The 57671-nt window shown below is 70.2% G+C and carries 44 protein-coding genes and 1 pseudogene (1 of these 45 running past the window's edge); 24 read left to right on the top strand and 21 right to left on the bottom strand.

The window, feature by feature from the left end; translation table 11 throughout:
- From ACIBAD_RS24605 to ACIBAD_RS24575, 7 genes are all read left to right on the top strand, one after another.
- A protein-coding gene (locus ACIBAD_RS24605; RefSeq protein WP_398908425.1) for an SAM-dependent methyltransferase crosses the window boundary here: on the top strand, positions 1 to 368 show its final stretch. Its footprint begins 397 nt before the window's first position; 368 of the gene's 765 nt are visible here — the last part of the coding sequence; the start codon falls outside the window, past its left edge; it ends in the stop codon at positions 366 to 368.
- Between the two features lie 884 nt (positions 369 to 1252).
- Positions 1253 to 1981, top strand: a complete 729-nt coding sequence (locus ACIBAD_RS24600) for a DUF1775 domain-containing protein (protein WP_134067530.1) — start codon at positions 1253 to 1255, stop codon at positions 1979 to 1981.
- A 277-nt stretch (positions 1982 to 2258) separates the two neighbouring features.
- Positions 2259 to 4169 (top strand): copper resistance CopC/CopD family protein, encoded by a 1911-nt coding sequence (locus tag ACIBAD_RS24595; RefSeq protein WP_398908423.1) that lies wholly within the window; start codon positions 2259 to 2261, stop codon positions 4167 to 4169.
- A gap of 344 nt (positions 4170 to 4513) precedes the next feature.
- Positions 4514 to 5011, top strand: a complete 498-nt coding sequence (locus ACIBAD_RS24590) for a DUF3995 domain-containing protein (protein ID WP_398908421.1) — start codon at positions 4514 to 4516, stop codon at positions 5009 to 5011.
- A gap of 184 nt (positions 5012 to 5195) precedes the next feature.
- On the top strand, positions 5196 to 5558 hold the full coding sequence (locus tag ACIBAD_RS24585; protein WP_134067526.1) for a metalloregulator ArsR/SmtB family transcription factor: 363 nt from the start codon (positions 5196 to 5198) through the stop codon (positions 5556 to 5558).
- Complete coding sequence (locus ACIBAD_RS24580) at positions 5542 to 6108, top strand: SRPBCC family protein (protein ID WP_398908419.1); 567 nt, start codon at positions 5542 to 5544, stop codon at positions 6106 to 6108. The genes ACIBAD_RS24585 and ACIBAD_RS24580 overlap by 17 nt, the downstream gene beginning before the upstream one ends.
- Positions 6108 to 6773 (top strand): dihydrofolate reductase family protein, encoded by a 666-nt coding sequence (locus tag ACIBAD_RS24575; protein ID WP_398908417.1) that lies wholly within the window; start codon positions 6108 to 6110, stop codon positions 6771 to 6773. Before ACIBAD_RS24580 ends, ACIBAD_RS24575 begins: the two co-directional genes overlap by 1 nt.
- On the opposite strand, the gene ACIBAD_RS24570 is transcribed toward ACIBAD_RS24575, so the two are convergent.
- Together ACIBAD_RS24570 and ACIBAD_RS24565 are read right to left on the bottom strand one after the other, a co-directional pair.
- Complete coding sequence (locus ACIBAD_RS24570) at positions 6770 to 8032, bottom strand: acyltransferase (protein WP_398908415.1); 1263 nt, start codon at positions 8030 to 8032, stop codon at positions 6770 to 6772. The genes ACIBAD_RS24575 and ACIBAD_RS24570 overlap by 4 nt on opposite strands.
- Before the next feature lie 2 nt (positions 8033 to 8034).
- Positions 8035 to 10122 (bottom strand): bifunctional polysaccharide deacetylase/glycosyltransferase family 2 protein, encoded by a 2088-nt coding sequence (locus tag ACIBAD_RS24565; protein ID WP_398908660.1) that lies wholly within the window; start codon positions 10120 to 10122, stop codon positions 8035 to 8037.
- Between the two features lie 62 nt (positions 10123 to 10184).
- Between ACIBAD_RS24565 and ACIBAD_RS24560 the strand changes: the two genes are divergently transcribed.
- Together ACIBAD_RS24560 and ACIBAD_RS24555 are read left to right on the top strand one after the other, a co-directional pair.
- On the top strand, positions 10185 to 10727 hold the full coding sequence (locus ACIBAD_RS24560; protein WP_134067522.1) for a hypothetical protein: 543 nt from the start codon (positions 10185 to 10187) through the stop codon (positions 10725 to 10727).
- Between the two features lie 326 nt (positions 10728 to 11053).
- Complete coding sequence (locus ACIBAD_RS24555) at positions 11054 to 12004, top strand: glycoside hydrolase family 16 protein (RefSeq protein ID WP_398908413.1); 951 nt, start codon at positions 11054 to 11056, stop codon at positions 12002 to 12004.
- Between the two features lie 186 nt (positions 12005 to 12190).
- Here ACIBAD_RS24555 and ACIBAD_RS24550 read toward each other — a convergent pair whose 3' ends face one another.
- Positions 12191 to 13015 (bottom strand): SDR family NAD(P)-dependent oxidoreductase, encoded by an 825-nt coding sequence (locus ACIBAD_RS24550; protein WP_398908411.1) that lies wholly within the window; start codon positions 13013 to 13015, stop codon positions 12191 to 12193.
- A 247-nt stretch (positions 13016 to 13262) separates the two neighbouring features.
- Between ACIBAD_RS24550 and ACIBAD_RS24545 the strand changes: the two genes are divergently transcribed.
- Complete coding sequence (locus ACIBAD_RS24545; protein ID WP_398908409.1) at positions 13263 to 13757, top strand: carboxymuconolactone decarboxylase family protein; 495 nt, start codon at positions 13263 to 13265, stop codon at positions 13755 to 13757.
- 270 nt (positions 13758 to 14027) lie between these two features.
- On the opposite strand, the gene ACIBAD_RS24540 is transcribed toward ACIBAD_RS24545, so the two are convergent.
- Together ACIBAD_RS24540 and ACIBAD_RS24535 are read right to left on the bottom strand one after the other, a co-directional pair.
- Positions 14028 to 14306: a DUF3817 domain-containing protein gene (locus ACIBAD_RS24540; protein WP_134067514.1), complete on the bottom strand. Its 279-nt coding sequence runs from the start codon at positions 14304 to 14306 to the stop codon at positions 14028 to 14030.
- Positions 14307 to 14308: 2 nt separating this feature from the next.
- The gene (locus ACIBAD_RS24535) at positions 14309 to 14788 is read right to left on the bottom strand and encodes a hypothetical protein (RefSeq protein ID WP_134067512.1); all 480 of its coding nucleotides are present in this window, start codon (positions 14786 to 14788) and stop codon (positions 14309 to 14311) included.
- A gap of 380 nt (positions 14789 to 15168) precedes the next feature.
- Between ACIBAD_RS24535 and ACIBAD_RS24530 the strand changes: the two genes are divergently transcribed.
- Positions 15169 to 16122: a GlxA family transcriptional regulator gene (locus ACIBAD_RS24530; RefSeq protein ID WP_398908406.1), complete on the top strand. Its 954-nt coding sequence runs from the start codon at positions 15169 to 15171 to the stop codon at positions 16120 to 16122.
- Between the two features lie 176 nt (positions 16123 to 16298).
- Here the strand turns inward: ACIBAD_RS24530 and ACIBAD_RS24525 are convergent, their stop codons facing one another.
- Positions 16299 to 17168 carry an MBL fold metallo-hydrolase gene (locus ACIBAD_RS24525; protein WP_398908404.1) on the bottom strand — a complete coding sequence of 290 codons (870 nt, stop codon included), beginning with the start codon at positions 17166 to 17168 and terminating at the stop codon, positions 16299 to 16301.
- Positions 17169 to 17671: 503 nt separating this feature from the next.
- Positions 17672 to 19165 carry an MFS transporter gene (locus ACIBAD_RS24520; protein WP_134067506.1) on the bottom strand — a complete coding sequence of 498 codons (1494 nt, stop codon included), beginning with the start codon at positions 19163 to 19165 and terminating at the stop codon, positions 17672 to 17674.
- A 245-nt stretch (positions 19166 to 19410) separates the two neighbouring features.
- Between ACIBAD_RS24520 and ACIBAD_RS24515 the strand changes: the two genes are divergently transcribed.
- From ACIBAD_RS24515 to ACIBAD_RS24495, 5 genes are all read left to right on the top strand, one after another.
- Positions 19411 to 19956: a DUF6193 family natural product biosynthesis protein gene (locus ACIBAD_RS24515; RefSeq protein WP_398908658.1), complete on the top strand. Its 546-nt coding sequence runs from the start codon at positions 19411 to 19413 to the stop codon at positions 19954 to 19956.
- 420 nt (positions 19957 to 20376) lie between these two features.
- Positions 20377 to 20814 (top strand): VOC family protein, encoded by a 438-nt coding sequence (locus ACIBAD_RS24510; RefSeq protein WP_398908401.1) that lies wholly within the window; start codon positions 20377 to 20379, stop codon positions 20812 to 20814.
- Positions 20815 to 21046: 232 nt separating this feature from the next.
- Entirely contained in the window at positions 21047 to 22171 is a 1125-nt protein-coding gene (locus ACIBAD_RS24505; RefSeq protein ID WP_208328867.1) for a hypothetical protein, read from the top strand.
- A 303-nt stretch (positions 22172 to 22474) separates the two neighbouring features.
- A complete protein-coding gene (locus tag ACIBAD_RS24500) occupies positions 22475 to 24502 on the top strand; it encodes a S8 family serine peptidase (RefSeq protein ID WP_398908399.1) in 2028 nt (675 codons plus the stop codon).
- A gap of 114 nt (positions 24503 to 24616) precedes the next feature.
- Positions 24617 to 25516, top strand: a complete 900-nt coding sequence (locus tag ACIBAD_RS24495) for an NAD-dependent protein deacetylase (protein ID WP_398908397.1) — start codon at positions 24617 to 24619, stop codon at positions 25514 to 25516.
- Between the two features lie 57 nt (positions 25517 to 25573).
- On the opposite strand, the gene ACIBAD_RS24490 is transcribed toward ACIBAD_RS24495, so the two are convergent.
- Positions 25574 to 27514: a S41 family peptidase gene (locus ACIBAD_RS24490; RefSeq protein ID WP_398908395.1), complete on the bottom strand. Its 1941-nt coding sequence runs from the start codon at positions 27512 to 27514 to the stop codon at positions 25574 to 25576.
- A gap of 261 nt (positions 27515 to 27775) precedes the next feature.
- Positions 27776 to 29815 carry a M4 family metallopeptidase gene (locus ACIBAD_RS24485; RefSeq protein WP_134067496.1) on the bottom strand — a complete coding sequence of 680 codons (2040 nt, stop codon included), beginning with the start codon at positions 29813 to 29815 and terminating at the stop codon, positions 27776 to 27778.
- Positions 29816 to 30274: 459 nt separating this feature from the next.
- Here ACIBAD_RS24485 and ACIBAD_RS24480 point away from each other — a divergent pair, with 459 nt between their 5' ends.
- Positions 30275 to 31678 (top strand): S53 family peptidase, encoded by a 1404-nt coding sequence (locus ACIBAD_RS24480; RefSeq protein ID WP_134067494.1) that lies wholly within the window; start codon positions 30275 to 30277, stop codon positions 31676 to 31678.
- 104 nt (positions 31679 to 31782) lie between these two features.
- Here ACIBAD_RS24480 and ACIBAD_RS24475 read toward each other — a convergent pair whose 3' ends face one another.
- The 4 genes from ACIBAD_RS24475 to ACIBAD_RS24460 all read right to left on the bottom strand — a co-directional run bounded on the left by ACIBAD_RS24475 (position 31783) and on the right by ACIBAD_RS24460 (position 39900).
- On the bottom strand, positions 31783 to 33360 hold the full coding sequence (locus ACIBAD_RS24475; protein ID WP_398908392.1) for a purple acid phosphatase family protein: 1578 nt from the start codon (positions 33358 to 33360) through the stop codon (positions 31783 to 31785).
- A 231-nt stretch (positions 33361 to 33591) separates the two neighbouring features.
- Positions 33592 to 35100, bottom strand: coding sequence for a DUF4246 domain-containing protein (locus tag ACIBAD_RS24470; RefSeq protein WP_398908390.1), 1509 nt, complete (start codon positions 35098 to 35100; stop codon positions 33592 to 33594).
- 275 nt (positions 35101 to 35375) lie between these two features.
- Positions 35376 to 37739: a non-reducing end alpha-L-arabinofuranosidase family hydrolase gene (locus tag ACIBAD_RS24465; RefSeq protein WP_398908387.1), complete on the bottom strand. Its 2364-nt coding sequence runs from the start codon at positions 37737 to 37739 to the stop codon at positions 35376 to 35378.
- 592 nt (positions 37740 to 38331) lie between these two features.
- On the bottom strand, positions 38332 to 39900 hold the full coding sequence (locus tag ACIBAD_RS24460; RefSeq protein ID WP_398908385.1) for a sigma-70 family RNA polymerase sigma factor: 1569 nt from the start codon (positions 39898 to 39900) through the stop codon (positions 38332 to 38334).
- 657 nt (positions 39901 to 40557) lie between these two features.
- On the opposite strand from ACIBAD_RS24460, the gene ACIBAD_RS24455 reads away from it, so the two are divergent.
- Complete coding sequence (locus ACIBAD_RS24455) at positions 40558 to 43104, top strand: RICIN domain-containing protein (protein WP_398908656.1); 2547 nt, start codon at positions 40558 to 40560, stop codon at positions 43102 to 43104.
- Positions 43105 to 43171: 67 nt separating this feature from the next.
- On the opposite strand, the gene ACIBAD_RS24450 is transcribed toward ACIBAD_RS24455, so the two are convergent.
- The 4 genes from ACIBAD_RS24450 to ACIBAD_RS24435 all read right to left on the bottom strand — a co-directional run bounded on the left by ACIBAD_RS24450 (position 43172) and on the right by ACIBAD_RS24435 (position 46056).
- Positions 43172 to 43990 (bottom strand): hypothetical protein, encoded by an 819-nt coding sequence (locus ACIBAD_RS24450; protein WP_134067483.1) that lies wholly within the window; start codon positions 43988 to 43990, stop codon positions 43172 to 43174.
- Positions 43987 to 44520, bottom strand: coding sequence for a SigE family RNA polymerase sigma factor (locus tag ACIBAD_RS24445; RefSeq protein ID WP_398908383.1), 534 nt, complete (start codon positions 44518 to 44520; stop codon positions 43987 to 43989). Before ACIBAD_RS24445 ends, ACIBAD_RS24450 begins: the two co-directional genes overlap by 4 nt.
- Before the next feature lie 128 nt (positions 44521 to 44648).
- Positions 44649 to 45548, bottom strand: coding sequence for an expansin EXLX1 family cellulose-binding protein (locus ACIBAD_RS24440; protein WP_398908381.1), 900 nt, complete (start codon positions 45546 to 45548; stop codon positions 44649 to 44651).
- A gap of 187 nt (positions 45549 to 45735) precedes the next feature.
- Positions 45736 to 46056, bottom strand: a complete 321-nt coding sequence (locus ACIBAD_RS24435; RefSeq protein WP_398908378.1) for a helix-turn-helix transcriptional regulator — start codon at positions 46054 to 46056, stop codon at positions 45736 to 45738.
- Positions 46057 to 46475: 419 nt separating this feature from the next.
- Between ACIBAD_RS24435 and ACIBAD_RS24430 the strand changes: the two are divergent.
- Both ACIBAD_RS24430 and ACIBAD_RS24425 read left to right on the top strand, forming a co-directional pair.
- A pseudogene (locus ACIBAD_RS24430) lies at positions 46476 to 47000 on the top strand (phytanoyl-CoA dioxygenase family protein); the annotation flags it as partial.
- Between the two features lie 28 nt (positions 47001 to 47028).
- Positions 47029 to 47325, top strand: coding sequence for a hypothetical protein (locus ACIBAD_RS24425; protein WP_134073930.1), 297 nt, complete (start codon positions 47029 to 47031; stop codon positions 47323 to 47325).
- Between the two features lie 89 nt (positions 47326 to 47414).
- Here ACIBAD_RS24425 and mmsB read toward each other — a convergent pair whose 3' ends face one another.
- The 3 genes from mmsB to chvE all read right to left on the bottom strand — a co-directional run bounded on the left by mmsB (position 47415) and on the right by chvE (position 51401).
- Entirely contained in the window at positions 47415 to 48650 is a 1236-nt protein-coding gene (mmsB, locus tag ACIBAD_RS24420) for a multiple monosaccharide ABC transporter permease (protein WP_398908376.1), read from the bottom strand.
- Between the two features lie 3 nt (positions 48651 to 48653).
- Complete coding sequence (gene mmsA, locus ACIBAD_RS24415) at positions 48654 to 50201, bottom strand: multiple monosaccharide ABC transporter ATP-binding protein (protein ID WP_398908374.1); 1548 nt, start codon at positions 50199 to 50201, stop codon at positions 48654 to 48656.
- A 105-nt stretch (positions 50202 to 50306) separates the two neighbouring features.
- Positions 50307 to 51401 carry a multiple monosaccharide ABC transporter substrate-binding protein gene (gene chvE / locus ACIBAD_RS24410; protein ID WP_134067475.1) on the bottom strand — a complete coding sequence of 365 codons (1095 nt, stop codon included), beginning with the start codon at positions 51399 to 51401 and terminating at the stop codon, positions 50307 to 50309.
- 842 nt (positions 51402 to 52243) lie between these two features.
- On the opposite strand from chvE, the gene ACIBAD_RS24405 reads away from it, so the two are divergent.
- Both ACIBAD_RS24405 and ACIBAD_RS24400 read left to right on the top strand, forming a co-directional pair.
- Positions 52244 to 52402 (top strand): hypothetical protein, encoded by a 159-nt coding sequence (locus tag ACIBAD_RS24405; protein WP_398908372.1) that lies wholly within the window; start codon positions 52244 to 52246, stop codon positions 52400 to 52402.
- Between the two features lie 139 nt (positions 52403 to 52541).
- Complete coding sequence (locus ACIBAD_RS24400; RefSeq protein ID WP_398908370.1) at positions 52542 to 53525, top strand: acetylxylan esterase; 984 nt, start codon at positions 52542 to 52544, stop codon at positions 53523 to 53525.
- A 117-nt stretch (positions 53526 to 53642) separates the two neighbouring features.
- On the opposite strand, the gene xylA is transcribed toward ACIBAD_RS24400, so the two are convergent.
- Positions 53643 to 54815, bottom strand: coding sequence for a xylose isomerase (xylA, locus tag ACIBAD_RS24395; protein ID WP_398908368.1), 1173 nt, complete (start codon positions 54813 to 54815; stop codon positions 53643 to 53645).
- A 92-nt stretch (positions 54816 to 54907) separates the two neighbouring features.
- Here xylA and xylB point away from each other — a divergent pair, with 92 nt between their 5' ends.
- Together xylB and ACIBAD_RS24385 are read left to right on the top strand one after the other, a co-directional pair.
- On the top strand, positions 54908 to 56338 hold the full coding sequence (xylB, locus tag ACIBAD_RS24390; protein WP_398908366.1) for a xylulokinase: 1431 nt from the start codon (positions 54908 to 54910) through the stop codon (positions 56336 to 56338).
- 13 nt (positions 56339 to 56351) lie between these two features.
- A complete protein-coding gene (locus tag ACIBAD_RS24385) occupies positions 56352 to 57563 on the top strand; it encodes an ROK family protein (RefSeq protein ID WP_134067471.1) in 1212 nt (403 codons plus the stop codon).
- Positions 57564 to 57671: the final 108 nt, after the last annotated feature.

Genomic DNA, 57671 nt, shown 5'->3' with positions numbered 1-57671 from the left:
GCTACCTGCCGTACCTGGTGCGGTTCCTGCGCCCCGGCGGCCAACTGGGCGTGGCCACCCCCGCCATGACGCGGGAGGTGCGCGACCTCGGCGCGATCCCGCCGCACATCAAGCGGGTGGTCGGCTGGGAGGCGATCGCGTGGCACACGCCGCAGTGGTGGCGTTTCCAGTGGGAGGTCACCGAGTTGGTGAACGTCACCTCCGCCCGGCTGCAGCCCGACGCCTGGCAGGACTGGCTGCTGTGGAGCCGCGCATGCGCCGAGCACCAGCCGGACGGGGCCAAGGCGAACCAGCCCGTGATCGACATGCTCACCGAGGACGGCGGAGAGTACCTCTCCTTCGCCCTGCTGACCGCCCGCAAGAACTGAGTCCCGGGAGAATCCGCGGGATCCGTACCGCCCGTCGGCCAGCCGTGGGGCCGGGGTGACCTGCCCGGCCCGAAGCCGATCACCACTGCACTGGACCCGATCCGGAAAACCTGCTCGTCAATTGATAGTTGGGGCCTGACGGCGGCGGGGGCCGTGGAGGATGGGCCCGACATGACCGGAGCCCAGGCAAGGACGCGCTCATGTCCGCAGCCCGAGCGGCCGAGCGGACGGTGGTTGCGGGCTGCCGTGTTCACGCTGCTCAGCTCGGCGTTGGCCGTCGTAGGCCACCGCCTGGCATCGGGGGACCCGATCGCCTGGTACCGGGTGGCGGGCGGGGCAGCCATCGCTTTCGTCCTGGCGTCGCTCATGGCCCGGACGTCCCGCCCCTGGTGGCATGTGGTCACGGCCACCGGAATCGCACAACTCGTCCTGCACCGCGTTCTGTCCCTCTCGCATCCGGTAGGTCGCGGACCCGCCGACGGCCACGGCGCGGTACCGCACATCACGCCCGCCGCACACCACGGCACGTGGGGGATGGCGGCAGCCCATGGTGCGGCCGCATGGGTGATGGCCCTCCTCATGTACCGCGCCGACCGGGCGCTCAGCCGCCTGCCGGACACGGTGAGCTGCTGGGCCCGGAGAGCGGTGGCAGCCGCAGCCGCGGCCTGCGGCGCCCTCCGCCGGCCGTGGCCCGGGCCGCACGCACACACCGGGCCGGTGCGGTACGACGGTCTTGCCCCGAGTCCGTCGGCGGCAGCGATGCTCTGCCACGCAGTGGTACGTCGGGGGCCTCCTGCCGGGTGTGCAGGAGACGTTCCCCCTTGATCCCGGCGGGCAGTGCCCCGCGGGATGAAGCCCCGCCCCGTACCGAGAGGCTCCCCGTCATGACCGGAACACCCACCTGCCCTCGTCCTCGCATCCTGGCGCTGGCGGCCCTCGGCGCCCTGGTGGCCGTCGGCGTGAGCGCCGGGCCGGCGGCCGCACACGCCGAGGTCACGGCCTCCGACCCGCGCGCCCTCGCCGAGAACGTCACCCTCTCCTTCACTTCCGAGGCTGAGTCGGACAGCGCGGGCATCTCGGAGCTGCGGGTCGTACTCCCGAAGGGCATCACCCCGGACGCCGTGACGGCGAAGGAGGTCCCCAAGGGGTGGAAACTCACGGCCACGCCCGACGGCTACACCATCGGTGGCACTGCTCTGGCCACCGGCGTCGACGCCGAGTACAGCATCACAGTGCGCCAGCTGCCCGACGAGAAGTCGCTGGCCTTCAAGACCCTCGAAACCTACGGCGACGGGAAGGTGTCCCGCTGGATCGAGGTCCCCGCCGACGGGCAGAAGGTCGACAACCCGGCCCCCGTGCTCGAACTGAAGGCAGCGGCACCCGGGGCCAAGCCGATCGTCCCGAGTCCCTCGCAGTCGCCGAGCGCCGTCCCGTCAGGGCAGCAGTCGGCGGCGGCTCTTTCTGCCCCCGCCGCTGCCGCGAGCGCGGACACGACGAACGGCAAGGAGGCGGGCGGCAACACCGGAACGGTGCTCGGCGTGGCAGTGGCCGTCGTGGCGCTGACGGCCGCCGGCGCCTCGTGGTGGCTGCGCCGCAGCCGCAGCCAGGCCTGACCGAAGTGGCAGGGGCGGGCAGTCCGGACCAGCGGGTGCAATGTACAAGGAGAACGCCCGATCCGAGACGCACGTACGCAGCTTTAGCGGAAGTTGCTCAAGCGGCTCGGGTCTCCGCCCGGCGGGACTATCGTCCACATCTCGTCAACAGTCCCGGCCCCGCCGGAGTCCGCCGTGTCCTCTCCCGCGCGTCACACCGCCCGACTGCCGCTCCGCACGATCGAGTTCCGGGTGGCGACGGCCCCGCCCACGACCGCCACCCCGGAGACCGCCCGTCATGCACACAGGATCACCTCCTGCCAGGAAGTCGCTGACCGTCCTGGTACTGGTCGGCGCCATCGTCGCCCTGTTGCTCGGCGGGGCCGCCCCCGCCCTCGCGCACACCGCTCTCAGCGGTTCCGATCCCGCTGACGGAACCGTCCTCGACGCCCCGCCCCGCCAGGTCACGCTCACGTTCACCGAGACGGTCAGCTTTCCCGACGAAGCACTCAGGGTGCTGTCCCCGGCCAACGAACGCGTGAACCCCGGCGCGGCCCGGCATGCCGACGGCAAGGGGAACACGGCCCGGGTGGAGCTGTCCGACGAACTGCCCCAAGGCACCTACACGGTGGCCTGGCGGGTCGTCTCCGCCGACAGCCACCCCATCTCCGGCGCGTTCACGTTCTCCGTCGGCAAGCCCTCCGATACCGCCGCCGCCGTGACGAGCGGTTCGCCCGACGACACGGCAGTCGGCCGCGTCCACGGCTTCTTCCGCTACGTCGCCTACAGCGGCCTCGCCCTCCTCGTGGGCGCGGCCGCGTTCATCCTCATGTGCTGGTCAGGGGCAGCGGCGCTCCGCCCGGTACGACGGCTGCTGGTTGCCGGATGGGCAACCCTTGCAGCGTCCACCGTGGCCCTGTTCCTCCTGCGCGGCCCTTACGAGACGGCGGGACCGCTGACGTCGGCGTTCGACCTGGCCCAGCTGGTCCGGACCGCAACCGGGAGGCCGGGGACCGCACTGATCGCACGGCTCGCGCTGCTGCTCGCTGCCGCCGCTGTGATGCGGTGGCGCCCGCCCGCGCGATTCGCCGACCGGGACGACGCATCGCAGCGGCCGGACCTCGATCTCCGTGTCCGCTTGACCGGGGCAGGGTTCGCCTCGGGCCTGGCTTTCACCTGGACCGCCGCCGAACATGCCTCCGCCGGGCTCCAGGTGCCGCTCGCCATTCCGGTCGCCGCGCTCCATCTCCTGGCCATGGGGGTCTGGCTGGGTGGCCTGGTCACGCTGATGATCGCCCTGCGAGCCGAAGGGGCCGGCGGGCCCGGCGTCCCCGCGCCCGCACTGGCCCGCTTCTCGGCGCTGGCGTTCACCGCGGTCGCCGTTCTGGTCGGCACCGGGATGTACCAGTCCTGGCGGCAGGTCGGTTCATGGGAGGCGCTGACCACCACGTCGTACGGCAAGACCCTCATCGTGAAGGTGGCCGTCGTGGTCCTCGTCCTGTATGTGGCTTCGTACTCCCGCCGTTGGACCGCCCGCCTCCGCGACGAACCGCCATCGGCCGCCGAGGCATCGAGGACGCGCGAGCATGATCAGGTGAGAGTGGCAGAGATGGCGGGGGCGCCCGGTTCCCCGGGGGCGACGGGTTTGATCAGCGGGCCCGAAGCCGCTGCCGCAGGCCGGGCGGGCGATGCCGCCGGGTCTGCGCCCGACGAGGTGACCGACCGGTACCGGCGCGGCCTGCGCCGCACCGTGGCCGCCGAAGCCGCGCTCGGCATGGTGGTCCTGGCGATCACCACCCTGCTCACCGGCACCCAGCCCAGCCGCGCCGCGGCCGTCGGGTCGGCCTCGGTCGCCGTCGGGCAGGAGCCGCAGGTGAAGGTGGTCACGCTTCCGTTCGACATGGGAACGGCCAACCACCGCGGCAAGATCCAGATCACGCTGACTCCGGGGCGTGTGGGCGAGAACACGGTCGAGGCCGTCGTCTACACCGACGACGGTGGCCTCGCCACCGTCCCCGAGCTCCGCCTCGCCCTCACCCAGCCCGACCTGGCGATCGGCCCGCTCGATGCCAAGCTCAAGGACCAGAAGGGTTACTGGGCCACCTACGACCTGAGGCTGCCCATGCCCGGCGAGTGGACCGTCGATCTCACGGTGCGCACCTCCGACATCGACCAGACCACCGTGCACGGGACCGTCCGCATCACGTAGCACCACGGTGCGGCCGTCCTGCGGTTCCGGGAGCGCGGGCACCGGGCGGTCGGCCACGGCGCGACGGGCCTCGCCACGGCCCGCACCTGCTGCGGGCGCCCTGAAGGAGCTCGGGGCGCGGCCGGGTCTGCCGGACCGTCCGGAGCTCGGGTGCCGGGAGGGTAGCTCTCGTGGGGGAGGCAGTCCTTCGTGCGGATGACGCACGTCGTCGCGGGGTGGGCCATGGTCGGGTCATGTCGATGATGGATTCCTTGGACGACGCAGTGCGTCCCCTCCCGCGCCGGACAGTCCGCCTGAGTAAGTGGCCTGGATACGCTGCCGCGGCATGGGGTCTCTTGTTCGCCGTGCCCAGCTTCGTCTGGGCGACGGGCATTACCGTCGGCGCGCAGTCCACGGTGTCGCCGTCGTTGGTGGAGCTCGGTCGTGACGGAGTGCCGTGGTTCGTGGCCGTCCTGGTGGCAACCGGCGTCCTGAAGCTCTTCGGGGCACTGATCGGGATCGGACTGACGCGACCGCGGGGCTCGCGGATCAGCCGGCTCCTGGTGCTCTGCGGCGGCGGCGCGGCGACCCTGCTCACTTGGCACGGCGGCCTCTTCGTCGTTCACGGTGTGCTGGTGGAGGCCGGGGCCGTCTCTGTTGAGCCGGACCTGGCTGGACTGACCGCCTGGTACCTCTACCTGTGGGGGCCGTGGTTCACCGTCGGCGGCCTGGCCTTCGCCGCGTCCACCGCCCTGTATGTACGCCGACACGATGACCGGGGCAGGCTGCGGCTCTACGGCGCCTCGGGCGCGCTCGGTGCGCTGGTCCTGTCCGTAGCCTCGACGGCTACCGGTATCGGTTGAGCGCCGGCACACGACTGCTGGGTGAGGTGAGCCCGTGACGGCCGGTGTGATCACGGAGCCGGAGCCGTCCTGCACAATCCCGTTCACGCGTGCTCCTGGCGGGCGGCGCGGGCCGGATACCGGTAGGTCCCGGACGGATCCCCCGCACTCTTGATGCATTCCGATATCGGCATATGATGGGGTCATGGCACGAGCGGCAACGACCTCGGACGCGTTCAACGCGATCGCCGAGCCGCAGCGGCGGGAGATCCTGGTGCTGCTGCGGGACGGCGAGCGTCCCGTGACCGAGCTGGCGCGGGACCTGGGAATGAGCCAGCCGCAGGCGTCCAAGCACCTGCGGGTCCTCCGCGAGGTCGGGCTGGTGCGGGTCCGTGAGGCGGGCAAGCAGCGGTTGTACGGCCTCGACGCCCGCGGGCTGCGGCCGGTACACGAGTGGGCGGGCGGCTTCGAGCGGTTCTGGAACGAGACCTTCGACCGGCTGGACGACTACGTGCGGGATCTGCGACAGGCAAGGCAGGAGGAACCACCGGATGACGACGAACAGTAGTGGCGGCCGGCCTGGCCGCGCGGCCGCGGACCGCGAGGTCGTGCTCTCCCGGGCCATCGGCGCCCCGCGGGAGCTGGTGTTCGAGGCGTTCACGCAGGTCCGGCACCTGTCGCGGTGGTGGGGACCGGACGGGTTCACGACCACGACGCGGTCCTTCGAGTTCCGTGTGGGCGGGGCTTGGGACTTCGTCATGCACGGACCGGACGGGACCGAATACCAGGAGTGGATCACCTGGACCGAGATCGTCCCGCCGGAGCGGATCGCGCTGGTGCACGGGGCGTCCCGCGACGACCCCGACGCCTTCGAATCGGTCCTGACCTTCGAGTCGGCCGGCGAGGAGACCCGGATCGTGATGCGCACGGTGTTCCCCACCAAGGAACTGCGCGACGAGGCGGTGGAGAAGTACCACGCGGTCGAGGGCGGCGAGCAGACGCTGCGCAACCTGGCGGCCTACGTCACCGAACTCACCGGGAACGAGACCACCCGGGACGAGACCACCCGGGACGAGACCCCCCGGGACGAGACCACACCGAAGGGAGCGGAGGGCTGATGGCCGGGAAGGTGTTCTTCAGCGTGACGATGTCGCTCGACGGCTTCATGGCACCGGAGGCCGTGCCCGTCGAGGACGTCTTCTCGCCCGAAGGTCAGAACGACCCGAGGGTCCAGCGCTGGATGGCGAAATGGTCCGAGCTGCAGGCGTGGCTGTTCCCCCAGCGATGGTTCCGGGAGAACCTCAAGCTCGGCGAGGGCGGCGAGGAAGGACTCGACAACGACATCGCTCGGGCGACGTACGAGCGCACCGGCGCGAGCGTCATGGGCAAGCGGATGTTCGAAGCCGGCGAGCTGGCATGGCCGGAGGATGCGCCGTTCCACACGCCGGTGTTCGTCGTGACCCACACCCAGCGTGGCCCGTGGGAGCGGCCGGGCGGCACGACCTTCCACTTCGTCAACGACGGCATCTCCCAGGCACTGGACCAAGCCTGCGAGGCCGCCGGCGACCGCGACGTCCGCATCGCCGGTGGCGCCGAGACGATCCAGGAGTACCTGGACGGCGGTCTGATCGACGAGTTCTCGATCACCCTCGCGCCCGTGCTGTTCGGCACCGGCATCCGTCTGTTCGACCGCCTGGACCCGGACCGCCTCGTCCTCGACCAGACCCGCGCGGACGCAACGTCCCGGGTGACCCACCTGACCTACTCCGTCGGGAAACGCTAGCCGGCGGCCCCCGCCCGGCGCCTGCCCCGTCGGCGGCGCGGGTACGGGAGGAGCCGCGGCGAGCGCTTGGCGGCCACGTCCTCGACCCAGCCGAAGCCCAGCACCAGCAGGCCGAGCAGCGGGATCGCCACCAGCAGCGTGAACCATTGGCTGGCCAGCAGCCACTGGAAGTGCTCGTAGACGAACTGGACGGACCAGAGGGGGTCGATCAGCGGGACGGCGGCCACCAGCGCGGCCTCGTGCCACAGGTAGACGCTGACAGCGCGTGCGTTGAGCAGGCCGACCAGGCCGTTCCACCGTTCCAGCGGCCTGGGCCACTGCTCCCAGGATGGGCTCACGTGGAGCAGGATGGCCACGAAGCCCAAGGACCACAAGGCCTGGGCGATCGGCCAGGACTCGATGTCGGTCGGTTCGACCGGATCGGCCGGCCGGGTCTGCAGGTACCAGAACGCGGCCACCATGACCAGTGGCGCGATGGACGGCAGTACGTACTGCGGGATCTTCTTGAGCAGCCCCTCCTGGTGGGCCATGCCGAGGATCCAACAGGAGCCGAACAGGGTGAAGTCGTTGGCGGTCTCCCAGACCCGGCTGTAGATGAACTCCTGGTCGGCGAAGAAGGTGTTCATGACGATGCACAGCGCCAGGGGAGTGCACAGCGTCACCACCGGAAATCGTCGCAGTGCCCGGAGCATCAGCGGTGAGAACAGCACGTACCACAAGTAGGCCCGCAGGTACCAGAGCGGGACGATGACCTGTGCGGCCCAGGTGTGTTCCACGTGGTGGAGACCGGGCAGGCTGTCCGCGTACGGCGGCGTGCTCAGCGGCAGGATCCAGAACGCCAGCTTCGCCCACCACCAGGTGGGGTGGCCGTCGGAGCGGGGGCCCCAGCCGTCGAGGATCTCAAGGGCGATCATGATGGCGCCGAACAGCCACATCGGCGGCAGCAGCCGGCGCAGTCGGCCGCGGATCACGCCGAGAGCGGGGCGGCTGAGGGAGCGGGCCATGAGCGAGCCCGCCAGCGCGAACATCACGCCCATCGACGGGAAGACGAGGGGCAGCCAGAACCAGCCGAAGTTGTGGTAGAGCACGACGCGAACCAGTGCCAGCGCGCGCAGCAGGTCGAGATAGCGGTCCCGGCCGCCCTTGCGCTCGGACGGTGCCTCCGGTTCGACCTCCGGCTCGGGCTCCGAGCGCAGGACGGCGGGGATGCGCAACCGGAGGGTGTCCTGGGTACGCCCGAGGTCGATGGATGCGGTCACGGTCAGGCCTCCACCGGTGCAGCGACCTCGCCGGTGCGCCGGAGCTTCTGCCAGCGCAGCCGGCCACCGGTCATCGCCGTGATCGCGGACTGCAACAGGACGATGTACATCAGCTGCCGGTAGACCAGTTGCTGGATCGGCAGGCTGATCAGATGCCAGGGCTTCTCGCGGTCGAGCCGGAAGGCGTACCAGGACAGTACGGCCTGAAGCAGGATGAAGCCGCCCCAGCTGGTGAGGGTGACCGGGGCGTCCGCGAACAGCACCCCGTACAGCAGGAACATGTCGACCAGCGGCGCCAGCAGCGGGGCGACCACGCCGAACAGCACGATGAGCGGCAGTCCGATCCGGCCGAAGCGCCCGGCTGGGCCGCGGGAGGTCACGGCGCCGCGGTGCTTCCACATCGCCTGCATGCTGCCGTAGCTCCAGCGGTACCGCTGGGACCAGAGCTGCTGAAGACTGGCGGGAGCCTCGGTCCAGGCGCGGGCGTGCTCGGCGTAGACGATCCGCCAGCCGTCGCAGAGCACCGCGATGGTGATGTCGGTGTCCTCGGCGAGGGTGTCGTCGCTCATTCCGCCGACCCGCTGCAGGGCCTCCCTGCGGAAGGCGCCGACCGCGCCGGGGATGGTCGGAATCACGTTGAGCATGTCGTACATCCGCCGGTCCAGGTTGTGGCCGAGGACGTACTCGATGTGCTGCCAGGCGCCGATCAGGCTGTCGCGGTTGCCTACCTTGGCATTGCCCGCGACCGCGCCGATCGACGGGTCGCCGAGGGGTTGGACCAGCTCGCGGACGGTGGACGGCTCGAAAACCGTGTCGCCGTCCATCATGACGATGATGTCGTACGAGGCGGCCGCGATGCCGCTGTTGAGCGCGGAGGACTTGCCGCCGTTGACCTTGCGGATCAGCCGCACGAACGGCAGGTCCATCTCCTCGACGATGTCTGCGGTGCCGTCCGTGGAGCCGTCGTCGATGACGATCACTTCGATCGGGTAGTCGCTGGCAGCGAGGGAGTTGAGCGTGTTGGCGATGCACTCGCGCTCGTTGTAGGCCGGGACGAGGACGGTGACCGGCTCGGTGACGGGCGGTCCCCAGGCGTCCCGCCGCTTGGAGCGGCGGGCGTGGAGCGGGGCCAGAACGAGCATCAGTGCGAACCGGCCGAAGTTGAGGAAGCCGACGAGGGCCAGCAGCCCCACCAACACCGGCAGGGTGAGCACGGCGACGCGGGTGGCGCCTATGAACCCCTTGCCCGCCCACAGCTGGAACCCGTGCACCGGCACGGTCGCGCTGGAGGCGCCGAGCGCCTCGGAGATGGTGGTGAAGCGGTAGCCCTCGGCCTGCAGCTTGTCGATGACCTGCCCGAGGGCCGCGATGGTCTGAGTACGGTCGCCACCCGCGTCGTGCAGGAGGATCAGTTCGCCCGCACCGGGCTTGGACGGCATCGCGGCCTTGACGATCGCGTCGACGCCGGGACGCTTCCAGTCGTCGGTGTCGCGGTCGATGAACGCGGTGAGATAGCCGCGCGCGCCCACGTACTTCACCACCGGGTAGTTCCAGTCGTCCAGTGCCGACGCGTCGGAGGAGTACGGCGGGCGGAACAAGGCGCTGTGGACGCCCGCGACGCCGGCCAGCGCCAGCTGCGTCTGCGCCAGCTCCCAGCTGATCCGGGCGTGGGACTGGTACACCAGATCGGGGTGGGTGAAGGTGTGCACGCCGAGCTCGTGGCCGCCCGCGACGATCTGCCGGATCAGCTCCGGATTGCGCGTGGTCATCGCGCCGGTCACGAAGAAGTCCGCCCGGACGTGGCGGGCCGCGAGGACCTCCAGGATCTTCGGAGTCCACTCCGGAGAGGGGCCGTCGTCGAAACTCAGAACCACGGTGCGGTCGGGGATCTTGTAGCTCACGGGGTGCGCGTTCTTGCTGCCACGCGCGTCGATGATGGGGCCGCCCTTGAGCAGGTTCTCCGGCACGGTGTCCTTGTCGACCGAGATCGCGATCCGGGTGTCGTGGAACGCCTCGTTGGTCGCGAGGCCGCGCAGGACGAGGAGCGCGAGCAGGCAGGCCAGCAAGGACAGCGGCATGAAGAAGCGCAGCGGCGGCGCGGCCAGTCGGCGCGGCCGCAGCAGGGACTGCCGGCGGCGCTGGTGGCGGGACAATGACGCTCCTGGAGATGGATGGTGCGGACGATCAGGGGCGCTTGGTCGGTCGGCTCGAAGGCGAGGCCCCGCGCGGCACGGTGTTCGGCAGCTTCGACGTGGTGGTGGCCGAGGTCTTCGGCGTCTTCGACGTGGTGGTGGCCGAGGCCTTCGGTTTGGCTGTCGCCGACCGTGTCGCGGTCCGAGGCGAGGACGACGACGAGGACGACGGGGTGTGTGACAGCGACGGCACGGGTGAGGGCGCCGGGGCGGCCGCCCGCGAGGGCTGCGCCGGTATGCCCATCGCCGGGGCGTCAGCCTGCACACCGATCAGGCTGCTGCCCATGGCGACCGCCAGGACCGCGCCGACCACGGAGACCGGCCAGCCGAAGCCCCGCAGCAGACGGCCACGCAGACCCGATTGGTCGACGAAAACCGGTGCGGGAGCGGGCTCCTCAAAGCTCGACTCGGACATTCCAGGCTGTTCCCGGTCTGCCGACCCAAGGTCGAGGGACGTGATGGCTGAGCGCACCTTGCTTGGCCTTTCAGTGCAGGGTACGTAGACCGCGGAAGCTAGGGCGAACGCTAGTGCACCGCCCTGAATCGAATTGGGCTCGATATGTGCATTTGGCGCGGTCTGCTCAAGTGCTGTAATCGGATCGAAATGCGAATCGGTGTGTACCGGCCGGTAAGCGCGCCGTCTACTTATCGGCAAGTGATCAGCCGAAGTCATTCGCGTCGATCTTGGGCGCCATTCCCCCGGTTCCCCACTGTGCGCGGAGGTTGGGGCTTGTGCACTTGGTTAGGATGACCACCTCGTCGGATCAGTAATTGATCTTCACGCAGAGGGCGTGTCCAGGTACCGCCTCTACGCCCCCAAGGAGCCCGTGTGAGCCAGCCCCGCCGCACCTCTCGTCGCCGCGCGTGGGCCGTGCTCACGATGCCTGCCCTCCTGTGGGTACTCGCCGCGTGTTCAGGCAGCCCCGTGTCCGGCACGGGCGCCGATGCCGCCGCGCCCGCGCAGGGCGCATCGCCGACCCCGTCCGGACCTCCGGGAACCCTGTTCGACAACTTCCACTACAGCGGCCCCGACGACCCCGCGCTCACCGCCCACGGCTGGGAGGTACGTACCGGCGGGGGCGGCCCGGGGATCAAGGACACCTGGTCCACCGCCGGTGCCGGCTTCCCCTCCGACGCGACCGCCCAGGGCGGAAAGGTCCTGCAGCTGCAGTCCACCACCGACGGGACCAAGCAGGGCACCAAGCAGGTGGAGGTGCAGAGCACCGGCGAGAACCTCTTCACGGGGACCTTCGCCGCTCGGGTCTACCTCGGGGACAAGCCCACGAGCGGTCGCAACGGCGACCACGTCGTCCAAGCCTTCTTTCCGATATCCCCCTCGGACTCCTCGACCGACTACAGCGAACTCGACTACGAGTACCTGCCGAACGGCGGTTGGGGTTCGGTGGGTCCGCAACTCGACACCGTCAGCTGGTACAAGGCCGATCCGCCGGACCGGGTCAGCCACACGCTCAAGCAACGCCTTGAGGGTTGGCACATCATGATGGTCACCGCCGTGAACGGGAAGGTCACTTACTCCCTGGACGGCAAAGAGCTGTTCACCAGCTCCGGAAAGTATGTCCCGCGAGAGAAGATGGACATCCACTTCAGCAACTGGTTCATCGACCTTCCCTTCAAGGGTGGGCCGCGCACTTGGGACATGAAGGTCAACTGGCTTTACTACAAGGCCAATGAGGCCGTCTCCCAGGCTGACGTCCAGAAAACGGTGGACGGCTTCTACAGCGCCGGCACCAACTACATCAACACCGTGCCGAATTCCTGATCCCGACCCGGGGTCTTTCCAATGGAGGGACCCATCCTGATCCTGCGGTGCTGCTTATGCCGCCGACCGCCTGCGGGGCTCCGCGGTGGAACTCCGCTGATGGACAAGCACCGTTGGACGGCAGACGCATGATCGGTACCGGTGATGCGCAGCGGCCGCCTCCGGACTTTCCCTGGCGGGCCGGCCTCAGGTACGCAGGTATGAGGCGCCGTTGAGGTCCAGAACCGTCCCCGAGGCCCATTCGGCAGCCGGTGACGCCAGCCACAGCACGGCCGCAGCGATCTCGTCCGCCGACGCCACTCGCCCGAACGGGCTCTGGGCGCGGATCGCATCGCCCTCCGCTCCACTCAGCCGGTGCGCGACCCGCTCCGTCTCGAAGAAACCGGGCGCGACGGAGGCGACGCCGATTCCGTACGCGGCGAGGTGCACCGCGAGGGACTGGCCCAGCGCGTGCACCGCCGCCTTCGTCGCCCCGTACGCCGGATGGTCGGGCTCGCCGCGGAAGGCCCCGCGCGAGCCGACGTTGACGATCCGCCCCCCGCAGCCCTGCTCGATCATCCGGCGCGCCGCGAGGTGGCTGAGGTTCGCCGCCGCCAAGAGGTTGACCGATACGTGACTCTGCCAGGCGGCCGCCCATTCCTCGTACGCGGTGCCGGCGAGCGGATGCGGGAGGTTCACGGCGGCGTTGTTCACCAGCACGTCCAGCCCGCCGAGCCCTGCGGCCGCGGTCTCGGCGACCCCCTGCGTACCGCCCGGGGTGGACAGGTCGCCCCCGGCAAGCACATGCCCCGTACCGGCGAGGGAACCGAGGGTCTCCTCGGCCTCCGCACGCCGTGAGCCGAAGTGGACAGCCACCCGGTCCCCGTTGGCGGCGAACGCCTGGGCGAGCGCACGGCCCAGGCCCCGTGAGGCACCGCTGATGAGCACACGACGGCCGGTCGGCGCAAAGGCCCGCGTGCTGGCGCTCGAAGAGAAGGGATCGACGGAAGGACTCAACTCTGCGGAAGTCATGTGGATCATGATGCCCCTCGGGCCGCCCAGCCGGATCGGCGCCTCACTCCTCGTCCCGTCCCGCGCCGCTCACCGCATCGACCCAGGCCGCCTGTGGCCGGGTACCCGGCACCGGGCGCGCCCCGGCCGTGCCGGCAGGCCCTGAGCCCGACGGAAAGAAGTCCTGGATTCCTGTCACGTTTGCGGGCGGGCGTCCGTCAGTGCTGTGAAGACGCCGATGAGGCCTGGTTGAAGGAGAGCAGCAGTCATGACGAACACCACCACCTCCATCTCGCGGATGCCCAACCCGGGCGAGTTCGTCCCGGAACTGAGCGACATCAGCGCCGCACTGTTCCGTGCCACGGGCAACCGCTCGGTGCCCCGCGCGACGATGAGTCTGGTCCACCTGCGCGCCGGCCAGATCGTCGGCAACACCTACCTGACGGTCCTGAACACCGCCTTCCTGCGCAAGGCCGGGGTGTCCGAGGAGCGCATCACGGCCGTGTCTTCGTGGCAGGACGCTCCGTATTTCACCGACGCCGAACGCGCCGCCCTCGCCTTGGCGGAGGCCGTTCTCCAGCCCGCCCCGCACGGCCGGGAGCGTGTCTCCGACGAGCTGTACGCGGAGGTGGCGAAGCACTACGACGAGAAGGCGCTCGCCACCCTCACCATCGCGATCGGCCAGATCAGCTTCTTCATCGCGCTGGCCCTCATCGGCAAGCCCCAGCCGGTCAGCTCCCTCGCGGGCCAGCAGTGGGACTGACCTCATACCTGGCCGGTCAGCCGGGCCGGGTCTGACCGGGAGCGCGCGGTTCTGGCCCGCTGCCTGCGCTGCAGCCGCTCCGCGGGACGGACCTGCAGGGCGTCGAACTGCTTGAGTGGACCGTGGGCATCGTCGTCGGCGGCGTACCCGGCTGAGAACCAAGTGGGGTGCGCGCCGGCAGACGTCCTCGCGGTGGCCGACCGCCACTGCACTTCTGTCCTGTGCGACCACGCCGCACGGGGGGTTCTCGGTTCCGGGTCGCTGCGTACTTCACGTTCGGCGTGGAGAGGCAGGTGCGCGGGCGGCCAGGCGGCGCAAGGCGAGCGTGCCCCCGATGCCGGGGATCGCGGCAACGAGCGTGGCGGTGCGGTCCGGGCCGGCCTCGCGCGCGGTCGCGATGACGGCGATCAGGTAGGCGCAGCCGTGGAGGGGGCCGATCGCCGAGGCGACGGCCGGCTGTTGCAGCACGGCGAGGTTGGCCAGCAGCACCAACAGGGAGAGGAGTTCGACGGGGGCGCTGAGGCGCAGGAGTCGGCTGGGTGGGTGCATGGTCAGGCTCCTGTGGTGGATCCGGGGCGGATGATCATCAGAACGGTCACCGTGGCCCAAAGTAGGTTGAAAACCCCTGTGAACAGGCCGAGTTGTCCGGCGAGCCGCTGGACGACCACGGGTTCCGGCGTCTCGGCGTGGCCGTCGAGGGCGGCCAGGGCCGAGCCCTGGCGGGGAAGGATGAGGGCACCGAGCACGGCGGCGGCCAGGACCGTGAGGGCGATCGAGGTGATGAGCCAGGCGCTGCCCAGGACATGGAGGCTGTTGGCGGTCGCGAGTCCGAACACCGGTACCGCCACCGCGATCACTGCGTAGACCCGGCAGATGCGGTGCAGAGTGCGGACGGTGGCGAGGCCGGAGGGGTCGTCGGGTGCGGCCAGGGCACGGCGGACGGCGGGCGGGAACATGCTGGCGGCCGCAGTGACCGGGCCGATGGTGATGATGGCCGCCAGGACGTGGACGGCGAGGAGGAGTTTCGTCACGGGAGGGCGCTTTCGGATGCTCAGGAGTCGGAGTCGGAGTCGGAGTCGGAGTCGGAGTCGGAGTCGGAGCCGGAGCCGGAGTACGGCCTGGCCGGTCGCCTTCCTACGGGGGTGTTGAGGGCGAGGTTCCAGCCTCGAACGGCACGATCTGACACAGCATCGGCAGTGGTCCTCTCCAGGGGGCGCGACACCCTACGCCGGGTGCCGGAGCCGACGGTAGTCACCGTCAATGATGATCAATAGTGGCTGGATTGCCAGCTTCCACCGGATTCCAGCCAGGGAGGAAACCGGCTGTTCGACAGGGCTGCGTCGCAGTCGGATGCGCGATGTGGCCACCTGGGCGGCTTGGCCGGAATGCGGTAGAGCCCTAGGGTTGGGCCATGCATACCGTGGCCGTCCTCGCGCTGGACGGAGTCATCGCCTTCGACCTGTCCACTCCCATCGAGGTCTTCGGACGCACCCGGCTGCCCGACGGCCGCCCCGCCTACCGCGTCCGCGTCTGCTCGGCCGCGGGCGAAGTCGACGCCGGCGCGTTCACCCTCCGCGCACCCTGGCCGCTGCAGGCCCTCGCGGAGGCGGACACCATCGTGCTGCCCGGCGTGGCGGATCCCGACGTGCCCGTACCGCCCGAGGTCCTCGACGCGCTGCGCGAGGCGGCCGGGCGGGGCACCCGCATCACGTCGATCTGTACGGGCGCCTTCGTCCTCGCCGCCACGGGCCTGCTGGACGGGCTGCGCGCCACCACCCACTGGCTGGCCGCCCCACTTCTGGCCGCCCGACACCCCGCGGTCGAGGTGGACCCCGACGTTCTCTACGTGGACAACGGGCAGTTCCTGACCTCGGCCGGAGCCGCCGCGGGACTGGACCTGTGCCTGCACCTGATCCGGCGTGACCACGGCTCTGCCGTGGCTGCGGACGCCGCCAGGCTGGCCGTCATGCCGCTGGAACGCGACGGCGGTCAGGCGCAGTTCATCGTCCACGAGCATCCGCCCGCCCCGCGCGGATCGGCTCTGGAGCCGCTGCTGCGCTGGATGGAGGACAACGCCCGCTGCGAGCTCACCCTCGACGAGGTCGCCGCGCAGGGCGGCATGAGCGTGCGCACGCTGAACCGGCGCTTCCGCGAGCAGACCGGCACCTCGCCCCTGCAGTGGCTGCATCGTGCCCGGATCCGCCAGGCCCAGTACCTGCTGGAGACCACCGGCCACCCGGTCGAGCGGATCGCCTCCCAGGTCGGATTCGGTTCGCCGACCGCCTTCCGGGACCGCTTCCGGCGTATCACCGGCACGAGCCCGAACGCCTACCGCCGCGCCTTCCAGGGCCAGGCCGCGCAATGATCCCGGCCCGTCGGCGGCTCAGCGGCTCGGGTGGCGACCGAAGGCGCGCGGCAAGGGCTCGGGCCTACCGGGCGGAGCGCAGCGCTCGCTCGCCCGGCCGAGCTCGCCGCGCAGGCAGGTGACCAGCGCCCGCAGCCGGGGCAAGGTCGGGGGACAGCCCGGCGCAGCCGACCCTTTCACCAGCGAACAGCGGTGAAGTCAACCGGTCGAGGCTGCAGCTGCCGAGTGCGCTCGGCCAGTGTTCTCAACCGCCGGGACATCTCGTCGGCGGGCAGCCGGCGGCGATCGCCGTGGCCCGGCAGAACCCATTCGAACCGGAGCCGTCCGGCCGTCCTGACCAGTGAGGCGGCCAGTTCCTCGACCGAGTACCAGGTCACACTGTCCGCGACTTCCAGATCGCCGGTGGTGCGTGACCAGTAGAAGCTGTCCCCGCTGAAGCAGTACCGGTCGTCCGCGAGGTAGAGCACGCTGCCCCGGGTGTGGCCTGGCAGCGGGTGGGCGGTGACTCCCTCGCTGATCTCAACAGGTTCGATACCCCGGATCACCTGGTCGGCGTCCGGCGCCGCATCGAGGTCGCCCTCGTGGATCCACAGCCGGGCGCCGAAACGGTCCGCGTAGCGGTGGCCGTGTGCGGCGTGGTCGCGGTGGGTGAGCAGCACATCGGTGATCGGGCCCACTGCTGCGTAGCGTTCGGCGAGTTCACGACTCCAGCGCGGTGTGTCGATCATCATGACCGTGCCGGAAGGCCGCAGGAGCAAGTAGGAATTGGCGCCGGCAGTGTGTGTCGAGTTGTGCCCGCACAGCAGTACGCCGCTGTCCAAGGCCATCGGAAAGGGGTCGAGTCGCTGGTCCGGTTGCCCGGACGAGGGGCGGATCGAGCGGGTGGGGCAGGCGAAGACGGCTGCGTGTAAGTCCCGCGTTTCTTTTTCACCGCGCGGCGGGCGCAGGATCTGGGACCTTCCGTCCGCCTCGCCGATCAGTTCGGGCGCGAGCTGTCGTGCGACATCGCAGTTGAAGCAGCGCTCATCCACGTACCAGCCGTCCACGGCAGGTGTCCTTCCAGGGGGTGACGCCCCACGATCGGGGCCGCCTTTCAGAGATACCCCACCCGCGGCGGGAACCGGTAGGCCCTGCCGATCTTGTACTTCCGGGCCCAAGGCGTTCTCTCGACCCGGCCGATGGCAGGGTCCGTGCCGGCCGTGAGACGCGCTCAGTACCGCTTGTTCACCGCGCGGTCCGCAGGGACCTCTTCCATTCATCGGAGGCGTTGGCGTTGAAGGTGTACATCCCCTGGAGGGTGGCACCCTTCTCCACGTCGACCACGCCGTGGTCGTAGGCGGGCCGCGAACGCGATGGCTTCGGCCTCCGTGGCGAACACCGCCACCTTCTCGAACGGAACCGGCCGCTCACCCGCGCCCGCCGGCACTGCGAGGGGTGTCCGTGCCCGCGAGGGCAAGGCGGTGCACCGAGGGCATGCCTGGCGGACGTCGACGCCGACGGGAGGCGGCCGCGACTGACAGGCGGGATCTCCTGTGAGTGCCGGTCGGCCTCAGCCGGAGGACGCGGCCGGCTTCGCCACCGACAGCGGCTCGGCGATGTCCTCCAGCGAACGCCGCTCCGCCTTGACCGCCAGGAACGCCGCCACCAGACCGGCGGCGCACATCAGCGCGGCGCCGATCCGGAAGGCCAGCGCCGTGTCACCCACCACGCCCGACTCCGTCAGGTCGGCGAAGATCAGCGGGCCGCTGATACCGCCCGCCGCGGTACCCAGGGCGTAGAAGAAGGCGATGGCCATCGCCCGGGTCTCCATGGGAAACACCTCCGACACGGTCAGGTACGCGCTGGAGGCGCCCGCCGATGCGAAGAACAGCACCACGCACCAGCAGACCGTCATCGTCGTCGCCGTCAGCGAACCCCGGTCGAACAGCCACGCCGTCCCGAACAGGAGCACACCCGACAGCAGATACGTGGAGGAGATCATGATCCGGCGCCCGACCGTGTCGAACAGCTTCCCGAGCAGCAGAGGGCCGAGGAAGTTGCCCGCGGCGATCACGGCGAAGTAGTAGCCGGTCCGGCCCGTCGGTACGTCGAAGAACGTCGTGAGGATCGTGCCGAACCCGAAGGTGATCGCGTTGTACAGGAACGCCTGCCCGATGAACAGCGACAGCCCGAGGACCGCACGGCGCGGATAGCGGCCGAAGACCGTCCTGGCGATCAGGCCGAACCCGATGCTCTTGCGCTGCCGGATGGTGATCTCACCGGCCGGCGACGGCAGCCGCACGCCGCCCTTCTCCTCCTCGATCCTGCGCTCCACGGACGACACCAGCTCCTCGGCGTCCTCGTCCCGTCCGTGGATCAACTGCCATCGTGGACTCTCCGGAACGTGTCGGCGTACGAGCAGGATGACCAGCCCGAGGACGACCCCGAGGGCGAAGCTCAGCCGCCAGCCGAGGTTCTGCGGAAAGACGTCGGTGTCCAGCATCACCACGGACAGCAGGGCGCCGCCGATCGCGCCCAGCCAGTAGCTGCCGTTGATGATGAGGTCGACCCGGCCCCGGTAGAGGGACGGGATCAGCTCGTCGATCGCCGAGTTGATGGCCGCGTACTCGCCGCCGATACCGAAACCGGTCAGGAACCGGAAGAGGAAGAACCACCAGGACTCGAACGACAGCGCGGTCATCGCGGTCGCGCCCAGATAGACGACCAGCGTCACCATGAACAGCTTCTTGCGGCCGTAACGGTCGGTCAGCCAGCCGAAGAACAGCGCCCCCGAGCAGGCTCCCGCCACGTAGAGGGCGGCGGCGATTCCGGTGACCTGGGCGGCGGTGATGTCGAGGCCACTGCCCTCCTCGGCGAGGCGTCCGGCGACGTTGCCGACGATGGTGACCTCAAGTCCGTCGAGGATCCAGACGGTACCGAGACCGATCACGATCATCCAGTGCCACCGGGACCACGGCAGACGGTCGAGACGGGCCGGCACGGCTGTGGTCACGGTGCCGGTGGTGGCCGGCGCGGAGCCGTTCGGCGACGAGGCTGATGCCATCGTTCTCTGTTCCTTCCTACTCGGTCCCCCCACCCTGCCGGGTTCCCACGAACCGTCCGGACATGCCACTCCGGCCGTGCGGCCCGACGCATCGCGAGGCCGGCGCGAAGCCGCTCGTCATCGACGACCATCAGTTCCGGCATGCCCGCCGTGAAGGACCCACACCAGCGATCCGGTGGTCGGAAGGGTGCGGCCACTGGACGGCGGGTGCCGAGTACGTCGACGCGGGGAGCGGACGGCGTGTGATGGTGTACCCGCCCGGCGAGGGGCGGCCGACCTTCCAGGTGAACCTTCAGGCCAACGGCACGCGCCTGGCCTGTGGGTGGACCGCGGACCTGACCGAGGCCGTCAGGGCGACGGCGGCATGGACGGGCGGCGCGGGGCTTGAGGAGACCCGGGGCCGCGCCCCGTTCATCCGGTTCAGGCCGTGGGCCCTCGCCCACGAGCGGGAGCCGTTCGGTGTCGTCGAGTTGACGTGGTGGGCCAAGCTCGACCGTGTCCACATGCCACCGTACGACCGGCACCCGCGCGCCCACGCGCTGCTGACGGCGGCGTACGCCCAGCCGGTGCTGCGCCGGCTGATGCCGGTCAACAGCCACTTCAACCTCTGGTTCTCCACCAGTGTCGAGGAGTTCTGGAAGGCTCGGATCGGCTACGTCATCTGCCCGTACGACGAGGGGCTTTACGGGGTGCGGAACGAGGGCGAGACGGTCGCGCGCACGGAGACGCCGGAGGAGGCCGTCGGCCTCATGGTGGCCGCCCTCCCGCAGGGGCTCGGGCCGGCGAGCTGAGGCCACCGCCTCCTGGCCGTCTGCGCGACCTGCGTAGCCCTCAGGCCCCGTCCGCCAGGCAGTATCCGGAAACGACCGCGTACGTCGGGTTCAACGGAGGCGCGTCCGTGTGGAACGCAGCCGGAACGCGGCGACGGGACGGCCGGCTCTGGGGCCGGTGCGTGACCGTATGCAGCGGCACGGAGTATCGCGGCCAGAGTCGGACCATCCGCCCGAACCAGGGCATCGCCCGGATCCCCGCGCCGTTCGGGAACATCCACTCCAACCGGTTCCACGCGTGCCCGCTGCCCAGTGCTGATGCCGCAGGCCGGCCGATTCGCCACCGAGAGCGAGACGTCAACGGAGAACCTCGCCCGTCGCCTCCCGGGGTTGCGTCCGGTCGGCAGTAGCTGATCGGCCCGGCTCGATAGCATGCGGCGCATGGCCATCACACTTGAGAACGTCGGCATCGCCGTTCGCGACATCGAAGCAGCGATCTGCTTCTTCACCGACCTCGGCCTCACGGTCGTCGGCCGTGACACGGTCAGCGGTGAGTGGACCGACACTGCCGTCGGCCTTGATGGCAATCACGCCAAAATTGCGATGCTCCAGACGCCCGACGGTCACGGTCGCCTGGAGCTCTTCGAGTACATCCACCCCGAAGCGATCGAGTCGGATCCCACTCGTCCCAACGAGATCGGAATGCATCGCGTCGCCTTCTCCGTCGACGACATCGATGCCGCCCTTGAGGTGGCCGCAAAGCACGGATGCCGTCCGCTCCGCGGTGTGGCGACCTATGAGGACGTCTACAAGCTCACGTACGTCCGCGGCCCCAGCGGCATCATTGTGATGCTCGCCCAAGAGCTGAAGAAGAACTGACGGCGCGCCCGGGTCCTACCCGCGTTCCCTCGTCGAGGTCGGCACGGCGCGGCACGGCGCGGTACGGCACGGCAGAGCTTCGCCGCTGCTGGGGCGGAGGCCCAGGGGACCGGTCGTACGGCAGTTGGGGGGTTCGCGGGCCCTCGCGGGCGCGGATGGGACGGCCGGGGACCGGGAGCTGATATGCCGTCACGTGTCGCTCTGCCTGCCGCCACCCGGAAGGGACCGGTCCATGCCGCACTCGCCGACCACCCGACGACGCTGCCACCGCCTGCTCACCGGCTCCCTCGGCGCGTTGCTCGCGATCGCCGCCGCCACCGCGCCCGCCCGCGCCGACGTGGGGGACCTGAAGGAGTACCCGGTCCCCACCGCCGACAGTGCCCCGGCCGGCATCACTGCCGGTCCGGACCGCGCGCTGTGGTTCACCGAGACGGGATCCGGCGGCATCGGGCGAATCACCACCGGCGGCAAGGTGACCGAATACGCCGTGCCCACCGCGAACAGCAACCCCTTCGACATCACCACCGGCCCGGACCGCGCGCTGTGGTTCACCGAGACCGGCGCCGGCAGGATCGGCCGGATCACCACGGCGGGCAGGATCACCGAATTCCCCGTGCCCTGGGCGGGCAGCGGGCCGCTGGGGATCACGGCCGGAGCGGACCGGGCGCTGTGGTTCACGGACTCGGGTACGAACTCCATCGGGCGCATCACGACCGGCGGCCGCGCCAGCTCGTACCCCATCCCCACACCGGACAGCCTTCCGTACCACATCGCAGCCGCCCCCGACGGCTCGATGTGGTTCACCGAGATTCTCGCCGGCAAGATCGGCCGGATCGACCGGTCCGGCAACCTCACCGAGTTTCCGCTGCCCACCGGCTTCGAGTTCCCGTCCGACATCGCGTCCGGCCCCGGCGGCATGTGGTTCACGGCATCCGACCAGATCGGCAGGATCACCCTGCAGGGCGCCATCACACTGTTTCCGCGGCCGAACCCGGACGGCGGCGCCGACGGGATCACGCGCGGACCCGACGGGAACATGTGGTACGCCGACCAGTTCGGCCGCATCGGCCGGATCACCCCGCGCGGGGTGGTCACCGAGTTCGCGGTGCCGGGCGGCGCGGACAAGGTGCCTTTCAACGTCGCCACCGGTGCAGACCGCAACATCTGGTTCACCGAGCTGATCGGCAACGCCGTCGGTCGTGTGCAGGCGCTGCCCGGCCGGGGAGACCGCCCGCACGCCGCCGAGGTCACGGCCGCGGCAACGGCCCGGACCGTACGAGACCGCGAGCGTCCCGCCCTCAGGCTCCCGTGCGGCGCGGGCCGGGTGGTCAAGGCGCTCGCCGCCTTCTGCCGCTGACCACGCCCCGGGGCTCTGCCCCGGAGTTGCGGCTGCCGTCGGGTGGGCGGCAGCTGCGAGCCGGACGGCCTCCTTCGGAGCAACATGCGGGCCCGAATGGGCGCTTCCCCGTGGCCTCCACGCGCCCGGGGGCAGTTCCGGGCCTAGCGTGTTCGCCGAACGGAAGCGATGCGCCGCCGAGCGCGCCGCCGGACCGGACGAGCCACGACCGGATGGGCGCCAGCGCCGGCACAGACAGTGCGGGGGAGACCGCGGCTGCCCGGCGCACCCCTTCGCCAACGCCCCATACTCCGGGAGTTCGGCATGTCCCGTATCACCATCAACGGCGTGACGGTGGACCCGCTGGCTCAGGCCGACGATCTGGCCACCGCCTCGCTGGTGTCCGAGGACGCCAGCGCGTCCAACTACCTGCTCGTCCAGACCACACACCCGCCCACGGCCGAGGAGAAGGACGAACTCGCGGCGCTCGGGGTGGTGATCCACGAATACGTACCGGACGACACCTATCTGTGCGGCTTCCGGCCCAGGGATCTCGATGCCGTGCGCGCGCTGCCGTTCGTGACGTGGGCCGATGTGTACTTCAAGGGCTTCAAGATCGCCCAGTCGCTCCGGTCGAGCCGGCTGCGTCCGGGGGTCGCCGTGCTGGCCGACCCCGCCGAGGCCGGGGGTCCTCGGCCCCGGACCATCGATGTCGTCCTGCACGAGGACGTCGATGTGGGCTCGGACGGGCTACGGGATCGGATCGCGGCAGCAGCCGGTGTCAGCCCCGGGGACGTACAGCCCGACCACGACAAGGTGCGCGTGACGGTCCGTGAGGAGGACCTGGCCGCCCTGGCCGCGCTCGACGAGGTGAAGGAGATCGAGGAAGTCCCCGAGAGGGTGCTGTACAACACCGTGGCCGGAAACCTCATGCACGCCCACGTGTCCTTCAACGGCACGAAGTTCCGGGGCGAGGGCCAGATCGTGTGTGTCGCCGACACCGGGTTCGACAAGGGGTCCGCCACCAACGTGCATCCCGCCTTCACCGGCCGGGTCAAGCGCCTGATCGCCCTGGGCCGTAAGAGTCCCGCGAAGGCGGACGATCCCGACGGACACGGCACCCATGTGGCGGGCTCGGTCCTGGGCGACGGGACGTCGGAGTCGATGGGCGGCGCCATCACCGGCACGGCTCCGGAGGCGAGGCTGGTCCTTCAGTCCGTGCTGGCCGACGACGGCTCGCTGTCCGGCATCCCGCCGCACCTGCGTGACCTGTTCGGGCCGCCCTTCCTGGAGGACGGGGCGCGGATCCACACCAATTCGTGGGGTCCGGTGACCCCGGGTCTGCCGTACAACAAGCCCGCGCGCGAGGTCGATCAGTTCGTCTGGGACCACAAGGACTTCGTCATCTGCTTCGCCGCCGGCAACGACGGTACGGACCGCGACGGTGACGGCCGCATCAATCTGAGGGCCGTCAGCGGGGAGACCGGCGCCAAGAACGTCATCACCGTCGGCGCCAGCGAGGGCGACCGCCCCGAGATCTCCCACACCTACGACGATCTGCGGCCGCTCTCGTACCCCGCACCGCCGATCCGCGGCGACAGGATGGCGAACAACCCCGCCGGGATGGCGGCCTTCAGCAGCCGCGGGCCCACCCAGGAGGGACGGATCGCGCCCGATGTCGTCGCTCCCGGCACGGCGATCCTTTCGACGCGCTCACGGCTGGCGTCCGACGACAGTCACTTCGGCGTCTCCACGGACCCCGCGTACATGTTCGACAGCGGCACCAGCATGGCGACCCCGCTGGTCGCAGGCTGTGTGGCGGTGCTGCGCGAGACGCTCGTGAAGAACGGCACGCCGGATCCCAGCGCGGCGCTCATGAAGGCCATGCTGATCAACGGTGCCGACGAGCTGCCCGGCCAGTACAACCCCTCCGAGGCGGGCGCCTCCCCGAACAACAGCTCCGGCTTCGGCATCGTCAACCTCCAGCAGGCCTGCATCCTGCCGACCGATGCCGGCCGAGCGGGGTTCACCGAGGCCAAGGAGCTGGACCAGGGGGAAGAGAGGTCGTTCCGCATCAACATCCCGGAAGGGGCGGCCCGCACCCTGAAGGTCACCCTCGTCTGGACGGACCCGCCCGGGAAGGCACTGCAGAACGACCTCGACCTGATCGTCCGGGCGGGCGGTCAGGAGCGCCACGGCAACATGGGCACGGATCCCGGGTTCGACCGTGTCAACAACGTCGAGCAGGTCAACTGGGAGGCCGTCCCGGCCGGGGAGGCAGAGGTTGTCGTCAGGGCCTTCCGGATCACCCAGTTCGCCCAGCCGTACGCAGTCGCCTGGCGCATTCTCTGAGGGGTACGCCCATGGTCCCGGCCCGTACGAGCCGGGACCATGGGCATGCATCGGAGCCCGTACTGCCGCCTTCACCCCCTGTCCCCGTGAGCTGCCGTTTCGTATGCTGGCGGTGTGCGGATGCGCCCCACTCTGAGCTGGACCCCCACCGAGGACCTGCCGCCCGGCATCACGGATCCGGAGCCGGTGGCCGAGGCGCTGGCCGCCGGCGGTGTGCTGGTGGTCAGCGGAGCGGGTCTGTCGACGGAGTCGGGCATCCCCGACTACCGGGGCAAGGGCGGGAGCCTGAGCCGGCACACTCCGATGACCTACCAGGACTTCACGGCGAGCGCGCGGGCCAGGCGCCGGTACTGGGCGCGCAGTCACCTCGGCTGGCGCACGTTCGGCCGCGCCCTGCCCAATGCGGGGCACCTGGCTGTGGCCGCGTTCGCACGGCACGGCCGGCTCGCGGGGGTGATCACCCAGAACGTCGACGGGCTCCATCAGGCCGCCGGCAGCGAGGGCGTGGTGGAGCTGCACGGGAGCCTGGCCCGGGTCGTCTGCCTGTCGTGCGGTGCCGTCAGCCCGCGTGGCGAGCTCGCCCGGCGGATGGAGGAGGCCAACGCGGGATTCGCGCCGGTGGCAGCGGCGATGAACCCGGACGGTGACGCCGACCTCACGGACGAACAGGTCGGTGACTTCCGCGTGGTGCCGTGCGCCGCCTGCGGTGGGGTTCTCAAACCGGACGTGGTGTTTTTCGGCGAGAGCGTTCCCCCCGGACGGGTCGGGCACTGCCGCGACCTGGTCGGCGGGGCGACCTCGCTGCTGGTCCTCGGTTCGTCGCTGACGGTGATGTCCGGGCTCAGGTTCGTCCGCCAGGCGGCCGAGGCCGGGAAGCCGGTGCTGATCGTCAACCAGGACCCGACCCGGGGCGACCGGCATGCGGTCGCCCGGGTCGCGCTCCCCCTGGGGAGGGCCCTCACCACGGTGGCGGAGATGCTGGGCATCCCCGCGGACGGCCCGCCCGCGGACTGACCGGCCCGCCTCAGGGGCGCCGGGCCGGGACGGTCGGAGTGCGGCCGCTGTGGACCGTCAGTTGAGACGTGCGGTGTTGCTGGCGACGAGTTCTCCGCCGACGAAGCCCTCCACGCGCGCGGAGTGGGCGGCGGCCGCGTCGGGGACGGTGACGTCGGCCTGGCCGTCGGACAGGTCGACGGAGGCGCGCGGGCGCTGGTCGACGTACACGTCCAGCCGGTCGATGTTGGTGACCTTCACCTTGAGCCGCAGAGCACCGCCGGCGGCGGCGGTCGCGTCGGTGATGTTCACGGCGTGCGGTGTGAGGCTCTTGAGGATCTCCCCGGCGCGCTCGAACAGGTCGGCGTTGCCTTCCATCAGGTCGCGGCGGGTCATCCGGTAGGGGACGTCCGGGGTGATGCCGAGGTCTTCCACCGGAGTACCGGAGTTCGCGCCGACCCGCAGGCTGCGGCGGATGGCCACCCGCATGCCGGCGCCCTTCGGCAGGGGCCGGTACGGCGTCTCGGGATCGCTGGTGAGGAGTTCGACGAGGTGTTTGTGCTCCCAGACGTTGGCGCCGCCGGCGCCGGTGTTCTCATCGGTGCCGAGGACGGGGCCGATGTGGTGGTCCTGGAATCCTGCGGCGAAGATGTCGGTGGCCGAGTAGCAGCGGGCACTGGTGATGAGGACGACCGGGCCGGCGTACTGCTGGCCGATCGCGTTGGCCTCGTTCTCGGGTGTGAGTGCCACGGCGCCGGAGTAGGTGGCCCCGATCTCCACTGCCTGTTCCATGGAGGGCAGCCAGGCGCCCAGTTCTTCCTGGTTGTTGCGGCAGATCCGAAGGTTGAGCGGGGTGTTGATGAACTGCGTCGGCTCGGGGGTGATGGTGCGGGGGGTGAGCGTCTGCAGCGCGAGTTCCGAGTTCCAGATGACGCCGCCGCCGTTGTCCCGGACGTCCAGGATCAGACCGCGGTCCGGCACCTGGCGGAGCAGTCTCACGAATTCGTTGATGAACCCTTCCACATCGTTTTCGTTGAAGGTGAAGATCCGGATGTAGCCGAAGGTGCCGGCGGCCGTCTGCACCTCTTGAGCGCGGAACACCTTGGGCATCGAGGAGGAGATCTCGCCGGCCCGCACTTCCGGGGCTGCCTCGCCCGCGTCGAGGGCCTTCTGCCGGGCGACGACCTGTGGCGCGAACAGCATCACCTTGGCGCGGTTGGCCTCGTCCATGTCGAGGTCCAGGCCCAAGGCCAGCGCGGCCCCAGTCGGCGCCGCCGCGTGGACGAACGTCGGGAGGAGGTTGTTGGCCACGATGCGCCAGCTTTCGCGCAGCTCTCGCGCGGTGCCGTCGGCGTCGACGTAGCTGACGGTCACCCACTCCTCGAACGGTGGAAGGTGCATGACGAGCGGACGCAGGGTCAGCGACTGGATGCCGCGGCTGCGGCGGGCGGCCGCGTTGCTGCCGGCGAAGCGGGCTGCGTTGAGGTCGACGGCCTTGGCGATGGGGACCCCGCTCCAGTGGGTGATCTCGACGCCGGGCGCGAAGCCGGGGGCGGAGAATCCCTGGGCCACGTGGGTGACCATGAAGTGCTCGCCCTGCGCGTCCTCGTACCGCTCGACGAGGAACGGCAGGAAGGCGATCTTGCCTGCGTAGGGGGCGGGGAGCAGGTAGTTGGTATGGAGGTCCCGCACCGAGTGGAAGATCTCCGACAGCTCGGCGTGGAACGTCCACTCCAGGGGCTTCGTCGCCTCGGTCTGCCGCTCCAGCCGCCGCCGCAGCACCCGTAGGCGTTGCACCGGGTTGACGGCGTACATTGCGGACTTGAGCGGCAGGTGGACGTAGTTCTGGTCCAGCATGAGCAGGGCCTGGTCCACGATGAGGATGCGCTCGGCCAGCGTCAGGGTGCCGGCGCCCGCGAGGAAGGCGGGCAGTTCGGTGGCCGCGGCCAGATGCTCCCTCACGGGTTCGGCGGCGTGGGGGACGAAATCCAGGGTGGAGCGGTCGGCGGGGTGTGCCATGGTGTGCCTCCCGGGCGGGGAACGGGTCGTTCGGGATCTTCACCTCAGCTATCGGAACCCGTCCGTGTACAGGTGAGCCGGGCTTCCCTATTTCGCCTGAAAGGACCCGTCCCCGCGGACAGCGACGCGGCCAGGGCGAACAGGGAGGGCAGCGCTCCGCGCGCAGCACGACACCCCCGTCCTCCTGTGTCCTGGAGGCGGGGGTGTCGGCGTACCTGGGCGCAGACCCTTCGCAGGGTCAGGTCATGCGCGGTCAGGCGGTCAGAAGGTGAGCTTGAAGTCGGTGATGGTGCCGGTGTCCGCGGCGCCCTTGTCCTGGACCTTCAGCTTCCAGGTGCCGTTGGCCGCGACGGCCGAGGCGTTGACGGTGTACGTCTTGTCGAGGTTCGCCGTGGAGTCCGAAGAGGAGTTCTGCAGGCGGTACGACGTCCCGTTGGGCGCCACGAGGTCGATCTGGAGGTCACCGATGTAGGTGTGGGTGATCTTCACGCCGACCTTGAGGGTGCTCGGCGCGTTGCCGGTGACGCCGGTGACGCTGACCGACGAGGTGACCGCGGGGCCGGGGGAGTCCGGGATCGCGATCCGGGAGGTGCTCTCGAAGACGTTGCCCGGGGTGGGCGTGCCGCCGTTCGAACGGGCGCCCACGTTGACGGCGGCCCAGGCGTCGGTGATGTTCTTGACCTCGGGGCTGCCGGCGCCGTACAGCTCGCTCGCCGCGGCGATCGTGCCGTCGCGGGCGCCCTTGTAGTCGGTGCTGGAGTTGAACTTGGTGGTGAGCGCCTTGTACCAGACCAGCTGCGCCTTGTCCCGGCCGATGCCGGTGACGGGCAGACCGTCGGAGGTCGGCGAGTTGTAGCTGACCCCGTTGACCGTCTTGGCGCCGGAGCCCTCGGAGGCCAGGTAGAACCAGTGGTTGGCCGGGCCCGAGGAGTAGTGGACGTCGAGGCTGCCGATGCCCGAGTACCACGCGTCCTTGGAGCCGCCGTCCTTGCTCGGCTTGTCCATGTAGCGCAGCGGGGTGCCGTCGCCGTTGATGTTGATCTGCTCGCCGATGAGGTAGTTGCCCGGCGCGCTGGGGTTGTTGGCGTAGAACTCGACGGAGGTGCCCATGATGTCGGAGGTCGCCTCGTTCAGGCCGCCCGACTCGGCGCTGTACTCAAGACCCGCGGTGGCTGCGGTGACGCCGTGCGTCATCTCGTGCCCGGCGACGTCAAGCGAGGTCAGCGGGTCGTTGTTGCCCGTTCCGTCGCCGTACGTCATGCAGAAGCAGCTGTCGTCCCAGAACGCGTTGACGTACGCGTTTCCGTAGTGGACCCGGGAGTAGGCGGCGACGCCGTCGCCGCGGATGCCGGACCGGCCCAGGACGTTCTTGTAGAAGTCCCAGGTGACCCCGGCGCCGTAGGCGGCGTCGGCGCCCGCGGTGGCGGCGTTGGAATTGGCCCCGTTGCCCCAGGTGTCGGTGGTCTGGGAGAAGAGCGAGCCCGTGCCGGACGTACCGTGGTTCAGGTTGTACGTCTTGTGGCCGCCGCGGCCCGCGTCGTTCAGCGTGAAGTTCGAACCGGACTGCGAGGTTCCGAGGGTGACCTGACCGCTGTAGTGGGTGTTGCCGACACCGGTCTCGATGCCCTGCCACTGGTGGAGCTTGGCGCCGGTCTTGGCATCGGTGATGACGTGGAGCTGGTTGGGGGTGCCGTCGTCCTGGAGCCCGCCGATGACGGTCTCGTAGGCGAGCGTCGGCACGCCCTCGGCCATCCACACGACCTTCCGGGGGGCCGCGTCGGCCTTGTCGGCCTTGGAACCGACCGCCTTCGCGGCGTCGAGGGCCTGCGCGGAAGCGGCCGCCGGAGCGTCGGCCGGTGCGGAGGTGGAGACGCCGGCCAGCTGGGCGGTGGACGCCTTGCTGACGCTCTGCGTCGTGTTGGCGGCCGTGCGGCTGACGATCAAGTCGCCGCCGAGGACCGGGAGTCCCTCGTACGTGCGCTCGTACCGGGTGTGGGTGGTACCGTCCTGGTCCTTGACCACATCGTGGACGAGGAGCTTCTCCTGGGAGGTGAGGCCGAGCTCCTTGGCCGTCGCGGCCGTGGTGCTCTGGGCCTTGGCTATGAGCTCGGCGCGCTGGGACGGGGTGAGCTGTGCGGGCAGCGCGCCCGGGTTCCGCACCGGCTGGCCCTCGGGAGCGGTGTTCGCGGACTGCTCGGACTGCGCGCTGGCGCTGCCTGCCTGGACACCTACGGTGAGCAGGGCGGCTGCGGCGAGCAGGGCACCAGTGGCGGTGGCGTTACGACGATGCGTGGACTTCACGCTGACTCCTCTTACCTGTGGGGGGTTACCGGGCGGCTGGGATGAGGCCGTCCGGGCAGAGCGTTGCGGAGCTGGTCCGTGCTGGGGATGGGGAGAGAGTGCCAGCGATCGCGATCTTTGTCAGGAGCGCGTCATGGAATCGGCCGAATCGGGTCCGGATTTCGCCGTTGGGTGTCCGCTGAGCGGACGTTCCGGGTGGCTGATCGAGAGCCTCGGACACACCCGACAGGCTGACCTGGGGCGGGACTTGCCGGGACTCGCTCCGGCCAGGGTGGGCAACTGGCTGTGGGAGTTCGCGGCGCCCGGCACGCGGGGTGCACGCGGTCGTGGAGGTGGCGTACTGCGCATTCAGGTAAAGCGTTCGGCATCAAGCATCAAATAGGCTTGTCTTGCACATGACTTGGCGGGTGAGATCGCGGAGGCCGCTCTGCGCGGCGCCACCCCCCCAGGGAGTCTGCAATGCATCCAGTTCGTCTTCGTCGTACGTGGCCGCGTTCCGCCGCCGGCGCGGCCGCTGCCGTCGGCCTCGCGCTCACCGCGATGGCGGCCGCCCCACTGACCGGTACCGCGACCGCCTCCGCGCCGCACACCTCAGCAGTCCCGCGCACCCTGGCCCGTCCGGCCATCGCGGGTCACCAGCTGATCCGCTCCGTGGGCAGCCCGCTCTCCATCGAGGAATGCCGGACCAAGTGGAAGATCGCCTGCTACACCCCGCTGCAGTACCGCGAGGCGTACCACCTGAACCCGCTGTACGAGGCGGGCATCACCGGTAAGGGCCGCACGATCGTCATCGTGGACTCCTTCGGCTCGCCGACCGTCCAGCACGACCTGGACGTGTACAGCAAGCAGTTCGGGATACCCAGCACCAAGGTGGACGTGGTCAAGTGGGGCAACGTCCCCGCCTGGGACCCGAAGAACGCCGACATGCTGGGCTGGGCCGGCGAGACCACCCTCGATGTGGAGATGGCGCACGCCGTGGCCCCGGACGCGAAGATCGTCCTGGTGGAGACGGCGGTCGCGGAGACCGAAGGCACCACCGGCCTGCCGGAGATGATGGACGCCGAGAAGTCCCTCATCGACCGCGGCATCGGAGATGTGATCACGCAGAGCTTCGGTGCGACCGAGAACACCTTCCCCGGTTTCGACAAGGGCGACTTCTCCAGCATCAAGAACCTGCGCTACGCCTTCGAGGCCGCCGCGCGCAACCACGTCACCGTGCTCGCCTCCTCCGGCGACGGCGGAGCCACCGACTACAACGCCGACGGCAGCGCGTACTACGACCACCCCGTCAACTCCTGGCCCTCCTCGGACCCGCTGGTGACCTCCATCGGCGGCACCCAGCTGCACCTGGACGACGCGGGCAGGCGGACCGCCCCCGAGAGCGTCTACAACGACAACGGCGCGAGTGGTGGAGGCCAGTCGCACGTGTTCAAGCGACCGGCCTTCCAGAACGGGGTCAAGGGCATCGTCGGCGCGCAGCGCGGCACCCCGGACATCTCCATGGCCGCCGCGGTCGACGGCGGCGCGTGGATCTACACCAGCTATGACCCGGCGTCCGCCGGCTGGGACGTCTCCGGCGGCACCAGCGAGTCCAGTCCGCTGTTCTCCGGCATCGTGGCCCTCGCCGACCAGGCCGCGGGAAAGCGCCTGGGCAACATCAACGAGGCGCTGTACTGCCTGTACGGGCGCTCCGCCCATGACCGTTCCACCGGTCTCGTCGACGTCAACGACGGTACGAACAACAGCTACGAGGGCGTCACCGGCTACACGGCGGTGAACGGCTACGACATGGCCACCGGCGTCGGCACGCTGGACGCGTCCCGCTTCGTACCCGCCCTCGCCCGCGAGGGCCGGCGCGGCTGACGGTTCGCGCCGACGGCCGGGAACGGGTGCGCTGCCTCAGGAGGCGGCGCACCCCGGACCCATGGGCTTCGTCCGGGTCGGACACTGTTGCGCCGCGAAGGACGCTAGTGGCCGCGTCCCCTCTGGATCTCGAAGTGGTCGATCCGCTGGCCCGTCTCGGCCAGTGCGCTGACCTTCAGCTTCGGAGAGCGGCCCGTCTCGACCTCGACCGCGAGGAAGGAGTAGTCGGTGTACCGAACCCGCGACCACTCGACCGTCTCGGTCGCCTTCGAACCGCCCTTGACCCACCGGTAGGACTCGACGCTGTCGCGGTCCGCGACGTGGCCCTCGTACGAGTCCGGCACCGGGAAGCTGTACAGCGAGCGCCCCGCCGCGCCGGCCGTGACGTACACGATGCCGTCTTGAGTGGGATCGGTGCGCTCGCCGATGGGAACCTTCCGGCCGACTTTGTTGCCCTTGATCGCGTCGGTCCGTTCGTACACGTGGTTGTGGCCGTTGATGACCAGGTCCACCTGGTGCTTCTCGAACAGCGGCACCCACACGTCGCGCACCCCGCCCTCCGAGGCGTGCGCGCTGGTGGTGGAGAACGCGCAGTGGTGGAAGAACACCACGATGAAGTCCACGTCGCGGTGGTGGCGCAGTTCGCCCAGCCGCCGGTCCAGCCACGCGGTCTGCTTTCCGCCGCTGATCCCGAAGTTGGCGGGGATCTCGTACGAGACGTCGTTCGCGTCGAGTGCGACGACCCCGACGTTGCCGTGTACGAACGAGTACACGCCGGGCTGGTTGACCGGGTCCGGGCCGTTGTCAGGCAGGGACCAGCGGGCGTTCTGGCCTCCGTAGCCCTGGGGTGAGTACCAGGCCTCCATGTCGTGGTTGCCGGTCGTCACCATCCACGGCACGGTCTTGGCCACCGTCTCCGTCTGGGCCAGGAACTGGTCCCAGGCCCGCGCGTCGTAGGTGTCGCCGGCGGTGCCCGAACCGGAGGAGTCTGCGTAGCAGATGTCGCCCGCGTGCAGGTGGAAGGCCGGGTTCTGGGCCAGCAGCACCGCGTCGTTGCCGAGCGCGTGGTAGCTCACGCCCTGGTCGCCGAAGGCGGTGAAGGTGAAGTTCTCGGCGCGCGAGGGGGCGGTGGTGAAGGTGCCGAGCGTACCCAGGTTGCGGTGGTCGGCAGGGTCGAAGCCGTCGTGCCCGACCCCGTAGTAGTAGGTCTGCCCGGGCCTCAGCCGGTCCAGGCCCACGTGCAGGTAGAACTGCTCGGCCGCGGCGATCTTGCCGCCGTTCAGGACCGGGGTGCTCAGGTGCCGGACCTCGGCGTCGATCTTCACGCTCAGCGCCCAGGGGCTGGTGCCCACGCGCAGGTACGGCTTCTTCACCGCGAACGGCACCTGCCAGGACACCCGCATCTGCGTCTTCGGATCGGCGCCGTACTGCAAGTGCCGTGCGAACGGTGCGGCCAGGGCACCGTCGACACCGCGGCGCTCGGTTGAGGTCGGCGTGGCCGGAGCCGCGTACGCCGACGACGCCGCGCCGACGCTCAGACCGGCACCGGCGACGGCCGCGGTCACCGCACCCGCGCGCATCGCGCCGCGCCGGGTGAACTTCGCACGCAGGTAGTCGTGCTGCTCGGCCATGCTCATCCGGGAGGCGAGCTTCTGGGGGATACCGAAATCGGGAAGGTCCATGGCCGCAAACCTCATCGTCCGAGACGACGCGGAGTTCGCCGGGAGGTGAACGGACGGGGGCGGAACTCCCATGAGAATCCCCGGAATCACCCATGTTCGTGCCACCCCGTCCGATGCCGGACCGATGCCGGGGCGACGGTGGCCGGTTCGGGCCCACGCCGCCATGCTCCGGGAGGCTCCACCCGAGGCGCCCTGGCGACTGCTCCGGCGGGCGGACCCAAGGGCGAGGTGTCAGTGCTCGCAGAGGGAGAATTCTCGCTCGTAGAGCTGCTCGTTGTGTTCGTCGACGAAGAACTTGCGTTCCTGCATGAGCTGTTCGCGGTAGATCTTCGCCTGTTCGAGCGTCATGGTCGAGGTGTCGAACCATGGCTGCTGCGGTGGCACGTCGGATGTCGAGACGATCCTCTCCGACGGGTCGACCAGGAAGAACGCGAGGATTTTGCGGTGTCCGGGGCGGGTGGTGTCCAAGAGGCGGAACGAGTCGACGCGGTGTTGCAGGATGTTCGGGAACGCCAGACAGCGGCCCGCCGGGGTCGATGTCGATCCCAGCACCTGGTTCAGCGCGTCCTCGTCCTCCAGACCGTAGACCTCGCGCAGACCGTTGCCGTCGTTCTGTTCGTAGTTCGGGTCGTCGAGTGCCGCCCGGAAACTCAGCCGGCTTTCGGTGATGTTCTCGCTGTCCCAGTAGTAGATGCCGGTCGAGACGATCCGCTCGTTCAACATTCCCTCGACATGCCAGGAACCGCCCGGGTACTCGGGCTTGTCCGGGGTGAGGTGAATGGTGGCGAGCTTGACGATGACCTGGAGACGCCGGCCGCGCAGGTCGACCCGGGCGGATGCATCGGGCAACTCGGGCGGGGTGAACGCCGGAGCGTCCGGGATGACCGGGCGGCGGTTCTCCCACCAGTCGTCCTGGGCCTGTTCCCACGCACCAACGGCCTCTGCGTAGGCATCGTCATCATCGTAGGAGTCCTCGTCCGGGTACTCCGGCTGCGAGTCGTACCACCCGTAAGGATCCGCCTCGATCCGCGGGGGCCGCGGATGGCGCAGATCGGTGAGCACGTTCTCCAGCAGGGGAAGCATCCGAGCGAACAAGTCCGGCAGGACCGAGGCCAGTTCGCGATGATGCTCGGGGTGGACGTTGTTGACGTACGAACGGAACGCGACATCGCCCTCCTCACTGACGTCGACGTCCGTGGGAAGCCACTGGAACTTCTCCGAGAACTCGTACTTCGCATAGCGGTCCGTCGGATTCTGCCAAGCCCTCTCGGGCGCTCCGCTCACCTCTCTCACCAGGCAGAACAGTGAAGGATGAACCAGATCCAGCACCTGGCCGTCGGATCCGGGGTGCCAGTCCTGCTCCGCTTCGGGGACCCGCTCCAGAACCTGAACCGCCTCGCGCAGCCGGCATCTGAGCTTGTCGTCGACCAGCGTGTCCGACTGCCACACCCCGTCGACGGCGGACACCTCGACTCCGGTTCGTCCGTCCCGCAGCGCGGCGTAATGCACGAGTTCGGCCAGCACATAACGGACCTGCGCCTCGGTGAGGCCCTGGGCGACGGCCTCCCGCGTCCACCTGGCGACGATGTCGGCATCGTTCATCTTCTCGAACCAGCCCGGCTTCGACCGAATGTGTGAGCTGCACTGCAGCATCTGAAGTTCCCGCAGCGTCCGGGGCGTCGCGAAGGGTATGGAACGGGATGCGTGAAAGGGCAGCGGGAAAGCGGACAGGCCGGTCAACTCTTGGTCCTCCCAGTCGGTGTGCGGTGGCGGGAAGGATACTTCAGCGGACTGACACCGCAGCCGTGCGACGTCGATCCGCCCCTGGTACCGCAACCGCCCCGGCATGCGGCTGCCACGACGAAGTCCACAAAGAGAGGAACCCCAGCCGACGCACGGCTGGGGTTCCTCGAAGCGGTGGGTACCGGTCAGCAGGTGAGGTTGCCCGGGCGGTGTACCACCCGTCTCCGCGCCGGCAGGCCGCCCCGAATCGCGATCACCGTGGATCGGACAGGTCAGCGCTGCAGGGTGAGGAGACCCGGCCGGTACGGCAGTTGGTCGTACGGGCCGCTGGCGGTGGGGGACTTGCCCTGGTAAAGAAGCTGCAGGTTGCAGGGGTCGATGGTCATCGTCTGGTCAGGGTTGTTGCGGACCAGGTCACCGTGGCTGATGTCGTTGGTCCAAGTGGCACCACTGTTGGCCTTGCCGGCGAAGGGGTTGCTCTCGCTGGCGGCCTGCGGGGTCCACGAACCGCTCAGGCTGGAGGCCGTGAACGAGCGGAAGTAGCGCTCCTCGTTCGCACCCCGAGCCTCGACGATCATGAGGTACTGGTTCTGGTCCTTGACCTTGTAGACCTGCGGTGCCTCGAACAGGTTCTTCACCGTGTCGCTCATGACCGTCGTGTACGAGGAGCCGAAGCTGCCCGGGAAGTTCCCGATCGGCATGCTCGCCCGGTAGATCTTGCCGTTGTCACCGGCGAAGAACAGGTACATGTTCTGGTCGTCGGCGATCAGGGTCTGGTCGATCGGGGCGGCGCCCGGGATGCTGCCGGTGAACAGCGGCTGCGGAGCGGACCAGCCGTTGGGGTTGGTGGGGTCGCTCGACGTGCGGTAGATGAAGGGCCACGGACCCCACTGGTACGCCAGCACCCAGATCTTCTTGGGCGCGAAGTAGAACAGCGTGGGCGCCACCGCGGTCTGGCTCATCCCGGTCTGACCGGCCGACGCCATGTCCGGCCAGTTCGTGAAGGGGCTGAACATCATCGAGCCGTACGAGGATCCCGAGGTGTTCGAGGCGTAGACCAGGTGCTTGCCGTTGTACACCACGTCGGTGAAGTCCTTCAGCGAGCCCCACCCGTTCGCCGGCTGCGCCAGCGCACCCGTCGACGTCCACCGGTACGTGGACGGAAGAGCACAGGTGCTGCCCGTAGGCGTGGGCATCGTCGGGGTCGACGTCCCGGACAGGCCGGTCCACTGCTGGTTGCCCCCGGACCAGCAGGAGTACAGCTGGATCTTGGTGCGGTTGGCGGTGGCCGCGCCGACGGCGTCGAGGCACAGCCCGGACTGGGCGCCGGCGATCGTGCCGTTGGTGTTGAGGTTCCACTGCTGGGCGGCGCTGCCGTCGCAGTCCCCGATGACCCCCGCCGTGCCGTTGGTGGTGCCCTTGGCCAGGGCGCTGAGGCACTTGTTGCCGTAGATCTTCAGCTGCTTGTCGGAGGTGTAGGTCCAGCGCTGGTTGGCCTGGCCGTTGCAGTCCCACAGCTGCGCCTGGGTGCCGTTGGCGGTGGTGAAGCCGTTGATGTCGATACAGCGACCGGAGGGTACGCCCTTGATCGCTCCGGTACCGGTCCCACCGGTGGTACCGGGGGAGGCCTTGAGGGCGTTCACGACAGCGGCGTGGGCAGCCTTGGGGTTGCCGCTGCTGTCGAACAGCAGGGGGCTTTCGGCGCTGCGCCAGGAGTCGCTGTCGCGGATGCCCCATACGGTGATTCCGCTGCACCGGGCCACGGACAGGCAGGCCTTGACCGTGTTGGCGTAGTGGGTGGGGGAGGCCCCGGCGATGTCCAGTTCGGTGATCTGGACGTCGACGCCCAGGGCGGCGAAGTTGGACAGGGTGGTCTGGAAGCTGGACGGCGGGCCGCCGGTGCCGAAGTGGCTCTGGAACCCGACGCAGTCGATGGGCACGCCGCGGGACTTGAAGTCCTTGACCATGCTGTAGACGCCCTGGGTCTTGGCGTCGGTCCAGTTCTCGATGTTGTAGTCGTTGTAGCAGAGCTTGGCGGAGGAGTCGGCCGCACGGGCGGTGCGGAACGCCTCCTCGATGAAGCCGTTGCCGAGCACGTTCTGGAATACCGAGCTGCGGTGCTGGGAAGAGCCGTCGGCGAAGGCCTCGTTGACCACGTCCCAGGCGTAGACCTTGCCCTTGAAGTGGGTCATCTCGGTGGTGATGTGGTTGTTCATCACGCTGCGCAGCGTGTTCGCGTCGCCGATGGAGCTGACCCAGGACGGGAGCTGGGAGTGCCAGTCCGTGGTGTGGCCGCGCATGCGCTGGCCGTGGGCCAGGGCGTGGTCGACGATCCGGTCGGCGGGACCGAAGTTGAAGTTGCCGCGGGACGGCTCGACGGCGTCCCACTTCATCTCGTTCTCCGGGGTGATCATGTTGAACTCCCGGTCCGAGATCGCGGCGTACCGCGAGTCACCGAGCCTGCCGGCCGCCACAGCGGTGCCGAAGTACCTGCCCGAGGGGGCCGCCTGCGTACCCAGGCTCGCGGCTCCGGCGGAGCTGGGGAGGAACGTCACGACACCGGCGACCAGCGCCGAGGCCGACAGCCCTATCGCGAATATCCGGCGACGCCGGCTGAGCCGGTGCAGGCCCTTCATGATTCTCCTCGGGGGTCGCGGGTCACCCTGGGTGCCGTGATCGTGTGCGCATCGGCCGGTACGGCCTGATCCGCCGCGGGGTGGGTGCGGTGCAGGACGTGGGGCCGATCCTGCGTACCGGTCGCCCGGGGTTCGTGGGTGTGTCGCGTCATGGGGGGGCTTTCTTCAGGAGATACGTCAACGGGAGAGTCGGGGAACCTGCCACACCGGCACGCATGGTGAGCGGCGGGAAAGGAACCCCACGCTATGGAGGCCTTTGAACGCGCGGTCTCGTAACAAAAAAGTCGCGTCGTCCGGTCGATTGCCCGGTGATGCATCTCGCAGGCGAAAAACGTTATGCGAAGCCCCGCCGTCGGGCCGCCCCTGGAGAAGGGGGCGCGCCGTCCTGATCACCAGTGAAGGATTTCTGAGTGCCACCGGTGGCGGTTGCGGTGTCAGCCTTCAGGCCGGTCATGGCGAGGCAGCCGTCGCTGCATGCGGATCGAGGCTGGATTCGGCGCAGCACTCTGTTCACTGCCGGGCTGAGAACGGCCTGGTGCCGGACTCCGGTGCAGGATCACCAGCTGTCACTGCGCTGCTCGGTCCGGCATGCTCAAGGAGTGGTGGCCCAGCCCCTGCGCACGATGAAGGAAGCCTGACCGGCGAAGGTCCGAGTGCCGTCGGAGCCATCGAGCCAGATGCCACCGTCGCGGTGGCGGAGGACCGATCCGGGATAGTTGTGCGCGTGCAGGGTCACCGACCCGGCGACCGCCCCGGGGCGCGGACAGAAGGTGGCGTCTTCACGGAACAGCTCGCTGCCGTCGTTGGCGCTCAGCTGGAGCCGCAGGTCACGATGGCGCAGATAGCGGCCGTCCGCGGCGCGGAAGGTGACGCACCGTGTGTCGGCCAGCCCCCCGACGACCGTGAAGGTTCCCCGCTGCCGTGTCTGCGCGCTGCTGGACGCGGAAACTCGGCCGAGCGACGCGAAGTCGTCGGCGTACGTGAGGTAGAGGGCGGGGGCTTCCACGGACTCCAGCGACTGCGCGCCCAGCGGAACCGTTCCTGCTACGGCGGACGGGCTCACCGGGGACGGTCCGGCCGACGTGGTGGTGCGCGAGGGGATCGGCGTGGGATCGCCGGAATCGCCGACCGCGGGAGCGGCGATGACGCCGGGAACCCGATGCGCCGGTTCGGGCCAGGCCGCGTAGGTGGCGGTCCCGGCGATCAGCACCGCGCCGGTGGCGAGGCCCACCAGCTGATGAGCGGTCACCGCGTGGAGTTTGCCCATCAGCGAGCTGTGCAGACCGCCTCCCCCCGTGGTGGTGGCGACGGCGAAGTGTGCCGTGGCCAGCCCGGCGGTGCTCGTGGCCGTGCCCGACAGCAGGCCCTTGGCAGCCAGCGCGGCGATGAGTCCGGCCGGGACGGGCAGCGGCGCGAGGCTGAGGATGAGTAGTTCGGCCGGAACCCGTTCTGTCGTCGTCGCCTTGCAGACCGGGCAGCCGCGGGTGTGCCGCGCGATCCGCTTGCGCCACACCGATCCACGGAGACGGTCCCAGCCGACGACGGTCTCGTCCAACTGCGGACAGCGCGGGTCGGCCTCCAGTGCGGCGACGATCGTCCGGCTCACTTCCAGCTGCTCGCGCATGCGTTGCAGGCGTACTCCGACGTGGGCGACAGTCAGCCCCGTCGCTGCGGCGATCTCGTCACGGCTCAGCGAGCCGGCGCGTTCCTGCCACCACAGAGACAGCAGCACCCGATGGTCCGGGTCGAGCCACCGCCCGGCTTCGACCACCTGACGGCGCTCGTCCGACACATGCAGACGCAGGATCGTCACGTCCTCAGGTTCGGCGCCGGCGTCCGGTAGCTGGAGTGCCTCGTCGATGACCGTGGTCCGGCCGGCGAAGGCGCGTTGCCGCTGCCAGTGGGCAGTGACCTGGCGGAGCGTGATCGACACCAGCCAGGACCGGAAGCTTTCCGGGGCCCGCAGGGCAGGCAGGTCGCGCACCACGCGAAGCAGGGTCTCCTGGACGACGTCGTCGACGTCGGCATGTCCGTTCAGCGCTCGCCCGACGATGTTGTAGACCAACGGCAGGTACGCGGCGATCAGCTTCTCGCGCGCCCTATCGTCACCGGCCTGCGCCGAGACGACCAGCCCCGCGTGATCCGCATCCATGAGCCCCATTCCCACCTCCCTCAGGGGAGCGATCCGCCGAGTACGGCGCCACACCCTTGGCCGCGGGTATTCAACCGGGCCGGGTGATCTGACGACAAGTGAGGAGAAGGTGCGTGCCTGAGCTGCGAGGATTCGAGTGGCCGGGTCACCTTCTCGGGGAACGAGCGTACAGGGTGGAACCAGCGGCTGTCTGTCGCCGCTGAGGGGAAGGGGCTGATCCGGCACGCCGGAGTGTGCTGCCGCACCAGGTCGCGGACCAGGTCCCGGACCGTGTCGGGTTGACCGCCGCACCGGGTCGGTCGTGGCCGAGGGGTGGGAGCGCGACCCGGCGCGACCGGGCACACCTGCTGCTCGGTTCAGCGCGCGATCTGCGCGCGCTGGGCCGGACCGTCAGCGGTCCGAGGAGGACTTCGGCGGTCGGCAACCTTTTGCGGAGCTGTGGCGACTGACAGGCGACCCGAAGACGATCACACCCACGGATCGTCCGACCACACCGCCGCATGCCGCTGCGCACCGCTGACCTGAGCGGGTGTGCGCGGCAGGCTCGGAGCAAGGAGCCCCCCGATGAACGAGACGGATCCCACCGCGCACGGTCGCGGTCGGCGCACACGCGCGGCCGGTGGCGAGCGACGTACGCGTGGACGCCACCGCCGGCGCTGGACGACGATGGGCCTGGCGCTGGGCGTGCCCGGTGTGCTCGGCCCCTACCTGCTGTTCGTGCAGGCCGACTCGGAGGCCGCGACGCTGGATTCCGAGGCCTACTACGAGGTGGTGTCCGTGCGCAGCGACAAGGTGCTGGACGTACCCGGCGCGGACACGTCGGACGGTGTCTGGACACGGCAGCAGAGCCGCGTGGCCGGTGCCGCGAGTCAGCAATGGCGGCTGAGGCCGACGCGGGACGGCTACTACGAGCTGGAGAACCGCAGCAGCAAGAAGGTCCTCGGTGTGCGGGGAGCTTCCGTACGGTCGGCGGCAGCCGTGGAGCAGCAGTCCGACCACGGCGCCGCCACGCAGCAGTGGAAGATCGAGGAGGTCGGCGGCGCGGCGGTGAAAATAGTCTCCCGGAGCAGCGGCATGGTGCTGGACGTGTGGGGCGGCTCCAGCAGCGACGGCGTGCCGCTCATCCAGTACCCGGACCAGGGCAGCACCAACCAGCGGTGGAAGCTGGTGAAGATCGGCGGCTCGGGCAGGTACACCTGGCACAACGCGCAGATCGTCGGCGGCGGATTCGTTACCGGGCTGGTCTTCAACCCCGCCCGCAAGGACCTGCTGTACGCACGGACCGACATCGGCGGCGCCTACCGCTGGGACGCGACCGCCGCCCGCTGGACCTCCCTGACCGACTGGATCGGCGGAGCCGACTGGAACCTGCTGGGGATCGAGAGCCTGGCGACCGACCCGGTCGACCCGAACCGCCTGTACCTCGCGAGCGGCACCTACACCAACGACTGGGCGGGCAACGGGGCCATCCTCCGCTCCACCGACCAGGGCAGGACGTTCCAGCGCACCGACCTGCCGTTCAAACTGGGCGGCAACGAGGACGGCCGGTCCATGGGCGAGCGGCTGGTGGTGGACCCGTCCGACCACAGCACGCTCTACCTGGGTACCCGCAAGAACGGGCTCTGGCGCAGCACCGACTACGGCGTGACGTGGAGCCAGGTCGCCGGCTTCCCCGTGAAGGACGGTGCGAGCAGCGGCGTCGGCCTCTCCTTCGTGACCTTCGGCCCGTCCGGCAGCCGGACGATCTACGTCGGGGTGGCCGACAAGACCACCTCGCTGTACCGGTCCACCGACGGCGGCAACACCTGGCAGGCCGTGCCCGGCCAGCCGAAGGGGCAGCTGCCGCAGCACGGTGTGCTGTCCGGCGACGGCTCGCTCTACCTGACGTACACCAACGCGCCGGGCCCGAACGGCGTGACGGCTGGTTCGGTGTGGAAGCACACGCCGTCCACCGGGGGCTGGCAGAACATCTCGCCGTCCAGCGGCGGTTACGGTTTCGCCGGCCTGGCGGTCGATCCGCAGCACCCGTCCACGGTCATGGTCACCACGCTGGACCGCTGGTGGCCCTCGGACGAGATCTACCGATCCGTCGACGGCGGCGCCTCCTGGAAGGCGCTCGGCGCGACCTCGGTGCGGGACAGCTCCGCAGCGCCCTACGTGGGCACCGGCATCGGTCACTGGATGGGCGCCCTGGCCATCGACCCCTTCGATTCCGGGCATGCGCTGTACGGCACCGGATCGGGGATGTGGGGCAGCAAGGACGTGACCGCGGCGGACGCCGGGCGGGCGACGCACTGGACGATCCCGGCCAAGGGCCTGGAGGAGACCGCGACTCTCGGGCTGATCAAGCCCCCTGGTCTTCCCCTGATCAGTGCCCTCGGCGATGTCAGCGGGTTCCGGCACGAGGACCTCACCAAGGTGCCCGCCAAGGCGCTCTCCGGACCACGGTTCACCAACACCACCGGTATCGACTTCGCCCAGTCGAAGCCGCAGTTCGTGGTGCGGGTCGGTCTGGGTGGCGAGCAGCACGGCGCCTATTCGACCGACGGCGGAGCCGCCTGGGCGCCGTTCGCCACGGCGCCGACGCGCGACGCCGGCGGCGGTTCCGTGGCCGTCTCGGCGGACGGCGCCGCCGTGGTGTGGGCCCCCGATGGGCAGGTCCCGTACTCCTCGACCGACCGCGGCTCGGTCTGGACGGCGGCCGCCGGTCTGCCCAAGGACACGGCCGTGGTGGCCGACCGTTCGGCGGTGAACACCTTCTACGCCCTCAGCGGCGGCACCTTGTACGCCAGCACCGACGGCGGGAAGAACTTCACCGCCCGGGCCACCGGTCTGGGCGGCGGGCGGCTGGAGGCGGTTCCGGGCATCGCCGGTGACCTGTGGATCGCCGGCGGGGACAACGGACTCCTGCACTCCACCAACGGGGGGAAGAGCTTCGGCAAGCCCGGCGGAGTGGAGCGGGCGACCGCCGTCGGCTTCGGCAAGCCGGCCCCGGGTGCCGGATACCAGGCGCTCTACCTCTCCGGGCAGGTGAAGGGCGTCGCCGGGCTGTTCCGCTCCACCGACGGCGGCTCGGCCTGGGTCCGGATCAACGACGACCAGCACCAGTTCGGTGGGAGCGCCATCAACGTCATCACTGGCGACCCCGACGTGTACGGGCGCGTCTACCTGGGCGCCTACGGCCGTGGCGTCGTGTACGGCGACCTGTCCTGATGCTCCAGGCCCGTGGGCGGGCGGCGGTCCGCGCCGTCCACCCACGGGCCGGGGGAGCGGCACGGCCTCAGCGTGCCGGGGTGAACCCGCCCCAGACCGAGAAGGCGCCGCGGTGACCGTTGGCGTCGACGCGGTAGCCGTCCTGCTCGGCCTCGCGTGCGCCGGCGGCGTGGTTGTACTGGCCGGCGAAGACGTGCTGTCCGGCCGGGACCGTACGGCCCGGCTTGAGGATCCAGCGGTAGACCACTGCTCCGCCCTCGCTCTGCACGGTGACGGTGAAATCCTCGGCGGGCAGCGTTCGCCAGCTGCCCGTGCTCTGCACCGCGCCGGTCTGCGTGATGCGCAGCTCCACGGTGAGGGCGGTCAGCGGCTGCGTGGACTTGACGGTGATGTTGCTCTGCGCCCAGAAGTTGTTGCTGTTCGCGCCCAACGCGCCGGCCGACGACAGCGGCCCGTCCTGGACGTGCGCGCTGTCGGGCCGGGCCGAGCCCGCGGGGCCTGACGCGGAAGGGCTGGGGCTCGTCGGGGACGAACGGTCCGGCGTGGTCGGGCTGCCGGTGGCGGGCGCCGATGGTGTCGACGGTGTCGAACGGGGGCTCCCGGACGGCGCGGACGGCGCGGACGGCGCGGCGGGGGTGGCCGAGACCTCCGGCCGGGCCGGCGGTGACTGGACGATGGCGGCGACGGCGAAACCACCGACCGCCAGAGTGCCGACCACGGTGAGGGAGGCGAGCGCGACCCTGGGCCATGGCCTCGCGCCGGACGGCTCGCGACGGCGGGCGGAGGCGCCGGACGTGCCGCGTTCCACGCGTGCCAGGATCCGGGCACGGTCGGGCTGGTGGGCCTCGGCGGCTGCGCGCAGCCGCTCGGTGAGCTCCTCGTTCAACGACTCCTCCTCCCCGCCAGAAGTTCCCCGGCTGATGCCGTGCTGCCCAGCATCCGTTCCAGCTCTGCCATCCCCTTCGAGGTCTGGCTCTTTACCGTACCGACCGATATTCCGAGCGCCAGCGCGGTGTCCTTCTCCGACAGGTCGAAGGCGTGCCGCAGGACCACGCACGTCCGCTTCCGGAACGGCAACCGGGCGAGAGCCGTCCGCACGTCCACCACGGCGGCCACGTCCGGACCGTCCAACGGCTCCGCGCCACGGGACCAGAACAGGGCGATCCGGCGACGCTCGCGCACCGTGCTGCGGATCCGTGACCGTGCCAGGTTGGCGACCACGCCACGGGCGTAGGCGAGAGGGTACTCGGCCTCGCGTAGCCGGTCCCAGCGCTGCCACAGCGCGATCAGAGCGTCCGCGGCCAGATCGTCGGCGCAGTCCGCCTCGCCCGTCAGGAGATGGGCGAATCGGGCGAGTTCCGCGTAGTGGCGTTCGAAGAAGTCGTGGAATTCCGCGGACGCGTCATCGAGGACCATGTCCGACGGTCGCCCCTTTCGCAAATGTGTGCGCTAACATCCGGACGGCAGCGTACCAGCGCCCGGTACGACCCAGGGCGCTCCGATCCGCCCCACCGGATCCGCCCCTCGGCCGCCGCCGTGCGGTTTCAGTGCGGGGCGAACTGGACCCGGGTCGGTTGTGCGACGTTCGGCAGCAGCGCGGTCCCGTCGACCGTCAGCTGCTCTCCGTAGATGTCGGTGATCCTCATCGCGCCGCCGCACCCGCTGCCGTCGGCGGAGAGGAAGTAGTTGTAGTCGGTACGGGGCAGTCTCCGCCAGCCCGCGGCGGTGCGTACCTCCAGACGCGCGACCGGATTGCGGTGGTCGATCACCTGGATGCCGCACCAGTGGGGGCTGGAACCGGTCTTGTACCGGATGGAGAGCGTGCCGGAGGTGCGGGGGCTCAACAGGCTCCAGGTGATCGGGATGCGGCCGAGCTTGGGATCGGCCAGTTTCGCGAAGGCCTGTTCGCTGAGGTCCAGTTGTCCGGGTGCGCAGGGCAGCGGGCATTCGTTGGTGATCCGGACCGTGATCGAAGCGCCGTTCGCGGCGCGGACGCGCACGTAGGCGCCGCAGGCTTTGGACGACTCGTAGTCGGTGGTGTTCATCGCCGCGATCATGAGGTCGCCGCTCGGGCCGAACAGGCAGGCGCCGTTGCCGTCGCCGGCAGCGTAGGCGGTGGCGACGCCCTTGTAGGTGGTCTCGGGCTGGATGCGTCCTGCCGACGGTGCCCGAGGGGGCGCCGCCGGTGGGGTTTCCTTCGCCGAGGGCCGTGGCGTCGATGCGGCGGCCGCGCTCGGGGTTGCCGCGGTAGGCGAGCTGTCAGCCGGGGGCGCTGGGCTCGTCGGTGCCGAGGACGTGGCTCCCGCCAGGGGGGCGGCGGGGGCGGCCACGTCGGCCCGCGACCCGGCCCCGGCTTCGGCTTCGCCCTTGGGGTGGGGGAGCATGGCGGTCACCAGGCAGAAGAGGACGCCCGCGGCGGTCAGTGTCACTGCCGTCCCCCGCATCAGCCCGTGTCTACGCCTGCGCTGCCGCGCGGCCTGCCGTGCAGTCTGCATGTCCATCCGTTCGAAGAATCGAGTCGAGGTGCACTGCCTGGTCGCCGCAGGACGCGAAAAGGTTGCCGACGGTGGGAAGCGGGCGCGCGGCGGGTCCTTCGGGGCGGCCGGGTAGCGGTGTCCCGTATCGGTCCGCTCACCGGGCGGGGGAGGTTGGGGAACCAGGCCGGGCGGCACGGATGCTGCGCGGAAAGGCGCCGAGTGCGCGGCGACACGCCTTGTTGAACGCCTGGAGGTCGGGAATGCCGACCGATGCGGCGACGGCGGGGACGGAGAGCGTGGTGGCCTGCAGGAAGTGGCGCGCCCGTTCCATGCGCCGGGCCCGGATGCAGCCGACGACCGTCTCCCCCGTCGCGGCGCGGAAGAGCCGCGTCAGGTGGTTGTGGGAGGCACCGGCTGCCGCAGCGATGTCCGGCACCGTCAGAGGCTTCCCCAGCCGCGCCTCGATCAGGGCCACGGCGGCCGTGACCGCCGGATGAACGGCCTGTGGCGTTCGGCTCCCTCGCGGGCGTGAGCTGGGCGACCCGCCACAGGGCGGCCCACACCTCGGCCGCGGCTCGTGCCGGGGTGTTCGGCCAGGCCATCAGAGCCGACCGCAACCGGGCGTTCACCCAGGTGAGTTCGAGCCCGGGGTGCTGGATCACCGGGACGCTGCGTGGAGTTCCACCTGAGCCCAGTCGGAGGCGGACGGAGAGGTGTGAGGACCGGCCCCGGTTGCGATAGCGGACCTCGGCGCCGCGCGGTACGACGCTGATCCGGCCGGAGCGCATCGCGTAATGCGTGCCGTCCACCGTCAAGTCGGCCTCGTAGTCCTACACATGGAGCTGCCAGAGGTCCGGCAGGGAGAACACGCGAGAACTACGCGATTCGGTGCGGATGGCGCGGTTCGTGGGACGCGGGTCGCTGCGACTGGACGCGGTGGTCGCGGCGGGAATGGACGCCGAGGGCTTGGCGGTACTGGCCGACGGGGTGCCGCCGGTGCCGTACGGGATCCCGCTGTCCGAGGCCTACGCGCAGGGATCCTTCGTCCGTCGGCTGCTGGAACTTCCGCAGGTGGCAGGGGCCCTGCACAGCCTCGTGGGCCCGGAGCCGTGGGTGGACCACCACTTCGTGCACACCCGCGAGCCCCACGGCGGCAGGGCGCAGCCGCTGCACGGGGACGCCGTCATCGACGTCCGGCCGGACGCCATCGACGTGCAGTTGATGTATTTTCCGCAGGCAGTGATGTTGGAGATGGGTGGAACGCTCACCGTGCCGGGCAGCCACCTCCGGCGGATCAACGAGTCCGACACCGGCCGCTACCAGAACCTGCGCGGCCAGCACCGGCTGGTCCGCCCGGCCGGGAGGGTGGTGATTCTGGACCACGGCCTCTGGCACGGGGGCCGGCGCAACGACAGCGACGCGAGCGGGCAGAAGGGCCGCGCCGGTGCTGCGGCAGCAGGTGCTGGTCCTGTACTCGGCCACCTCGGCGCTGGACTCCCATGTCGTGGGCTGGTCGCTGTACGACGGCACGGGCCGCACCTCACCGACCACGGGCGACAGCGACGAGCCGCCGTACGAGTCGGGGGTGGCGGCGCTCCGGGCGGGCTGGCGCCTGATCCAGGCCGCGCAGCTGCTCCCGCCCTACCCGGGTCATGAGTACGACGTCTCCTTCCTCAAGCACGAGTTCTTCCTGGAGCGGATCGTCGACGTGCGGGCGGAGCCGCGCGAGCCGGGGCCCCGATAGGCGAGGCACCCCCTCCTCGTGCGAGCGGCGGCGGCGCCGAGCCGAGGAGGGGGCAGGGGTGGGGATAGGGGCAGAGGCAGGGAGCGGGGTCAGCCTCCGGCCTTGCGCTTGTTGTAGACGTCGAAGCCGACGGCCGCCAGCAGTACCAGGCCCTTGATCACCTGCTGGTAGTCGGTACCCACGCCGACCAGCGACATGCCGTTGTTCAGTACGCCCAGCACCAGACCTCCGGTGAGCGCACCGAGGACGGTACCCACACCGCCGCTCGCGGAGGCGCCGCCGATGAAGGCTGCGGCGATCGCCTCCAACTCGAAGTTGATGCCGGCCTGCGGCGTACCGGCGTTGAGTCGCGCGGCGAAGACCATTCCGGCCAGGGCCGCGAGAACGCCCATGTTCACGAAGGCCAGGAAGACGACCCGCTTGCTCTTCACCCCGGACAGCCGCGCCGCGGCCTCGTTGCCGCCGATGGCGTAGGTGTGCCGGCCGAGGATCGAATTGCGCATCACGTATCCGAAGCCGATCAGCAGGGCGCCGAGGATCAGCAGGACGATCGGCACGCCGTGGTAGCTGGCCAGCAGCAGCGTGAAGGCCACCACGGCCGCGGTGATCGCCCCGAGCTTCGCCAGGAACAGCCCGGCCGGGAGCGGTTCCAGCCCGTACGAGGCGGCCCGCCGCCGTCCGCGCACCTCCTGCAGGATCGCGACGGCCAGCACCACGAGGCCCAGCAGGAGGGTCAGGTTGTGGTAGTCGGTGTGGGGGCCGACGGCGGGGAGGAAGCCGCTGCTGATGTTCTGGAAGCCCTTGGGGAACGGCGCCACCGACTGGCCCTGCAGGAGGATCTGGGTTCCGCCGCGGAACAGCAGCATCCCGGCCAGCGTGACGATGAACGAGGGGATGCCGAGATAGGCGATCCAAAAACCCTGCCAGGCTCCCGCCAGGGCCCCGATCAGCAGCCCGGCCACCAGCGCCACGGGCCACGGCGCGTGGTGTTTGACCATCATCACCGCGGCGGCGGCCCCGACGAAGGCGGCGAGCGACCCGACCGACAGGTCGATGTGGCCGGCGATGATGACGATCATCATGCCGATGGCCAGGATGAGGATGTAGCCGTTCTGCTGGATCAGATTGGTGATGTTGAGCGGCTGGAGCAGGATGCCGTCCGTCCAGAACTGGAACAGCAGCACGATCAGCGCCAGCGCGAGCAGCATCCCGTACTGGCGCAGGTTGCCGCGCAGCGCTCGCGCCAGTACGGCACCGGCCGACGCACGTCGGCCGGTCTGCGGTGTGCGGGGCGTGGTCTCTGGGGTGTTCTTGGTCTGGGCCATGCCTCACACCTGCTTGTCGGGGTATGCCGCGCTCATGGTCATGAGCCGCATGAGGGATTCCTGGGTGGCGTCCGCGCGGGTCACCTCACCGGTGATCCGGCCTTCGGCCATGGTGTAGATCCGGTCGCACAGGCCCAGGAGTTCGGGGAGTTCGGAGGAGATGACGAGTACCGTCTTGCCCTGGGCGGCGAGTTCGGCGATGACGGTGTAGATCTCCGCCTTGGCGCCGATGTCGATGCCCCGGGTGGGCTCGTCGAGGATCAGCACCTCCGGCTCGGCGAAGATCCACTTGCTGAGCACGACCTTCTGCTGGTTGCCGCCGCTGAGCTTGCCGGTCTCCGCGGACACCGAGGGGGCCTTGATGTTCATGGTCCGCCGGAACGACTCGGCGACCCGTGTCTCCGCGTGCCGGTCGACCCAGCCCCGCCGGGCGACCTTGCCGAGGGCGCTCAGCGAGATGTTCCGGCTGATGTCGTCGCCCAGGTTGAGGCCGAGCTGCTTGCGGTCCTCGGTCACGTACGCGATGCCGTGCCCGATCGCCTCCGGCACCGTCCGGGTACGGATCTCCCGGCCGTCGAGGCGCACCCGGCCGCCGGTCCACCGACCGTACGAGCGGCCGAAGACGCTCATGGCCAGTTCGGTGCGGCCCGCGCCCATGAGGCCGGCGATGCCGACGATCTCGCCTCGACGGGCGTTGAGCGAGACGCCGTCGACCACCTTGCGCCGGTGGTCTATCGGGTGCTGCACGCTCCAGTCCTCGATCTCGAAGGCGACCTCGCCGATCTCGGGGGTGCGCTCGGGGTAGCGGTGTTCCAGGTCGCGGCCGACCATGCCGCGGATGATCCGCTCCTCGGAGATGCCCTCGGGGCCGATCGCGATGGTTTCGATGGTCCGCCCGTCGCGCAGGATGGTGACGGAGTCGGCGACGCGGGCGATCTCGTTCAGCTTGTGCGAGATGAGGATGCAGGAGATGCCCTGGGCCTTGAGTTCCAGGATCAGGTCGAGCAGCTTGCCGCTGTCCTCGTCGTTCAGGGCGGCCGTCGGCTCGTCCAGGATGAGCAGCTTGACCTTCTTGGCGAGCGCCTTGGCGATCTCGACCAACTGCTGTTTGCCCACGCCGAGATCGGCGATCCTGGTGTGCGGGCTCTCGTCGAGCCCGACCTGCCGGATCAGTGCGGCGGCGTGGGTCAGGGTCTTGTGCCAGCTGATGACGCCCCGGGTGGCGTGCTCGTTGCCGAGGAAGATGTTCTCGGCGATGGACAGGTAGGGCACCAGCGCGAGTTCCTGGTGGATGATCACGATGCCGCGCTGCTCGCTGGCCCGGATGTCCCGGAACCGGCAGGGCTCGCCCTCGAAGTAGATCTCGCCCTCGTAGCCGCCGTGGGGGTACACCCCGCTGAGCACCTTCATCAGCGTGGACTTGCCGGCGCCGTTCTCGCCGCAGACGGCGTGCACCTCACCCGCGGCGACGGTCAGGTTGACCTCGGAGAGGGCCTTGACACCCGGAAACGTCTTGCTGATCGACCGCATCTCAAGAACGGGTCGGGCCATGGTTGTGCATCCGTATCGTCGGGGGCGTGCGGTGCCGGGCGGTCTCCCGGGCGTCGCAGCGCCGTTTCGTCGTCGCCGGACCCGTCGGTCGGGCTCCGTGGGCTGCTACTTGAGCTGGTCCGCGGTGTACTGGCCGCTGTCCACCAGGACCTTCCGGTAGTTCTCCTTGTCGACGCTCACCGGCTGGAGCAGCTGTGCCGGCACGATCTTGACGCCGTTGTCGTACTGGCTGGTGTCGTTGACCTCGGGCTTTCCGCCGGTCAGCAGCGCGTCGCCCATCTGGACCGCGGCCTTGGCCAGTTGGCGGGTGTCCTTGTAGACGGTCTGGGTCTGCTCGCCGGCGATGATCGACTTCACCGAGGCGAGCTCGCCGTCCTGGCCCGTGACGACGGGCAGTGGCTGGCCGGCGCCGTAGCCGACGCCCTTGAGCGAGGAGATGATGCCGATCGAGATGCCGTCGTAGGGCGAGAGCACGGCGTCGACGCGGGCGGCGGTGTACGACTTGCTCAGCAGGTTGTCCATCCGGGACTGGGCGAGACCGCCGTCCCAGCGCAGCGTGGCGATCTGGTTGAGGGAGGTCTGGCCGCTCTGCACGACCAGCTTCTTGTCGTCGATGTACGGCTTGAGGACGCTCATCGCGCCGTTGTAGAAGAACGCGGCGTTGTTGTCGTCCGGAGAGCCGGCGAACAACTCGACGTTGAACGGGCCCTTGCCGTCCTTGACGCCGAGCTTGTCGACGATGTAGCTGCCCTGGAGGACGCCGACCTTGTAGTTGTCGAAGGTCGCGTAGTAGTCGACGTTCCCGGTACCGCGGATCAGCCGGTCGTACGAGATGACGCGGACGTGGGCGTCGGCGGCCTTCTGCAGCACGTTCGTGAGCGAGGAACCGTCGATGGCCGCGATCACCAGCAGCTTGGCCCCCTTGGTGATCATGTTCTCCACCTGGGAGACCTGGTTCTCCACGACGTTGTCGCCGTACTGGAGGTCAGTCTTGTAACCCTTGGCCTGGAACTCCTTGACCATGTTGTTGCCGTCGTTGATCCAGCGCTCCGACGACTTGGTCGGCATCGCGATGCCGATGAGCCCGCCTTTGGCGTCCCCGCCGCCCCCGCCGTCGCCTGCTCCGTTGGCGCTCTGGCCGCAGGCTGACAGCGACAGCGTCAAGCCCAGGGTGACAAGGCCCGCTGAAAGCTTCCGCACAGTTCCTCCAGTGATGTTCCGCGACCGGCACAGTGCGACCCGGCTGGGAGAACCGGAAGCGGTCGAGCGGGGCCGGCCGGGAGTCGTTCCCCGGGCTGTTGCGAAGTTCAGGTCTGCAGCGGCTCCGGCCTGGCGATACCTGAGTGTTAACGCTCACAAGTGTGTCGTCAAGAGTCTGTTCAGATCACCATTGGGCAACATCGCCGCAGGCGGGCAGCCTCCTCGCCGGGGCGGCTCCCCAGCGGGACGTCCGGGCGCGCCGACCGCGGGCGGCTTCCGCGGCTCCCGCGGTTTCGGCGGCTTTGACGGGCGCGGCGCGGCGCGGCGACGGGAGGACGGGGGCCGGCTGCCGGGTGGGAGCGCGGATCGCCGGACTGGGAGACGTCCTGCCATCTTCTGTGCCAGCGGTGACAGGGTGCTCGGTCTGCTGCGCGTGTGCCCCGCACGACTCCGGCCGCTCGATATCGGGATGCATCGGCCCGGCGGCCTCGACGGCGTTCCTGGGTGCACCTGCTTGACTCCGCGCTCGGCTGCTGTGCGGCAGGACTTTGGTGCGTGAGCCCGGCCGCCGGCCCCAGACACCCTTCGTCGGGGAGCTGGGGGCGGCGCGTGCATCCGCGGGCCGCCCCGCCGGTCGCACCGTCTCGAGGACTCCTCCGGTTGCTTGACAGGAAGACTGTTAGCGTTAACAGTTTGTCTCATGGGAGGGGTGACGCTCCAACTCCGCAGGAGCCGACGCCGGTTTCCCGTACGAGGGATGAGGAAGTGGCCGTGCTCCCTGCCGTCCGAGCTCGGACGGGTCCGTCGTCGGTATCCCCTCCGGCAACCTCACCGCTCGTGCCGTGCTGGTCCGCGTGCACGGCGGACGGGAGCTCGCGACCGTCCTGCACGGGCACCCGCACGCCGTCATCGAGCGCGAGTCGGCCGGCGCCGGGCGGCCCGCCACAGGGGGGCGGGCCGCCACCCCCTCCCGCACCACCGCCCGGACCGGCGAGACATGACCCCCCTCAAGGCCGCCGAGCCCGATCTCCCCGTCACCCCCTCTCCCCGTCACCCCCTCTCCCCGTCACCCCCTCTCCCCGTCACCCCCTCTCCCCGTCACCCCCTCTCCCCGTCACCTCTCCGGCCGGAGGAACCCCCATGCCGCTCACCGACCTCGGCGCGGACGAACTCATCGACTACCGACCCGAGTTGCCCGATCCGACAGGTTTCGACGGCTTCTGGCGGCGGACCCTCGCTGAAGCCCGCGCACACGACGGCGCGATCAACGTGGAGCGGGTCACCGCCCAGCACATGCTGCACACCGTCGAGGTCGACGACGTACGCTTCCCCGGCTGGAACGGCGAACCGGTGGCCGCCTGGCTGCTGCGCCCGCGCGACGCGGCCGGACCGCTGCCGGTCGTCATCACCTACATCGGCTACGGCGGCGGTCGCGGACTGCCCACAGACCACTTGTTCTGGTCCGCCGCCGGCTACGCCCAACTCGTCGTCGACAGCCGGGGCCAGGGCCACGACACCCCGGACCGGGACCCGGGCGGCGGCACGCAGTGGGTCGAGGGGTTCATGACCCGCGGCATCGACTCTCCCGACACCTACTACTACCGGCGGTTGATCACCGACTGCGTGCGCGCCGTGGACGCGGTCGCGGAGCTGCCCGGACTCGACAGCCGACGGATCGTGGTGGCCGGAGGCAGCCAGGGGGGCGGTCTGGCGCTCGCCGTCGCCGGTCTCGCCGGGGACCGGGTGGCGGCCGCGATGCCGGACGTCCCGTTCCTGTGCCACTTCCGCCACGCCGCCGCGATCTGCGACGAAGGCCCGTACCAGGAGATCGCCAAGTACCTGCGCTGGCACAGCCGTCACCACGTGGAGTCGGCCTTCGCCACCCTCGACCACTTCGACGGCGTCCACTTCGCCCGGCGGGCCACCGCGCCGACGCTGTTCAGCGTGGCCCTGATGGACCCGGTCTGCCCGCCCTCCACGGTCTACGCCGCCTTCAACCACTACGCGGGCGCGGACCGTTCCATGACCGTGTGGCCGTTCGGTGACCACGGCGGTGGCCTCGGCTCCAACCCGCCCGTCCAACTGGCCTGGCTGCACGAGCGCGGCCTGGCGCCGGAGCTCTGACCGCCCCGCACTCGACCGGCCCGGGGGGTGCCGCCCATGACCACCCCGGACTGCCCCCCCGGGGAGTGGTGGAGCCGGGCCGTGGATCGTCACGGCCCGGCTCCTGCGTGCACGGCCTCAGCGGGCTCCGAGGAGGTGTTCGAGGGCGAGCTGGTCCAGCTGCTCGAAGGCCATGCCGCGGCGCGCGGCGGCCTCGACGTCGAACTCGTCGAAGGCGGACCGGTCGGCCAGCAGCCCGGCCAGGCCGTCCTCGGCGGTGGGCAGGGCGAGTTCGGGCAGTCGGGAGGCGGCGAGGGCGGCCTGGACCTCCGGATCGGACCGGAAGGTGCGGGAACGCTCCGCCAGGAGCAGGTAGTTGCGCATGCAGGCGGCCGCCGAGACCCAGACCCCGGCGGAGTCCTCGGTGCGCGGCGGCTTGAAGTCGAAGTGGCGGGGGCCGTCGTAGCCCGCCGACTCCAGCAGGTCGACCAGCCAGAAGGCCTGGCGCAGGTCGCCCGCGCCGAAGCGCAGGTCCTGGTCGTACTTGATGCCGGTCTGGCCGTTGAGGTCGATGTGGAACAGCTTGCCGTGCCACAGGGCCTGGGCGATGCCGTGCGGGAAGTTCAGCCCGGCCATCTGCTCGTGGCCGACCTCCGGGTTGAGGCCGACCCGGTCGGGCCGGTCCAGCTCGTTGATGAACGCCAGGGCGTGCCCGATGGTGGGCAGCAGGATGTCGCCGCGCGGCTCGTTGGGCTTGGGTTCGATCGCGAAGCGCAGGTCGTATCCCTGGTTCTCGACGTACTCGCCCAGCAGATCGAACGCCTCCTTCAGCCGGTCGAGGGCGTTGCGCACGTCCTTGGCGGCGCCGGTCTCCGCGCCCTCGCGGCCGCCCCAGGCGACGTAGACCGAGGCGCCGAGTTCCACGGCCAGGTCGATGTTGCGGATCGTCTTGCGCAGCGCGTACCGGCGCACGTCACGGTCGTTGGCGGTGAAGGCGCCGTCCTTGAACACCGGGTGGGTGAAGAGGTTCGTCGTGGCCATCGGGACCTTCAGCCCGGCCGTGTCGAGTGCGGTGCGGAAGCGCTTGACCGCCTGCTCGCGGGCGGCGTCGCCGGCGCCGAAGGGGATCAGGTCGTCGTCGTGGAACGTGACGCCGTAGGCGCCGAGCTCGGCCAGCCGCTCCACGGTCTCGACCGCATCGAGGGCAGGCCGGGTGGCGTCCCCGAAGGGGTCCCGCCCCTGCCAGCCGACGGTCCACAGGCCGAAGGTGAACCTGTGCGCGGGGGTGGGGACGAGCGGGTCGCTGGTCATGAGGCGCTCCGGATCAGGCCGAGGTCTATTTGTAATGACGAAAAACAAATTAGTATGCCGGGACGCCAGAAGGAACCCCACCGGAGGAACGCATGTCTGCTCAGCGTGTCGTGATCGGTGTCGACAGCTCGACCCAGTCCACCAAGGCCCTGGCCGTCGACCTGGAAACCGGCGCGGTCCTGGGCGAGGGCCGCGCCTCGCACGCCGTCAGCGCGGGCGCCGGACGCGAGAGCGACCCCGAACAGTGGTGGCGGGCGCTCGGCGAGGCCGTGACGGGCACCGGCTGGGCGGATCGCGCAGCCGCCTGCTCGATCGCCGGCCAGCAGCACGGCCTGGTCACCCTTGACCCGGCCGGCCGGCCGGTGCGCCCGGCGCTGCTGTGGAACGACGTCCGCTCCGCCCCGCAGGCCGCCGAACTCGGATCTGCTTTCGGCCCGGCAGAGCTCGCCCGCCGCACCGGCAGCGTCCCGACGGCCGCCTTCACGGCCGCCAAGTGGGCCTGGCTGCACGCGAACGAGCCTGCCGCCGCCGACCGCGTCGCGGCCGTCCGACTTCCCCACGACTTCCTGACGGAGCGGCTGACCGGCGAGGCGGTGACGGACCGCGGTGACGCGTCGGGAACCGGCTGGTGGGGCCCGGACGGCTACGACCAGGACGTCCTCGGCCGGATCGGCCTCGACCCCGGGTTGCTGCCGCAGGTCCTCGCGCCGGGCGCCCTGGCGGGCACCGTGCGGGCCGGGATGCCACTGCGCGAGGGCGCGCTGGTGGCCACCGGGACCGGCGACAACATGGCCGCCGCCCTCGGGCTGGGCCTGACCGCCGGACGTCCGGTGCTGAGCCTCGGTACCTCCGGCACCGTCTACGCCGTCGGCCGGACCCGGCCCGTCGACCCGAGCGGGACCGTCGCCGGCTTCGCCGATGCCCTCGGCGGTTGGCTGCCGCTCGCCTGCACGCTCAACTGCACCCTCGCCGTCGACCGCGTCGCCGCCCTCGTCGGACGCGAACGCGAGGACGTCGAGGCGGGCGGCACGGTGGTGGTCCTTCCCTATCTGGACGGCGAGCGCACCCCGGACCTCCCGGGTGCTTCCGGCCTGGTCCACGGCCTGCGCCACGACACCACGCCCGGCCAGCTGCTCCAGGCCGCCTACGACGGCGCCGCCCAAGCCCTGCTCGCGGCCCTGGACGACGTGCTGCGTGCGGGAGGCGAGAGCACCGCCCCCGACGAACCACTGCTGCTGATCGGCGGTGGAGCCCGCGGCAGGGCCTGGCAGCGGACCGTCCTGCGGTTGTCCGGCCGAGCGGTCCAGGTGCCCGAGGCCCGGGAACTGGTCGCGCTCGGAGCCGCCGCCCAGGCCGCCGCACTGCTCACGGGTGAGCCGGCCGACGCCGTCGCCCGGCGTTGGGGGACCGCCGGGGGCCGGGTGCTGGAACCCGTGACCCGTGACGACGACACGCTCGAACGGATCACCAGTACGCTGCGGCGGGCGCGGGCCTTGCAGGAAGTCGCGCCGGCAGAACGATAGGAGGGTCGGCTCAATGGCGGGGATCGGCAGGGCGGGCGGGGGCGTGGAGGCCGGGCCCGCCTCGCAGCGGGGGATGCGTCGGCAGAACCTCGCGGTGGTGATCGGCGCGGTCGCCGCGCACGGCCCGCTCTCCCGGGCGGACGTCGCCGGGCACACGGGCCTGACCAGGCCGGCCGTCTCCTCCATGGTCGACGAGCTCATCGGCCGCGGAGCGCTGACCGAGACGGAGACCACGCCCAGCGGACGGGTCGGCCGCCCCGGACGGGCACTGGAGCTGAGCGATCGGGGTCCCGCGGGCCTCGGCCTGGAGATCGGCGTCACCCATCTCGCCGCGTGCGTCGTGGACCTGCGCGGTGAACCGCGAGTGTGGCGCCGGGTGGAGCGGGCCAACGCGGGCCGGCCGGCCGGCCGGGTGCTCGCCGAGGCCGCTGCGCTGGGTGCCGAGGCGGAGGCCGAGGCCGCCGCACTCGGCCTGCGCGTCGCGGGCCGCGTCCTGGCCGTGCCGGGGGTGGTACCGAACGAACCGAGCGGGCTCGTCGCGAACGCGCCCAACCTCGGCTGGCAGGACGTCCGCCCCGCCGACCACTGGCCCGACCCCGACACCGTGCCCGAGCCGGAGAACGAGGCCAATCTCGGGGCGCTGGCCGAACACTGGCACCAGGGACATCCCGCCGAGACCTTCGTACACGTTTCCGCCGAGGCTGGAATCGGTGGCGCACTGGTCGTCGGCGGGCAGCTGTTCCGGGGCGCCCGCGGCTTCGCGGGCGAACTCGGCCACCTGCCCGTCCACCCGGAGGGCGCCCGCTGCGCCTGCGGGGCGCGCGGCTGCCTGGAGCAGTACGCGGGCGAAGCGGCCGTGCTGCGCGAGGCCGGCCTCGCGCACGTCGGCGACCCGGTGGCCCTGCTGGCCGAGCGGGCAGGCGCCGGGGACGAGGCGACCCTGCGCGCCCTGGACCGTGCAGGACGGGCCCTGGGCCTCGCCCTCACCTCGGCGGTGAACCTGATCGACCCGGACGGCCTCGTTCTGGGCGGCGCCTACGCCGAACTCGCCGACTGGCTCCTCCCCGCCGTCCGCGCCGAACTGGCCGCCCGGATCACCGTCCGGCCCTGGAACCCGGAGGCGGTGCGCTCCTCCGCCCTGGGGCGCCGCGGACCGGTGCTGGGCGCGGCATGGTCGACCGTCCGGCAGATCATCGCCGATCCCGCTCGCCTGCCTGCGCACTAGGTGACGACAGGCTCTAGGTGTATTGCCCAGTGAGGTTGGGGACGCGGCTGGCGGGTGGTTTGCCTGCGAGCGCGGTGTGTCCGCGGTGGTGATTGTAGGTGTGCAGCC

This window comes from Streptomyces sp. NPDC051109 (genome assembly GCF_044455885.1).
GTDB lineage: Bacteria > Actinomycetota > Actinomycetes > Streptomycetales > Streptomycetaceae > Streptomyces.
This window is presented reverse-complemented; position numbering and strand designations above follow the sequence as displayed.

Coding starts and splice junctions, on each gene's coding strand:
- ACIBAD_RS24600 (WP_134067530.1), top strand. CDS start 1,253: ATGACCGGAACACCCACCTGCCCTCGTCCTCGCATCCTGGCGCTGGCG.
- ACIBAD_RS24540 (WP_134067514.1), bottom strand. CDS start 14,306: ATGCACCCACCCAGCCGACTCCTGCGCCTCAGCGCCCCCGTCGAACTC.
- ACIBAD_RS24460 (WP_398908385.1), bottom strand. CDS start 39,900: ATGGGGCTCATGGATGCGGATCACGCGGGGCTGGTCGTCTCGGCGCAG.
- ACIBAD_RS24480 (WP_134067494.1), top strand. CDS start 30,275: ATGCATCCAGTTCGTCTTCGTCGTACGTGGCCGCGTTCCGCCGCCGGC.
- ACIBAD_RS24445 (WP_398908383.1), bottom strand. CDS start 44,520: ATGGTCCTCGATGACGCGTCCGCGGAATTCCACGACTTCTTCGAACGC.
- ACIBAD_RS24440 (WP_398908381.1), bottom strand. CDS start 45,548: ATGCGGGGGACGGCAGTGACACTGACCGCCGCGGGCGTCCTCTTCTGC.
- ACIBAD_RS24595 (WP_398908423.1), top strand. CDS start 2,259: ATGCACACAGGATCACCTCCTGCCAGGAAGTCGCTGACCGTCCTGGTA.
- ACIBAD_RS24585 (WP_134067526.1), top strand. CDS start 5,196: ATGGCACGAGCGGCAACGACCTCGGACGCGTTCAACGCGATCGCCGAG.
- ACIBAD_RS24510 (WP_398908401.1), top strand. CDS start 20,377: ATGGCCATCACACTTGAGAACGTCGGCATCGCCGTTCGCGACATCGAA.
- mmsA (WP_398908374.1), bottom strand. CDS start 50,201: ATGGCCCGACCCGTTCTTGAGATGCGGTCGATCAGCAAGACGTTTCCG.
- ACIBAD_RS24400 (WP_398908370.1), top strand. CDS start 52,542: ATGCCGCTCACCGACCTCGGCGCGGACGAACTCATCGACTACCGACCC.
- ACIBAD_RS24530 (WP_398908406.1), top strand. CDS start 15,169: ATGCATACCGTGGCCGTCCTCGCGCTGGACGGAGTCATCGCCTTCGAC.
- ACIBAD_RS24580 (WP_398908419.1), top strand. CDS start 5,542: ATGACGACGAACAGTAGTGGCGGCCGGCCTGGCCGCGCGGCCGCGGAC.
- mmsB (WP_398908376.1), bottom strand. CDS start 48,650: ATGGCCCAGACCAAGAACACCCCAGAGACCACGCCCCGCACACCGCAG.
- xylA (WP_398908368.1), bottom strand. CDS start 54,815: ATGACCAGCGACCCGCTCGTCCCCACCCCCGCGCACAGGTTCACCTTC.
- ACIBAD_RS24490 (WP_398908395.1), bottom strand. CDS start 27,514: ATGGCACACCCCGCCGACCGCTCCACCCTGGATTTCGTCCCCCACGCC.
- ACIBAD_RS24505 (WP_208328867.1), top strand. CDS start 21,047: ATGCCGCACTCGCCGACCACCCGACGACGCTGCCACCGCCTGCTCACC.
- xylB (WP_398908366.1), top strand. CDS start 54,908: ATGTCTGCTCAGCGTGTCGTGATCGGTGTCGACAGCTCGACCCAGTCC.
- ACIBAD_RS24545 (WP_398908409.1), top strand. CDS start 13,263: ATGACGAACACCACCACCTCCATCTCGCGGATGCCCAACCCGGGCGAG.
- ACIBAD_RS24550 (WP_398908411.1), bottom strand. CDS start 13,015: ATGACTTCCGCAGAGTTGAGTCCTTCCGTCGATCCCTTCTCTTCGAGC.
- ACIBAD_RS24575 (WP_398908417.1), top strand. CDS start 6,108: ATGGCCGGGAAGGTGTTCTTCAGCGTGACGATGTCGCTCGACGGCTTC.
- ACIBAD_RS24560 (WP_134067522.1), top strand. CDS start 10,185: ATGACGCTCCTGGAGATGGATGGTGCGGACGATCAGGGGCGCTTGGTC.
- ACIBAD_RS24385 (WP_134067471.1), top strand. CDS start 56,352: ATGGCGGGGATCGGCAGGGCGGGCGGGGGCGTGGAGGCCGGGCCCGCC.
- ACIBAD_RS24500 (WP_398908399.1), top strand. CDS start 22,475: ATGTCCCGTATCACCATCAACGGCGTGACGGTGGACCCGCTGGCTCAG.
- ACIBAD_RS24465 (WP_398908387.1), bottom strand. CDS start 37,739: ATGAAGGGCCTGCACCGGCTCAGCCGGCGTCGCCGGATATTCGCGATA.
- ACIBAD_RS24475 (WP_398908392.1), bottom strand. CDS start 33,360: ATGGACCTTCCCGATTTCGGTATCCCCCAGAAGCTCGCCTCCCGGATG.
- ACIBAD_RS24455 (WP_398908656.1), top strand. CDS start 40,558: ATGGGCCTGGCGCTGGGCGTGCCCGGTGTGCTCGGCCCCTACCTGCTG.
- ACIBAD_RS24520 (WP_134067506.1), bottom strand. CDS start 19,165: ATGGCATCAGCCTCGTCGCCGAACGGCTCCGCGCCGGCCACCACCGGC.
- ACIBAD_RS24515 (WP_398908658.1), top strand. CDS start 19,411: ATGGTGTACCCGCCCGGCGAGGGGCGGCCGACCTTCCAGGTGAACCTT.